The organism is Roseomonas gilardii (genome assembly GCF_001941945.1).
Lineage (GTDB): Bacteria > Pseudomonadota > Alphaproteobacteria > Acetobacterales > Acetobacteraceae > Roseomonas.
Map to the genome: position 1 here is coordinate 57,672 of NZ_CP015583.1, position 54,402 is coordinate 112,073.

Sequence of the window (54,402 nt, forward strand, 5' to 3'; positions counted from 1 at the left end):
CGAAATGCCCTCCGAGGTCCCGTCTTCAACGGGGCCGGGATCAGTCGTCCATACGGATCGGGCCGGGCGTGACTTCGGTGCCGGACGTGTTCAGGGAGGAAGTTGTGGTCCGCAGAACGATCGCATCAGCAGCTCTTGCCCTCGTCTTCTCCGCGGGCCTCGCGGGAGCACGGGCGCAGGAGGCTCAGACCATCGTGGTCGGCGCCCATATGCCCCTGACCGGTACCCTCGCCCGGTCCGGGCAGGCCTTCAACGAAGGCATGCAGGTGGCCGCCATGATGTGCAACGCGGAGTCGCCGCGCCACAAGATCAGGATCGACCTCATCGACGACGAGAGCACGCCCGCGAAGGCCGTTTCCGCCGTCGAGAAGCTGTCCTCGGACGGTGCGGTGGCGATCATCGGCGGCTATGGCTCGAACATCATCGGCCCGTCCTCCGATGCCGCGAACAAGCTCGGCAAGGTGTACATCACCGCCGGCGCGGTCAGCGACGAGCTCACCCAGCGCGGGCTGAAGACCTTCTTCCGCATCAACAACAACGCCGGCTACCAGCGCGGCGTCGTCACGCTTCTTTCCGACCTGAAGCCGGAGAAGATCTCCATCGTGGCCTCCACGCGGGAGGCGCCGGCGCTCCTCGCGGAAGGGCTGGAGAAGGACCTCACCGCCCGGGGGGTCAAGGTGACGGTGCACAAGTTCGACCCGGCCATCACCGACTTCAAGCCGATCATCAACAAGATCAAGATCCAGGACAAGCCGGACATCATCATGATGTCGGGCTACGAGAACGACTATGTCGGGATCATCCGCGCCGCCAAGGTGCTGAAGCCTGGCGTGAAGCTGCTCGTCGGCACCTGGTCCCTGGCGACGCCGAAGATGTATGCCGACTTTCCGGATCTGATGAACAACGTCGTCGGCACCTCCTTCCTGCCCTTTCCTGTCCAGATGAAGAGCGAGGAGGGAAAGACGTTCGGCGAGCTCTACAAGAAGACCTATGGCAAGGAGATCGAATATCTCTCGACCCTGAGCTTCGTCGAGACACGGATCCTCTGCGAGGCGATCTTCCGGAGCGCCGAGGCCGGCACCCTGTCCAAGGGCGGGCTTGCCGATGAGATGCGCAAGACCGATCGCGACACCATGCTCGGCCGCATCCAGTTCGACCAGTCCGGCGACAATCCGAATTTCACGCTCTCCATGGGGCAGCATCGCAACGGGCAGATCGTCCTGGTGTCCCCCCGCGCCACGGCCACCGGGGAAATCGTCTATCCCGGCCTGCCCTGGTGATGGCCCCGATGCTCTTCCGCAACGGCCCAGCTTCCTCACCGAGGTGACATGACCGAGCTCATCCTACAGGCGCTGTTCTCCGGGGTGCTGATCGGCAGCGTCTATGCGCTGGTCGCACTGGGCCTGGCCCTTGCCTTCGGGGCCATGCGCATCATCAACCTGGCGCATGGCGAGCTGGTGCTTCTTGCGGCCTATATGGCGTATTTCACGGAGGCACGCGCCGGGCTGAACCCCTATGCCGCCATCCCGCTGGCACTCCTCGCCGTCCTGCTGGTGAGTTGGGGGCTGGTTTTCCTCGTGAGCCGGATCAAGGAGCATCGCGAGCTGAACTCGCTGATCCTGACCTTCGCCATCGGGATCATCCTCACCAACGCCATCCTGCTCGTCTTCACGAGCGATGTCCGTACCACCGGCTCCGCCACGCTCCAGGACGCCGTCTCCCTCGGCGATCTCTTCGCGATGCGCGGCGAGATCGTCGCCTTCTTCGTCTCGCTGCTGCTGATGGGCTTCCTGTGGTGGTGGCTGAAATCCAGCTGGTACGGCCGCGCCGTGCGGGCCGTATCCTCCAACCGTGACGCGGCGCGGCTGATGGGCATCAATCCTGCGCGCATCGAAACGGCATCCTTCCTGGTGGCGGGAACCCTGGCCGCCTTCGCCGGCGTGGCGCTCTACACCATGAGCGTCATCCAGCCCGCCACCGGACACGCGCTGACCGTGAAGGCCTTCATCATCACGGTGCTGGCGGGCGTCGGATCGATACCCGGCGTCTTCCTCGGAGCCATTCTCCTCGGCGTCACGGAGGCGCTGACCGTGACGCTCGCCTCGTCCGCCCTCCAGGAACTGGCCGGAATGGTCCTCTTCCTGCTGGTGCTCTTCCTTATGCCGAACGGCCTGTTCGGTGCGCGTGCCCGGCGCGGATGAAGGTCGATAGAATGTCCGCAACCTCCACCCTCGGCCGCCATGCGCAGCCGCGTCACAACCGCCTTTTCATGTTCGTGGGCGGCTTCGTCCTCGTCCTGGCGATCCTGCCCCTGATCGCCGGTGCCAGCCCCTATCTCCTGGGTCTGCTCATCTCGGCGCTGATCCTGTCCGGCCTTGCCCTGTCCTGGGCCCTGCTGGGTAATCTCGGCGGCATGGTCTCTTTCGGCCATGCCGCCTTCTTCGGCGTGGGCTCCTATGCCTCGGCCCTGCTGGCGGGAAAGCTCGGGCTGCCGGTGCTTCTGGCCATCCCGCTCGGCGGCCTCTCCGCGACGATTGCATCGCTCGCCATGCTTCCCGCGTTGCGCCTGTCCGGGCCGTATTTCGCGCTCGCCATCCTCGCCTATGCGCAGATCTTCCGCATCCTCGCGACGGAGCTGGACTGGCTGACCGGCGGATCGGCCGGGTTGCAGAGATATCCCGGCCTGCCGGACATCCTGGGCCTGGACCTCGCCAGCCGCGCGGGGAGCTATGTTCTCGTCCTGGTCGCTGTTGTCCTGTCCGCCCTGGTCTACATGGCTATCCGGCGCAGCCACACGGGCACCGCGCTTCGCGCCATCGCCGACAGCGAGGACGCCACCCGCGTCGTGGGGGTCAACTCGACGCTTCTGAAGACCTGGATGCTGCTCCTCTCGGCCTTCATCGCCGGCGTGTTCGGGGCCCTGAACGCCCATATCATCGGCTTCCTGGAGCCCGACTACGCCTTCTCCGGCACCTGGAGCGTCATGCCCATCATCGCCGCGGTCTTCGGCGGCTACCGCACCGTGCTGGGCCCCGTGCTGGGCGCGGTGGTGATCTACCTCTTCGATCAGGTCATCGCGAAGAGCCTGATCCCCGTCGGGCACCAGATCCTGCTCGGCGTGGTGCTGGCTGTCATGGTGCTGATCGCGCCCAACGGGCTCGCCGGCCTGATGTCCCGGTTCCGCGCCAAGTTCGGGGAAAAGAGCCATGCTGGAGCTTGATGCCGTCACCGTCCGCTTCGGCGGGCTCACCGCTCTCTCCAACATCTCCTTCGGGATCGGGAAGGGGGAGATCCTGGGGCTTGTCGGCCCCAACGGCGCCGGCAAGACGACGCTGTTCAACTGCATATCCGGCCTGGTGAAGGCCCGTGGACGCATCGCCTTCGAGGGGAGGGATATTATCCGCCTGCCTCTCCACAGGCGGGCACGCGTGGGGATCGGCAGGACCTTCCAGATCACCCAGCCCATGCACCATCTCTCGGTCCGGGAGAATCTCGCGGTGGCGCAGGTCTTCGGGGCGGGACGGTTCGACCCGGCCAGGATCGACGAGATCCTCTCCGTGATGGAACTGTCCCACAAGGCGGATCTCGATGCCGCCACCTCCCTGGCCCTGCAGGAGCTCAAGCGCCTGGAGATCGCCAAGGCGCTGGCGACCGAGCCGAAGCTCCTTCTTCTCGACGAGGTGCTGGCGGGGCTCGAAAGCAACGCGAAACGCCAGTTCATGCTGAAGCTGAAGGAACTCCACCGTCTCTTCGGCCTGACCATCGTGATCGTGGAGCATGACATCGAGACGATCTCCGGGCTTTGCAGCCGCGCCGTCGTGCTGAGCTTTGGTCAGCTCATCGCCGACGGAACCCCCGACGAGGTCTTCCGCGATCCGGCGGTGATGGAAAGCTATACGGGGACCGCCCATGCTTGAGACCCGCCACCTGACATCCGGATACGGCGCCATCACCGTCCTCTGGGATCTCAGCCTCACCTTCCGGGAGGGAGCGCTCACCGCCATCGTGGGGCCGAACGGGGCGGGGAAGACCACCCTGCTGCGCACGCTGGTCGGCCTGCTCCCCTATCAGGGCGAGGTCCTGCTCGGTGGCGAGCCGATCCGACGCAAGACCTGGGATCTGGTTGGGGAGGGGATCGTCATGGTTCCGGAGGGCCGGTTGCTCTTCCGCGACATGACCGTGGAGGAAAATCTCTGCCTGGGCGCCTATCCCAAGCGGTGCCGGAACGAAATGGCGGCCAACCTCGATCGCGTCTATGCCTTCTTCCCCCGTCTGAAGGAGCGGCGCCAGCAGATCGCCGGTTCGCTTTCCGGCGGCGAGGCCCAGATGGTGGCGATGGGGCGCGGGCTGATGGCCAAGCCGCGGATCCTTCTCATCGACGAACCGTCTTTGGGGCTGGCTCCGGTCATCGTCAACGAGGTGTTCGACATCATCCGCCGGCTGAAGTCCGACGGCATCACCATCGTGCTGATCGAGCAGAACACCCGGATGGCCCTCGCGGTGGCCGACGATGTCCATCTGATGCGCTCGGGCAAGGTCGTTCTGTCGGAACCGGCGGCCGGCATGGACCTCGACCGCCTGCATGATTTCTACTTTGCGCGGGAGGTGGTGAACTGATGGAAAATTCCAGCCGAGCGCTGCCGCCGCTGTTCCGCGACAAGCTCGCCCTGCCCGTGATCGCGTCGCCGATGTTCATCGTCTCCCGGCCGGAGCTCGTCGTCGCCGAATGCCTCTCGGGCATCGTCGGTTCCTTCCCGGCGCTGAACGCCCGCGCACCGGACACGCTCGACGGATGGCTGACGCGGATCGAGGCGGAGCTCGCGGCCGCCCGCGCCGCGGATCCCGGTCGCAGGATCGCCCCCTTCGCCGTGAACCAGATCGTGCATGCCTCGAACGACCGTCTGGGGCAGGACATGGAAACCTGCGTCGCGCATCAGGTGCCGCTCATCATCACCTCGCTGCGCGCTCCCGGCGAGGTCGTTCGTCAGGTCCACTCCTATGGCGGCCTCGTCTTCCACGATGTCACGACGATCCGCCATGCCGAGAAGGCCCTGGAAGCCGGCGTCGATGGCCTGATCCTGGTCTGCGCCGGAGCGGGCGGCCATGCCGGCACGCTCAGCCCCTTCGCCCTCCTCGCGGAAGTGCGCCGGATCTATGACGGTCCGGTCGCGCTCGCCGGCGCCATCGCAACGGGGGACGCCATTCTTGCGGCACAGGCGCTCGGTGCCGACTTCGCCTATATGGGGACCCGCTTCATCGCGACGGAGGAGGCGAATGCGTCCTCGTCCTACAAGGAGATGATCAACGCCGCGAGCGCGTCCGACATTCTCTACTCGTCCTTCTTCACCGGCGTTCCCGGAAACTACCTGAAGCCAAGCATCGTGGCGTCCGGGCTCGATCCCGAGGCACTGCCTTCCCTGGATAAGAGCTCCATGAATTTCGGAACGGCGAAGGTGAAGCCTTGGCGTAACATCTGGGGTGCCGGCCAGGGGGTCGGTGCGATCACGGATGCGCCTCCCGTGGCGGAAGTGGTGGAGCGGCTGTCGCGCGAGTACCGGGATGCCCTCGCCCGTCTTTCCCGGGTGGCCGCGACATTTCCAGTCTAGTCGCCACCCGGCAGATCCGCGGCTCACACGATCAGACCCACAGCATGAAAGGCCCGGTGATGAAGACAGGTGTTGTCGTGGCACATCCTCGGCCAGGCATAGTCCAGATCACCATGGACCGTCCGGAAAGGCGCAACGCCCTCGATCGCGCGGCCTATCGAGCGCTGGCCGCGGCGCTTGCCGAAGCCGATGGCGACGATGCTGTTCGCGCCGTCGTGCTGACCGGTGCCGAAGGATGTTTTACCGCCGGGAATGATCTTGCCGACTTCCAGGACATGGCCACCAAACCTGAATCCAGTGAGGGGCTTGCCTATCTCAAGGTGCTTGCACAGTTCTCGAAACCCGTGCTGGCTGCCGTGGAGGGATATGCGGTCGGCATCGGCACGACCATGCTGCTGCATTGCGACCTGGCCTATGCGGGTGACACCGCGGTGTTCCGCCTCCCCTTCGTCCATCTGGGGCTGTGCCCCGAGGGAGCGTCCAGCTACCTGCTTCCCCTGGTGTCCGGTACGAAGAAAGCCTCGGAACTGCTGCTCCTGGGCGAGGCATTCACGGCGAAGGCGGCAGCGGAGGCGGGTATCATCAACGAAGTGACCGGGGCGGGAGAGGCCCTTTCCCACGCACTTGGGAAAGCGGAGCTCCTGGCGACACTGCCACCCTCCTCCCTGGCGACCACCAAGCGGTTGCTGCGCCAGGCCCATAAGCACGCCATTGCCGAAACCCTTGAGCGGGAGGCTGCGGAGTTCCATGCGATGCGGCTTCAACCGGCTGCTCAGGCCGCGTTCAGCCGCTTCCTGGGAAAAAGAGGATGAGGCTGCTCCTGTCGGTGGAGTGCCTCAACGCCGACGCCTCCTTGATCGGTTGCAGGTATCGGCTACATCCACCTGCACCTTCAGAAGTCTTCAAGGCACGTCAATGACCCAACCCGAGGCGTCACCGCCCGATCCCGAGATCGAAGGCGACGGGAAGGATGACCGTCATTTCGTGACGGCGTTGGCCCGCGGGCTCGAACTGCTGGCCTGCTTCAAGCGTGGCGAGACCTTTCTGGCCAATCATGACTTCGCGGAACGATGCAAGCTCCCGCGCTCGACCGTTTCCCGCCTGACCTATACGTTGACGAAGCTTGGCTACCTGCATTTCGTCGAGGATGTCGGCAAGTACCGCCTCGGGACCCAGCTCATCGCGCTCGGCACGGTTGCTCTCGGCGGGCTGGACATAAGGCAGATGGCGCGTCCTGCGATGAGGGAACTCGCCAACTTCTCGAATGCCACGGTCGGGCTGGCGGTGCGCGACCGCCTTTCCATGCGCTATGTGGAATGCCTTCGTGGCCCGGCAGCGATCTCCCTCAACATCGACGTCGGCGTCCGCATGTCGATGGTCCGGTCCTCGATAGGCCGGGCCTTCATCTCCGTCCTGACGCCGAGCGAACGTGCGCCGTTGTTCGAGGAGCTCCGCATGCTGGACCCCCTCGCATGGCCCAAGATCCATGAGAGCCTCGAAAGGTCGATGGCCGATCATGCCAGGCTGGGCTGCTGTTGTTCGTTCGGCGAGTGGCAGAAGAGCGTCAGCGCGATCGCGGTCGGGTTCCGTCCGGGCGGCGGCCTGCCTCCGATGGCGGTCAACTGTGGGGCGCCGACCGTCATCTCCGAGCCCAGCTTCCTTCTCGAGGAGGTCCGCCCCCGGCTCGTGGAGATGGTGCGACAACTCGACGGGGTCATGGGCGCCTAAGGGGGCCGGTTTTTTCGGAGTTGCTGTCTATGGATCGATCTCTTGCCCCGGCCAATGAACCGGACGCCGATCTGCCCTTGGCCGGTGTGCGCGTCCTGGACCTGTCCCGCATTCTCGCCGGTCCGTGGTGCGCCATGGTGCTGGGCGATCTCGGCGCGGAAGTCGTGAAGGTCGAGCATCCGATCCGTGGCGACGACACGCGTGACTGGGGGTTGAGGACCGGTCCGACCAACACATCGTATTTCGATGCCGTGAATCGGAACAAGACTTCCATCGGTGTCGACCTTTCGACCCCCGAAGGCGCAGCCCTCATCCGCCAGATGGTCCGCGAGTTCGACGTCGTGGTCGAGAACTTCAAGACGGGAGGCGCCGATAGGCTCGGCCTGGGCTATGCCGCACTGAGGGAGGAGAATCCCGGCCTCATCTACTGCTCGATCACCGGCTATGCATCCGATGGGCCCGAGGCGGCACGGCCGGGCTATGATCTGCTCGTTCAGGGTGAGGCCGGCCTCATGGCCCTCAATGGAGAAGCCGGTCAGGCGCCTCTGAAGTTCGGCGTGGCTGCGGTTGACCTGTTCACAGGGCAGTATGCGGCACAGGCGGTACTCGCTGCGCTGTATCAGCGTAGCCGCACCGGGAAGGGGAGGCGGATAGAGCTTTCCCTCTTCGATTGCGGTGTGGCTATCACTTCCTACTACGGCCTGGAGGCCCTTGTTCAGGGAAAGGACCCGCCGCGCTACGGCAATGCCCATCCATCGATTGTCCCTTATGGCGTCTTCGAAGCAGCGGATGGACCGCTGCTGATCACGGTTGGCAATAACGCGCAGTTCCACCGCTTCTGCACACGGGTCATCGAACGGCAGGAACTCCTGGGCGATGCCAGGTTCGCCACGAACCTGGAACGCTCCAGAAATCGCGCCATCCTGATCCCTGTCATAGAAGAGGAGTTGCGGAAGCGGAGCCGTAGCCAGCTTCTGCAAGTTCTGCGGCAGGAAGGGATTCCGGCGGGGGAAGTCCTCGGGCTGCATGAAGCCCTGGTTTCACGTCGCACCGAAGACAGCGGGATGGTTGCGCGGTTTGAGGATGGCGGCGCGACAAGGTGGATTCTGGCACCACCGTATCGTTTCGATGGCTGCCGTCTTCCTGTCCGCTCTCTCCCGCCTCCTTTGCAGAGGGAATAGAACGAAGCATGGGCTTGCCCTTGTCGTGCCATGAGGCGCTGCGAGACGACGGCGGATGCCGGACCGGGGCCCCCTGAGCGGCACAAACCGCCACGGCAGCCGCATGTTGGCCGCCGCCCTGGATGCTGTGCCGCGCGTTCGCACCGGAGGACGAGGTCGGCCCCAACGCGGGCCTGGCGAGTTGCACGCCGATAAGGCCTGGGTTCGTTGCCACTGCCGCAGGAGTGCCGCGCCCAGGGCATCATTCCACGGATTGCCCGGCGCGGCATCGAGACCCACGCTTTCGTCTGCCTCAACCAGATCCGCAGGTTCCGTCAGGCGCCTTCAGCACTCGATGACATTCACCGCGAGGCCGCCCAGCGAGGTCTCCTTGTACTTGTGCGACATGTCGAGCCCGGTCTGGCGCATGGTCCGTACCACCTGATCCAGGCTGACCAGATGCGCCCCATCCCCATGCAGGGCGAGGCGCGCGGCATTGATCGCCTTCACCGCCGCCAGGGCATTCCGCTCGATGCAGGGCACTTGCACCAGCCCGGCGATCGGGTCGCAGGTCAGGCCGAGATTGTGCTCCAGCCCGATCTCCGCGGCATTCTCCACCTGGGCGTTGCTGCCGCCCAGCGCCGCCGCCAGCCCGGCCGCCGCCATGGCGCAGGCGGAGCCGACCTCCCCCTGGCAGCCCACCTCGGCGCCGGAGATGGAGGCGTTGCGCTTGATGATGGCGCCGACGGCAGCGGCGGCCAGGAAGAAGGTCTCGATCCCCGCCGCATCCGCCCCGGGCACGAAGCGGTCGTAGTAATGCAGCACCGCCGGCACGATCCCGGCCGCGCCATTGGTGGGCGCGGTCACCACCCGCCCGCCGGCGGCATTCTCCTCGTTCACCGCCAGGGCATAGAGGTTCACCCAGTCCATGCCGATCAGCGGGTCGGCCTCGTTGCGCCCCTCCCGCGCCTGCAAGGCGCGCCACAGGGCCGGGGCGCGGCGGCGCACCCGCAACCCGCCGGGCAACTCGCCCTCCCCACGTAGCCCGCGCTCGACGCAGGCGCGCATCGCCGCCCAGAGGCGCGCGATCCCGGCCGAGACCTCGGCGGCCGGGCGCAGGCTTTCCTCGTTGGCCCGCATCAGCATGGCGATGGACAGGCGCGCGCCCGCCGCCCGGGTCAGCAGCTCCGCCGTGTCGGCGAAGGGATGTGGAACCTCGGGGGCGCCGCCGGAGGCATCGGTGGGCGCCTCCTCCGCCGCGCCGACGACGAAGCCGCCCCCGACCGAGAAGTATTCCCGAGTGAAACCCTCCTGTGTCCCTTCCGCCCAGGCGGTGAAGCGCAACCCGTTGGGGTGGCGCGGCAGGCTCTCCCGCATGTGAAAGACGAGATCCTGCGCCGGGTCGAAGGCGATCTCCCTTCCGTCCGGCAAGGGCAGGTGGCGCGTCGCGCGGATGCGCCGGACCCGTTCCGCCGCCTCGTCCGGGTCGATCGCCTCCGGCTGGGCGCCGGTCAGGCCGATCAGCACCGCCGTGTCCGTGGCATGGCCGCGCCCGGTCAGGGCCAGGGAGCCGAACAGTTCCGCCCGTAGGCGCACGATCCGCAACCCGGTGGCCTCCGCTTCCTCCAGGAAGCGCCGCGCGGCCACCATCGGCCCCACCGTGTGGGAGCTGGAAGGGCCGATCCCGATCCGGAACAGGTCGAACAGGCCGATGAAATTCTGCCGCGAAGGGGTCACGCCGGCCGATGCTCCCTGAAGGCTGGTCATGGACGGGACGGGTCGCTGAGGATACGCATCCGCCCTCCCAGCCTACATCGCCGGGCCGCCCGCCGTCGCCCCCCGGCACTGCGTGCCTGCGGGACCGCGCGCCGCATTATCGCCGGCCGGCCCGGGCGGATTGCGCGGCGGCCTCGACACGCAGCATCTCCAGGAACCGTGCCGCCAGCACGGCGACGGGCCGGCCGGGCGGCGCCAGCACGTTCACCGGGAATTCCACCGTCGGCTCCAGCGGGCGCAGCACCACCCGCCCGGCGAACTGCGCGGCCGTGATGGCCTCCACCACGGTGAAGCCCAGCCCTTCCGCCGCCATGGCGCAGGCCGCCGCGGCGTTCTGCGTCTCGGCCACCGGGACAGGCGCCACGCCGTGCCGCTCGAAGAGCTCGTCCACCAGGTCGCGCAGCCGGTACTGGCGCCCGAGGGAGATGCAGGGCTCCCCCTGGAGCTCCCCCAGCATCACGCGCCGCCGCCGCGCCAGACGGTGCCCCGGTGGCAGGACGAGGATGCCGGGCAGGCGGATGGGCTCCGCCACGGCGCTGGCCGGGGCGGCCGAGAGCGGCAGGGCGAAGCCGAGATCGGCCAGGCCGGCCGCCACCATCTCATGCACCTCCAGCGAACTGGCCACCGTCACCGAGACACGGAGCTGCCGCACCTGCCGCGCGAAGCGGGCCAGCAGGCCGGGAACGAAGCTGAAGCCGAAGGAGGGCAGGGTGGCGACGCGCAGCTCGCCCATCCCGGCGCTGCGCATGTCATTGGCGATCCGGTCCATGCGGGTGGCGGCGGCGAAGAAGCGCTCCGCCTCCGCCTCGAAGCGCCGCGCCTCCTGCGTCGGCGTCAGGCGACGGCGGCTGCGGTCGAAGAGGGCGAGCCGCGTCTCCTCCTCCAACGCCCGCAATAGCTTGGTCACGGCGGGCTGGGACAGGTTCAGCATCTCCGCCGCACGCGTGACCGAACCGCCCTGCATGACGGCACGGAATGCTTCCAGCTGATGCAGCCGGCGGGGTGTCATGGCGGGTTCGCTACCTCAGGGAATGAAATCGGGAAGATTATGAATTTGCGCTTCCGTTCCCGCCAATGCCAGCCTGGAAGGCATGCGGGGCCGATCCGGTGCCGGGATGCATGGGTTTTGGGCGTTGCGCCTTTCGCACATGCAGCAACGGATCGGGCGTCCGGGGATGGCAGGAGGAAAGACGACAATGATGCGCAGACTGCTTCTGGCGGCGACGGCCCTGATGGGCGTGGCATTCGGCGCGGCGGGCACAGCCTCGGCGCAGGACCGGCTGGTGGTGGCGGCCTATGGCGGCTCCTACGAGAAGATCATGCGGGAAAGCGTGATCCCGGAATTCGAGAAGGCGAACAACGTCAAGGTCGACTACCTCGCCGGCAATTCCTCGGACAGCCTGGCGCGGCTGCAGGCCCAGCGCGGGCGGCAGGAGATCGGCGTCGTCCTGCTGGATGACGGGCCGATGGCCCAGGCCGTCTCGCTCGGCTTCTGCCAGAAGATCACCGACCAGAAGGCGCTCGGCAGCGTCTATCCCATCGCGGTGATGGGCGATGGCAAGGCCGTGGGCACCGGCTTCGGCTATACCGGCATCGCCTACAACGCCGACCTGTTCAGGCAGCGCAACCTGCCGGTCCCCGCCTCCTGGATGGATCTGGCGAAGCCGGAATACAAGCAGCGCCTCTCCATCCCCGGCATCGACAACACCTATGGCCTCCACACGCTGGTGATGATGGCCCGCGCCAATGGTGGCGGCGAGAACGACATCGCCCCCGGCTTCAAGGTGATGCGCGAGAAGATCAACCCGAACGTGCTCGCCTATGAGAGCAGCCCGGGCAAGATGAGCGAGATGTTCCAGTCCGGCGAGATCTGGCTCTCCGTCTGGGGCTCCTCCCGCGTCGCGGCGATGAAGGAATCCGGCTTCCCGCTGGAGATCGTGCGGCCCAAGGAAGGTGCGGTGGTGCTGATGACCGCGACCTGCGCCGTGGAGGGCGCGCCGAAGCCGGAACTGGCGCAGAAATTCGTCGCCCACCTGCTCTCGCCCGCCGTGCAGGTGGCCTTCTCCACCTATTACGGCTCCGGTCCCACCAGCAAGGAGGTCAAGCTGCCCGAGGATGTCGCGAAGCGCGTCATCTATGGCGAGGACCAGGTGAAGCAACTCGTCACCATGGACTGGGACGTGATCAACAAGAACCGCACCGAGTGGACGCGCCGCTGGCAGCGCGAGGTCGAGCGCTGAGCATGGGGCCCGCCTTCCTGGAACTGGACGGGGTCGCCAAGCAGTACGGCCCCGTCACGGCGGTGCATGACGTGACCATCCGCGTGGCCCGGGGGGAGTTCCTGGGCCTGCTCGGCCCCTCCGGCTGCGGCAAGACCACCACGTTGCAGATGATCGCGGGCTTCGAGGCGCCGACCTCCGGGCGCATCATGCTGGAAGGCCGCGACCTCGCCGCCGTGCCCGCCGCGAAGCGCGGCATGGGCATCGTCTTCCAGTCCTACGCGCTCTTCCCGCACATGACGGCGGCGGAGAACGTCGCCTTCGGCCTGGAGATGCGGAAGGTGCCGAAGGCGGAGCGCGCGAAGCGGGTGCGCGAGACGCTGGACCTCGTCCACCTCGCGCATCTGGCCGACCGCTTCCCCCGCAACATGTCGGGCGGGCAGCAGCAGCGCGTGGCCCTGGCCCGCGCCCTGGTGATCGAGCCGCGCCTGCTGCTGCTGGACGAGCCGCTCTCCAACCTCGACGCCAAGCTGCGCGAGGAGATGCAGGTGGAACTGCGCGAGCTGCAACGCCGCGTCGGCGTCACCACCGTCATGGTGACGCACGACCAGCACGAGGCCATGGCGCTCTGCGACCGCGTGGCGGTGATGCAGGGCGGGCGGCTGATGCAGATCGACGAACCCTGGCGCGCCTATGAGGAGCCGGCGGGCGAGTTCGTCGCCGACTTCCTCGGTCGCAGCAACCGCCTGCCGGCCCGTGCCACCGGACAGGGCGAGGCCGAGGCCGGCGGGCACCGCTTCGCCCTGCCGCCGGAACTCGCCGCCGCCCCCGGCGACATCCTGCTGACCATCCGGCCGGAGCGGCTGCGGCTGCGTCACGCCACCGAGCCCGGGCTGCGCGGGGAGGTGCATTCGCGCGTCTTCCTCGGCGGCTCCTGGCTCTACCGTGTCGATACGGCGGTGGGCGCGGTCATGGTGACGGCGCAGAACACCGGCGCCGCGCCGGTCGAGGAAGGCTCCCCCGTTTCCCTGGACTGGGACGCGCACAGTCTGCGCCGCCTCTCCGCATCAAGGGGGGCGGCATGAGGCGGCGCCTGTCCGCGCCGCTGCTGCTGACGCTGCCCTCGGGCCTCGTCTATGCGCTGGTGCTGCTGCTGCCGCTGATCGGGGTGGCGGTGCTCAGCCTCCAGGGCTTCGACTTCGACAAGGGCATCCTGCCGCGCTGGAACCTGGCCAACTACGCCGACCTCGCCACGGATTCGCTGTTCCGCGAGGTGCTGGAGCGCACCTTCCGCCTCTCCGTCATCACCACCGCCATCTGCCTGCTGATCGGCGTGCCGGAGGCCTGGATCGTCCACCGCATGGCGCCGCGCTGGCGTGGGCTGATGCTGCTCGTCGTGGTCGGGCCGCTGCTGGTCTCCGTCGTGGTGCGCACCTTCGGCTGGATGGTGCTGCTCGGCACCAACGGGCTGATCAACGACGCGCTGGTGGCCATCGGTATCCCCGGCGCGCCCTTCCGCCTGATGTTCACCGAGCTCGCCATCGTCATCGGCCTCGTCCATGTCATGGTGCCGCTGGTGGTGCTGTCCGTCTGGGCCAGCCTGGGGCGGCTCGATCCCGCGCTCGCACGGGCGGCGGAAAGCCTGGGCGCCGGGCGCCTCACCACCTTCCGCCGCGTCATCCTGCCCAACATCATGCCGGGCGTGCTGGGCGGCGCGCTGATGGTCTTCTGCCTCTCGGCCTCCGCCTTCGCCACGCCCGCCATGCTGGGCGGCAAGCGGCTGCGCGTCGTGGCCAGCATGGCCTACAACGAGTTCCTCAACACGCTGAACTGGCCGCTGGGCGCCGCGATCGCCGTGCTGCTGCTCCTCGCCATCCTGCTCTGCACGCTGCTCTGGACGCGGCTGGTGGAACGGCGCGCGCTGCGCCGGCTGGGGGTCGGGGCATGAACCGCAACGGTCCGCTGTCCCTGGCCTTCCACGGGCTCTTCATCGCCTTCATCCTGGCGCCGCTGGTCGTCGTGGTCCTGGTCTCCTTCACCGGCAAGGGCTTCATGGCGATGCCCTTCGACGGCGCCTCGCTGCGCTGGTACCGGGCCATCGCCGACAACCCGCAGTTCCTGGAGAGCTTCTGGGTCAGCCTGCGGCTCGGTCTCGTCTCGGCCACGCTGTCCGCGCTGATCGCCGTGCCGGCGGCACTGGCCATCGCGCGCGGGCGCTTCCCCGGCCGCGACGCCATCGCGGCCTTCCTGGTCTCGCCGCTGATGATCCCGCATGTCGTGCTGGGCGTGGCGTTGCTGCGCTTCTTCTCCGGCCTCGGCCTCGCGGGCTCCTTCGCGGGGCTGGTGGCGGCGCATCTGATCGTGGTGACGCCCTACATGGTGCGGCTGGTGAGTGCCGGCCTCGCCGGGCTCGACCCGCGCGTCGAACGCGCTGCGGAGAGCCTGGGTGCCGGGCGCCTCACCGTCTTCCGCCGCATCACCCTGCCGCTCATCCTGCCCGGCGTGGCGGGGGGCTGGATCCTGGCCTTCATCACCAGCTTCGACGAGCTGACGGTGAGCCTCTTCCTCGCCTCGCCCTCCTCCACCCCGCTGCCGGTGCGTCTCTTCACCTATATCGACCAGATGACGGACCCGCTCGTGGCCGCCGTTTCCGCCGCGCTGATCGGGCTGACCGCGCTGGTGCTGGTGGTACTGGACCGGTTCTACCCGATCGACCGCTTGCTCACCGGGGAGCGTCGGTGATGTGGGCCGCGACTGCCGGCGCCGTGCTGTCCCGGGGGCAAGGCTCTGCCTTTCCCCCGGACCCCCTATCCGCCAGGACGCTGTGCGCCCTGGACCCGGTGAGTTGGCCCTCGCCGACACCGATCGCGCCGGTGCCCCGCTTGCCGAGCCCGCTTTGTTTCTTCCATGAGTCCCGCTTGTCCGCCGAAGCGCCGGAAATGCATCCGGCCCCGGCGCTCCAGGCGGCGCCAACTCCTGGCGGGGTCCGGGGAGACACCGTCTCCCCGGCGGAGGGGGACCGGGGGAGGCAGCGCCTCCCTCGGGGCCTGACCACGAAGCATCCCCGCCGCAGCAAGGACGACAACCGATGAGCACCCACGACGCGATCGTGGTGGGCGGCGGGCTGGTGGGCACCGCCATCGCCTATGGGCTGGTGAAGCAGGGACTCTCCACGCTGCTGCTGGACGAGGGCGATGTCGCCCACCGCGCCAGCCGCGGCAATTTCGGCCTGGTCTGGGTCCAGTCCAAGGGTCTCGGCGCGCCGCACTACCAGCGATGGACGCGCGGCTCGGCCGAGGAATGGCCGGCGCTGGCCCAGGAACTGGCGGAGCGCACCGGGCTCGACACGGCGCTGCACCAGCCGGGCGGGCTGCATATCTGCCTCTCCGAGGAAGAGTTCGAAGCCCGTGCCAACTACATGGCGCGGCTGCAGCGGGAGGCCGGGAATCTCGGCCTGGAATACCGCATGCTGCGCCATGCCGAGGTGAAGGAGATGATGCCGGGCATCGGCAAGGCGGTCGTGGGCGCGAGCTGGACGCCCTATGACGGCCATGCCAGCCCGCTCTATCTCCTGCGCGGGTTGCACGCCGCCTTCCGCGAGGCCGGTGGCGTGTACCAGCCGAATGCGAAGGTGGAGGACAGCACCGCCGCGCCGGGCGATTTCTCGGTGACGGCCGGGGGCGGAACGCATCGCGCGCCGCGCCTCGTGCTCGCCGCCGGGCTGGGCAACCTGGAGCTGGCGCCGCGCTTCGGCCTGTCCGCCCCGGTGCGGCCGCAGCGGGGCGAGGTGCTGGTGACGGAGCGCACCCGCATGCTGCTGCCCATGCCCACCACCACGGTGCGCCAGACCGACGAGGGCTCGGTGATGATGGGCGACAGCAAGGAGGAGGCGGGCTACGACAGCCTCACCCAGACGCCCGGCATCATGCGCGGCATGGCACGGCGCGCGGTGCTGTCCTTCCCCTGGATCGCCGAGCTGAACATCGTGCGCGCCTGGTCGGCGCTGCGCATCATGTCGCCGGATGGTCTGCCGATCTACGAGCAGTCCGCCCGCTTCCCCGGTGCCTTCACCGCCAACTGCCATTCCGGCGTCACCCTGGCCGGGGCGCATGCCAACCGGCTGGCCCCCATGATCGCCGCCGGCGAACTCCCGCCGGAGATGGCCCCCTTCAGCGCAAGGCGTTTCGACGATGTTCGTACAGCGGCCTGAGGCCCGCGCGCCCGGCACGGCGCAGGTGGAAGTCTTCGTGGATGGGCGGAGCCTGCGCGTGCCGGAAGGTGCGTCCGCCGCCGCCGCCGTGCTGCTGGCCGGCATCCCCGCCATCCGCAGCACGCCGGTGAAGGGCTCGCCGCGCCTGCCCTATTGCATGATGGGCGTCTGCTTCGACTGCCTCGCCGAGATCGACGGCGTGGCCAACCGGCAGTCCTGCATGGTGACGGTGACGCCGGGCATGCGGATCGTGCCGCAGCAGGGTGCGCGCCGGGCGCGGCCGGAGATGGCGGGGGAGGATGCGTGATGGCCTCCGGTTCCATGGTCGATCTGGCCATCGTGGGCGCCGGCCCGGCCGGCATGGGGGCCGCCATCGAGGCGGCGTCGCTGGGCCTGTCCGTCACCGTGCTGGACGAGCAGCCGGCGCCGGGCGGGCAGGTCTTCCGCGCCGTGGAGGCCGCCGCCGGCGACCCGGCGCTCCAGGGCGAGTTCGCCACCCAGGGCGCTGCGCTGGCGCGCGAGTTCCGTGCGGCCCAGGAGGGCGGAGGTCGCATCGACTACCGCCCCTCCACCACGCTCTGGCATCTCGACAAGCAGGCCGGGCTGCTTTCGGTGCTGCATGGCGGCGCCTCCTCGGAGATCGAGGCGCGGCGTGTGCTGCTGGCGACCGGGGCGCAGGAAAGGCCGGTGCCGGTCCCCGGCTGGACGCTGCCGGGCGTGATGGGCATGGGCGCGGCGCAGATCCTGCTCAAGACCGCGGGCGCGGTGCCGCAGGGGCCGGTTGTGCTGGCCGGGCAGGGGCCGCTCACCTGGCTGCTGGCGGTGCAGATCCTGCGCGCCGGGGCCGGGCCGGTGACCCTGCTGGAGACCGCGCGCGGCGGCGCGGCCGGGGCGGGGCTGCGGCATCCCGGCGGGCTGTGGAACGGCCGCGGGCTGCTGCTCAAGGGCCTCGCTTTGGTGCGGGAGGCGAAGCGCCTCGGGCTCAAGCTGGTGCGCCATGTCCGCGGCCTCCGCGCGGAGGGCGAAGGGCGGGTCGAGCGCGTGCGCTGGGATGGCGGCAGCCTGCCCTGCGACACGCTGCTGCTGCATGAGGGGGTGATCCCCTCCACGCATATCTCCCGTGCCATCGGGCTGGCGCATCGCTGGGACGCGGCGCAGCTCTGCTGGCGCCCGGTGCTCGATGCCTGGGGTGCCACCAGTCACGAGCGCATCGCCATCGCGGGCGATGGCGGCGGCATCGGCGGCTGGGAGGCGGCGCTGGCGACCGGACGGCTCGCGGCGCTGGATGCGGCACAGCGGCTGGGCCGGATCTCCGGACCGGAGCGCGACCGGCGCGCCGTGCCGTATCGCGCCGCCCTCAGCGCCGCGCTGTCCCTGCGCCCCTTCCTCGATGCGCTCTATGCCCCGGCGCCGGAGGTGCTGGCGCCGCGCGACGACGACACGATCGTCTGCCGCTGCGAGGAGATCACCGCCGGCCAGGTCCGCCTCGCCGCCCGCCTGGGCGCCACCGGGCCGAATCAGGCCAAGGCCTATCTCCGCGCCGGCATGGGGCCCTGCCAGGGGCGGATGTGCGGCACCACCGTGGCCGCGCTGATCGCGGAGGAGCGCGGCATCTCCATCGAGGATGCCGGGACGCTGCGCCCCCGCGCGCCCTTCAAGCCGATGACGGTGGGCGAGCTTGCCGCCCTGCCGCCGGAGGAGGTGGCCTGAGCGCCTGCCGCGCCGGACCCCGGCGGCGGCAGACACCAGGACATTTCCCGCTGACCGGGCGGCCGGATGCGCCGCCCGGGATTCCTGTCACCAACCGAAAGTCATTCCATGATCCGACGCCATGCCCGCACCCCCATCATGCACCGCGTGGTGGAGCATAACGGCGTACTGTATTTCGGCGGCATCGTCGCCGATGACCGTTCCCTGCCCATGAAGGGCCAGACCGAGCAGATCCTGGCCAAGATCGGCACGCTGCTGGAGGAGAACGGTAGCGACAAGGGCAAGGTCCTGGCCGCCACGCTCTACATCACCGACATGGCGCTGAAGGACGAGATGAACGCCGCCTGGACCGAATGGTTCGGCGCGGAGGACCTGCCGACCCGTGCCACCATCGGCGTCGCCGATCTCGGGCCGAACACGCTGATCGAGGTGGTGGTCACCGCCGCGCGCGGCTGACCTTTCACGTCGCGCTCCCGGTTGCCCCCGGGAGAGAGGCCCTGCCTCTCGCCCCGGCGCCCGGGCTTTCGTTGGCGACTGCAGTGACCGTCTGTCTGCAGTCCGTTCCCGGGGAGCGGGTGGAAAGGTGGGCCTCCTGAAAAGAAGAACGACACCTTGTCCGCGCTGGCGGCACCGGCAGTCCGCCGGAGAGCATGGCTCTTCGGCGTGATCCGGCCGGCAAGGGGCGCCAACGAACCGGGTTCAGGGCCCGCAGGGTCCTGACGGATAGGGGGTCCGGGGCGAAAGGCGGAGCCTTTCCCCCGGGGGGGGGGGCAGCGCAGCGCCGGAAGCGCCGTGCGGGCGCTGCGTCACATCATCCCGGGCTTGCGGATGGGCGAACCGTCCACCAGCCGGCTGAGGCGGAAGGGCGCCGGATCCACGGCCGGCGTGCCGCCGAGGATGAGATCCGCCGCGAGCTGCCCTGCGCCGGGCCCGATGCCGAAGCCATGACCGCTGTAGCCGGTGGACAGGAACAGGCCGGGCATCCGCTCCACCGCCGAGATCACCGGCACCGCATCGGGCGTGGAATCGATCCAGCCGCTCCAGACCCGTGCCATGCGCGACCCGGCCAGGGCCGGGAAGGTTCGGCCGAGCTGTTCGAGGGCTGCGGGAACGATGGCGGTGTTGGGCGCCGGGTCGAGCACGCGCATGTCCTCCTCCTCGAACACCGTGGGCCGGTCGAAGGACCAGCGCTTCGCCAGCGCCTCGGGGCCGCGGAAGAAGGAGGCGCCGACACCGATCTTCACCATGTGGCGGCGGGCCACCAGCGTCGGCCAGAACTTGCGGGCATAGCGGAGGCCCTGTGGCGTGATCTCGATCTGGCCGCGATTGCCGGCGGCGATGAGGTAGCTGCCATCCGCCCGGCGACCGATGGTGATGTCGGAGGTGTAGAGCCCGCCCGGCGTCACCTCCGGCCCCGGTTCCGTGGTGAAGACGGTGGAGCGGATGCTCGACTGCGGCAGGTCGATGCCATGGCGGCGCAGGAACATCGAGGACCAGGCACCGGCGGCGCAAAGCACAGCAGGGGCCCGGATGCGGCCCCGTTCGGTGACGACGCCGCTCACCCGCCCGGCGGTGATGTCCAGGCCGCGCACGGCACAGCGCTGGTGGAGCGTGGCGCCCAGGCGCCGCGCTGCTTCCGCCAGGGCAGGCGCGGCCATGGCCGGGTCGGCCATGCCGTCGCGGGGCGAGGAGACGCCGCCGATCCAGCCGCCCGCGCTGGCGGGCGTCGCGGCCCGGGCCTCCTCGGCCGAGAGCATGTGGCTGTGTGCCTGATAGCGCCGCGCCATGGCGACCCAGCTTTCCCAGGCGGCGAGGTCCGCCTGGTTGCGCGTCACGAAGATCAGGCCGGTGCGGCGGAATCCCATGGACAGGCCAGTCTCGCGCGGCAGGCTGTCCCAGAGCTCCATGCTCCGCTGCATGATCGGGATCTCGCGCTCGTCCCGGTTCTGCACGCGACACCAGCCCCAGTTTCGGCTGGACTGCTCGCCGGCCACCACGCCCTTCTCCAGCAGGGCGACGCGCTTGCCCGCCCTGGCCAGGAAATAGCTGGCCGCGACGCCGGCGATGCCGGCCCCGATCACCACGACATCCGCCTCGGCGGGAAGGCTGGGGTCACTCTCGACGCGATCGACGGGCGGCGACATGGTCTGGCGGCTGTCCTGGAAAAGGGGAGGGGTGGGAGTGCCGCAGGGAAGGGCGTCGCCCGCTGGCTCAGAGACCGAGCAGGCCCGGCAGGCCACCGATATCGGGGATCTCGTGGTAGCCGTAGAAGGCGTTGCCGCGCGGCTCGTGCCCCCGGTTGACCCAGGCCTTCATGGTGATGCCGAGGTCGTGCGCCGTCATCAGGTCGTAGCGGAAGCTCGACGAGACATGCAGCACCTCCTCCGGCCGGGCGCCGAGCCGGTCGAGCATGTACTCGAAGCCCTTCATGCGCGGCTTGTAGGATTGCGCCTGCTCGGCGGTGAAGACGGCGTGGAAGGGCGCCTCCAGCTTCGCCACGTTGCTGTGGATCTGCTCGTCCGAGGCGTTGGAAAGGATGACGAGCGGGAATTCCTTCGCCACGCGCTTCAGCGGCTCCGGCACGTCCGGATGCGGCCCCCAGCCCGGTACGGCGCGGTAGAAGACATCGCCGTCGCCCTCCTGGCTGGCGATGCCGTGCTTGCGGCAGGCGCGGCGGATGGCGTTCTCCAGGACCTCGGCATAGGGCTTCCAGTCACCCAGCACCTCGTCGAGGCGGTAGGCGCTGAAGCTGCCCACGAAAGCGTCCATCTCCGCCTCCGGCACGCGGCCGGCGAAGTGCGCGCGCGCCACCTCTCCCATCCGGAAGTTCGTCAGCGTGCCGTAGCAGTCGAAGGTGATGAAGCTGGGGCGCAGGCGGGGCATGGGGCGCTGCCTTTCCATCCGAATCCGGCACCGGCCGGGACGGGGCGATCCTATCCGCGAAGCCGGGGCCGCGTGCATCCCCCCAGGCCGGAAGACAAGGGGCGATGCAGTCCGGCCTGGCGCTTTTTCCGGCAGATCGCCCGCGCCGCCGTGGGCAGGCTGCCACCGGCCGTGCCCCTGGCCGCCCTGGGAGGCGGCGGAAACATCCCATGGCGGCACGAAAGCGGATGCCCTTGCCGCCGCCCGGCCTCTATGGCTGTCCTCCTGTGCCCTTGCCCGGGAGGCCTCCCTCCAGGGCGCGGGCGGTGAGATCCGAGGAGCGACGCCATGGCCACCCGGCAGGAAACCCGTCCGTCCGGCGGCACGACCGCGCGCCCCGTCCCACGCCCTCTGACCCTGGCCGACCTGCCGGCAGCGCGGGCCCTTTCCGCTGCCCAGGGCTGGCCGCACCGGGAGGAGGACTGGCGCTTCGTCCTCGGCCTCGGCGAGGGAGTGGCGGTGGAACAGGACGGTCGGCTCGCCGGCACGGCGCTCGGCTGGCGCTACGGGCCCGGCTTCGCCACGCTGGGACTGGTGATCGTGTCCGAGGCGGCACGGGGCCGCGGCATCGGCCGGGCGCTGACCATGGCCGTGCTGGACGGACTGGGCAGCCGCACGGTGCTGCTGAACGCGACGAGCGACGGGATGCCGCTCTACCGCTCCCTGGGCTTCGTGCCGGGGCGGGAGGTCCGGCAACTCCAGGGCGCGTCCTTTTCCCCGGCGCCGGGGATGCCACCGCCCGGGCACCGGCTGCGTCCCCTGACCCCTGGCGACGGGGCCATCCTGGCGGCGCTGGACGAACGCGCCACCGGCATGCCGCGCCACGCGCTGATGGAGGCGCTGCTGCCCATTTCGGAAGGCCTGGTGCTGGACCGGGACGGCGAGGCGGTAGGCTTCGCGCTGCTGCGGCGCTTCGGCCATGGGCAGGTGATCGGCCCGGTGGTGGCGCCGGACGAAGGCGGCGCGCGGGCGCTGATCGCGCACGGGCTGTCCTCGCGTCCGGGGCAGTTCATGCGGCTGGACATACCGGCGGAAACCGGCCTGCCCGGCTGGCTGCGTAGCCTGGGGCTGGAGGATGCCGGGCCCGCCACGGGCATGGCGCGCGGCGCGCCGCCGCGCCCGGAGGGGTCGGTGCGCAGCTTCGCCCTGGTCAGTCAGGCGCTGGGCTGAGGAGGGCCGCATGAGCCTCGTCTACAAGTCGGAGCCGGTGCGCGGCGCCGCCTGGGCCGCGCGCTTCGCCACGATGCTGCCGGACCTGCCCTTCCACATCTGGCCGGACACGGGCGACCCGGCCACCGCGCGCTACCTCGCCGCCTGGCAGCCGCCGGAGGACCTCGCCACGCGGTTCCCCGCGCTGGAGGTGCTGTTCTCGGTAGGGGCAGGGGTGGACCAGTTCGACCTGCGCACCCTGCCGCCGGGCCTGCGCGTGGTTCGCATGATCGAGCCGGGGCTGGAGGCGGGGATGGTGGAATACGTCACCCTCTCTGTACTCGCCCTGCATCGCGGCCTGCCGCTCTACCTCGAACGCCAGCGGCAGGCCCTGTGGCAACCGGAGAAGCCGGTGCCGGCGACGCAGCGGCGCGTCGGCGTGCTCGGCCTGGGCGTGCTGGGGCGGGCGGTGCTGGAACGGCTGCGCGGCTTCGGCTTCCCGCTCTCGGGCTGGAGCCGCGGCCGGCACGACCTGCCCGGCATCGCCTGCCATGCGGGGCGGGAGGAACTGCCCGCCTTCCTGGCGGGTGCCGATATCCTCGTCTGCCTGCTGCCGCTGACGGCGGAAACGCGCGGCCTGCTGGGCCGGCACAACCTCGCCGCCCTGCCGCGCGGCGCCGGACTGGTGAATGTGGGGCGCGGCCCGCATCTGGTAGCCGGGGATCTGCTGGCGGCGCTGGATTCAGGGCAGGTCTCGGCGGCGATCCTGGATGTCTGCGACCCGGAACCGCCACCGCCCGATCACCCCTTCTGGACGCATCCGCGCATCTGGATGACCCCGCATGTCGCCAGCACGACCAGCCACGAGGCGGGGGCCGATGCCCTGATCGCCAATATCCGGCGCCACCGGAACGGGGAGCCGATGCTGGGCGAGGTGGAACGCGGCCGGGGCTACTGACCGCTCCATGGCGCTGTGCCGCGCTTCGTGGCTGACCCCGGGAGTGCGACCGGAGTGCGGCCAGGCAGACCGCCCAGCCCAGCCAGCTTGCCCGGTCAGCCTGCCCGGTCGGCCTCGCGCGCCGCCCGCACGAAGGCGGCGATCAGCGCCGGGTCCTTGACCCCGCGCGCGCTCTCCATGCCCGAGGAAGCATCCACCCCCGGGGCGCCGGACTGCCGCACCGCCGCCGCGACATTGGCCGGGGTGAGGCCGCCGGCCAGAAGCCAGGGGCGCGGGATGCTTCGCCCGGCCAGGAGCCCCCAGTCGAAGGACACGGCGTTGCCGCCGGGCAGGGCGGCACCGGCCGGCGGCTTGGCGTCGAGCAGGAAGCGGTCCACCACCGGGGCATAAGCGGCCAGGGCGTCGAAATCCTCCGGCACGGCGATCCCCAGCACCTTCATCACCGGCAGGCCGAAGCGGGCGCGCAGCGCGGCGCAGCGTTCCGGAGTTTCCGCCCCATGCAGCTGCAGCATGTCCAGCGGCACGGCGGCGAGCACCGCCGCCACCGCCTCCTCGGAGGGATCGACGAAAAGCCCCACCCGCAGCGGCCCGCCTTCCGCGGCGGCAGGCGCCAGGGCGGAGAGCCCGGCGGCCCGTTCCGGCGAGACCGCGCGGGGCGAGGGGGGAAAGAAGACGAAGCCCAGCATCTCCGTCCGCGCCTCGCGCACCGCCACCATGGCGGCCGGATCGTTGATGCCGCAGACCTTGACCAGCGTCACCGGCCGGACCTCAGGGCGCGTCGCCCAGCGGGGCGAGCTCGGCCACCACCGCCCGCGCCGCCGCCACGGGGTCCGCGGCATTGGTGATCGGGCGGCCCAGCACGATCCAGTCCGCGCCGGCCCGGATCGTGTCGGCAGGCGTGGCGACGCGCGACTGGTCGCCCGGCTCCGCACCGGCGGGGCGCACGCCCGGCACCACCAGCATCGGCCGGTCGCCGAAGGCCTTGCGGATCAGCGCGGCCTCGTGCGGCGAGCAGACCAGCCCGTCCGCCCCGGCCTCCAGCGCCAGCCGCGACAGGCGCAGCACCTGCTGCGACGTGCCGCCGGACACGCCGGTTTCGGCCAGCATGGCGGCGCTCAGGCTGGTCAGCACCGTCACCGCCAGGATGGCCGGACGTGCCGCGCCGCCGGCTTCCTCGGCCGCCCGCCGCGCCGCCGCGATCATGGTCGCCCCGCCCGCCGCGTGGATGGTCAGCATGGCCGGCCGCACCGCGCAGGCGGAACGGACCGCGCCGGCCACGGTGTTGGGGATGTCGTGCAGCTTGAGGTCCAGGAAGACCGGCATCTCCCCCGCCACGTCGCGCACCGCGCCAGGTCCGGCGGCCACGAAGAATTCCAGCCCGAGCTTCAGCAGGCCGACCTCGGGCGCGAGGTGCCGCGCCAGACCGGCGGCCTTTGCCGGGTCGGGCGTGTCGATGGCCACGATCAGTTGCTTCCGGCCGGGGTGGGGGCGGGCGATCAGGGACATGGGCACCTCGGGGAGGGGGAGCGGGTCGGGCCGGGGACCGCCTTCCGCCCCCGCATGGGGCAGGAAGCGGGCGGCGGAAAAGGAACCGGCCGGATCGCGCGGCGCGGATGGCGGCCCGTCCCCGGCCTGGCAGGCTGCCGCGGGGGGTTATAGGGGCTCGTTCAGGGTGCCGGTAGCGCAACCTTGGCGGGGCGGCGTCCCGGCACGTCGCTGCCTTCCGGCACCTGCCGCGCCACCTGGGCGCGCAGCTGCGCCAGTTCCGATTCGAGCTGCCGCACCGTCTGGGCCAGGTGGCGGGCCCGGCGGCGGGCGCCCAGCGAGGCCATCCAGGTCACCAGCGCACCCAGCAGGAAGGCAAGGGCGGAAACCGACAGCACCGCCACGGCGAGCGGCGTCTCCCAGGCGAGGTCGAAGGGCCAGAAACGGACGGGGACCGGCGCCGTGTTCGACAGGGCGAACAGCACCAGCACAATCAAGAGGGGCCCGATCAACAGCCAGCGCCACATCGTCTTCGTCACTCCGCTTTCTGTTCCAGCCCCGTCCGATCCCCAGGCTTCCGGAGAAGTGCCTCCCCCGGGCTTCGGGGGCAAGGCCCCGGCGCCGGCTACATGGGCAGAACGGGGCAGGCCCGGCTCCGCTTCCGGGAAAAACGCCGGAGCCTGGAGGGTCCGGACCGTCCGGCCACCGGCGATTCAGTCTCCGGCGGACGGGCGCTCCTTGCCGCCTCGGCTCTGCAACGGGCCGCCATTGACCCGTTCGCGCAATTCCTTGCCCGGCTTGAAATAGGGGACCGCCTTGCCGGTGACTTCCACGGCCTCCCCCGTGCGGGGGTTGCGGCCGGTCCGGGGATCGCGGCGCTTGGCGGTGAAGGCGCCGAAGCCGCGCAATTCCACCCGGTCGCCCCGCGCCAGGGCGGCGGAGATCTCCTCCAGGATGGTGGCCACGATCAGTTCCACATCGGGCTGGCGCAGATGAGGGTTCGCCGCGGCCAGCGCGGCGATCAACTCCGATCTGGTCATCCCGTCCAAAACCCCCCGCAGCCGGTCAGCGTGCGGCAGGCTGCCAAAGCGCCAGGGCGCCGTCAACGATCCCGATCGATGCAAGCCCTTCGGAAACAAGGCTTTTCGCGAAGGAGGTGACGTATCGCGACAGTCCGCGCCGTCCCGTGGTATCCAGGTCACGCGCCTCGGGCGTTTCCGGGATGCCGTGCTTCTCCTTCAGCCAGGCCCGTGCCTCCCGTTCGCCGCCGATGGCATCCACCAGGCCGAGCGCCAGGGCCTGCCGCCCGGTGTAGATTCGCCCGTCCGCCAGCTCCCGCACCCGCGCTTCCGGCAGGTTGCGGCCCTTGGCCACCATCTCCACGAAGCGCGACTGGATATCCGCCACCACGCCCAGCAGCACCTCCCGCCCCTGCTCGGTCAGTGGCGAGAAGGGGCTGGGCTGCGCCTTCAGCGGGCCGGAGGTCAGCGTCTCCGCCTTCACCCCCAGCGTGTCCATCAGCTGGTTCACGTTGAAGCTCTGCAGCAGCACGCCGATCGAGCCGGTGAGCGTGGCGTCGCGGGCAAAGATGCGCTCGGACGGCATGGCGACCATATAGGCTGCCGAGGCCGCCGTGCCGCCCATCACCGCCACCACCGGCTTGCCGGATTCGCGGAAGCGCATGAGCGCCGAATACAGCGCCTCGCCCCCCGCCACCGTGCCGCCGGGGCTGTCGATGGACAGCAGCAACGCGCGCGTGCCGGCCCGTTCCGCCGCGCGGTCCACCGCCCGGACGACGTCGCGGTCGTCGGTGATCGTGCCGCTGACCACCAGCCGCGCCACGGGCGAGCCGGCACTGAACCCCTCCATGTTCCGGGGCGCGAAGAGCACGGCCAGGAGCGCCAGGGCCGCCAGCACGGCGCCGCCGCGCCAAAGCGCCCGGCTCCGCTTCAGGCGGCGCCGGTCGATCAGGGCATCAGGGTCGAGGGACATGGCGAAGGCTCATGCCGTTCCGGCGACGCCCGGTCAAATCCCGTTCGGCGGAGGCCAGCCGGGGAGCGAGCGGGAAGGCACCGTGTCCTTATGCCATCCCCAGCACATGCTTCATGTCGTAGAGGCCCGCCGGCTGGCCCAGCAGCCACAGCGCTGCCCGCACCGCGCCGGTGGCATAGACCCGGCGGTCGAAGGATCGGTGGGTCAGGGCGATCTGCTCGGTGCCGGCGGCGAAGAGGAGCGTGTGCTCCCCCACCACCTGCCCGCCGCGCAGGGCGGCGAAGCCGATGGCGCCCGTGCGGCGCGGGCCGGTATGGCCATCGCGGCCGCTCTCGGTGCCCGCTTCCTCCAGCGTGGTGCCGCGTCCGCGCGCTACGGCGCGGCCGAGCGCCACCGCCGTGCCGGACGGGGCATCCACCTTCTGGCGATGATGCATCTCGACGATCTCGGCGTCGTACTGCTCCGCCGGCAGGGCCGCCGCCATGCGCTCGGCCAGGGCGAAGAGCAGGTTCACGCCGGGGGCGAAATTGGCGGCATAGACGATGGGAATTTGCTTCGCCGCCTCGGCCACGGCGGCCTCCTGCGCCACGGAAAGGCCGGAGGTGCCCAGCACCAGGGGCCGCTTCGCCGCCACCGCCGCGGCGAGATGCGCCTCCACAGCCTCCGCGCGGGTGAAGTCGATCACCACGTCGCTTTCCGCGCAAAGGGAGGCGGCATCGGGGAAGACGCGATAAGGCCCGGCCTCGCCGGAACGGCGCGTGCCGCCGGAAACGGTGGCGCCCGCCTTCGTGCTTTCCTCGGCCAGCAGGGTGCCCATGCGGCCCGCGATTCCCAGGATTCCGATCCGTGCCGCCATCCGGCCCGATTCCGCTGCCGCCATCACATCCCTGCCTCGTTCCGTCCGGGCACGGTTCGCCCGGCGCCGGCCATGCAACAGATCGCGGGCGGCGTCCATCACCGGCCCGGCCCGCGACGCGGGGATCATACCCCTCACGCGGAAGAAATGGCCTTCCTTCGCACGGCGACATCATTCCGTGACAATGGCGGCATGAAAAAGGGGCGGAGTTCCCTCCGCCCCTGGAACATTGGCCCTGGCCAATCTTGCCGTCAGAAGCCGGCGTTCCAGTAGGGTGCCTTGTAGTAGTCGTAGACCCGGCGCCCATAGGCATCGTCGTTGAAGTCGATGCCCTCATCCGCCCCATAGGACGGCGCGTCCTGCAACTGTTCCCGCGTCATGTCCACGACGTAGCCGCCCTGGACGGTGTCGTAAGCCAGGGTGGACCAGGGCAGCGGATGGTACTTCTCGCCGATGCCGAGGAAGCCGCCGAAGCTCATCACCGCGAAGGCTACCTTGCCGCTGACCTTGTCGAGCATGACGTCCTCGACCGTGCCGAGGCGCTCGCCCTCGCGGTTATAGACGGCCGTACCCTCGACCTTGCTGGCCGAGATCAGCCGGTTCGGCACGTCATGATCCTCCGGGCTGGCCGGGGTGCTGACGGCGGGGATGCCGGTGAAGCTGGGGTCGCCGATCGTGGTGCTCATCCTGTTTCCTTCCGCATGGTCGTTCGCCGATGAGGGGTCACGATGCTCGCGGCACACCGTGGTGGAAGGAAAACGACTCCGTGGCGCCATGGGTTGCCCCAACCGGCCCGCGGCAGGCCCCCGCGTCAGGCCTCTCCGTCCTCCTCGTGCCGGAGCAGGGCGAGGAGGCGCGGCAGGGCGGCCGCCTGGGCCTCCGCCTCAATGGAGCGGTATTCGCGGATCACTCTTTCGCCGAGCCGGGTCAGCCGCGCGCCGCCACCCCCGGCGCCGCCGGCCGCCGTTTCCACCACGGGCCGGCCCAGGCCCCGGTTGAGATCCTCCACCAGCTCCCAGGCGCGGCGGTAGGACATGCCCAACGCCCGCCCGGCGGCGGAGATCGAGCCGTTGCGGCCGATCTCCTCCAGCAGCCGCACCTTCCCCGGCCCGATGCGGAGCCCAGGGGCGGGGTCGAGGCGGATGCTCAGCCCCGGACCGGACTGCTCCCCGGCCGGGTCTCCGGATATCGCCGCTGTCCTGCGCCGTGCCATGCCGGGCATCCCATCACGCGGATGGGCGCCCGGCAATCCGGCCGCTCAGCGCAGTTCCATGCGCCGGATCGGTCCGACGATGACGAGGTAGCTGAGCATCGCCACCAACGCGTTGGCGCCGACGAAGACCAGAGCACCGTTGAAGGAGCCGGTGGTCTGGATGATGTAGCCGATCACGATCGGCGTGGTGATCGAGGAGATGTTGCCGAACATGTTGAACAGCCCGCCGCTGACGCCGGCGATCTGGCGCGGCGCGGTGTCGGAGATCACCGCCCAGCCGAGCGCGCCGATGCCCTTGCCGAAGAAGGCGAGCGCCATGATCAGCACCACCAGCCACTGCTCGTCGGTGTAGTTGCAGATCACCATGCTCATCGACAGGAGCATGCCCACGACGATCGGCACCTTGCGCGCCACGGTCAGCGAATGGCCGCGCCGCAGCAGGGAATCCGACCAGACGCCGCCGAGCACGCCGCCGAGGAAGCCGCAGATCGCCGGGATGGAGGCGACGAAGCCGGCATTCATGATCGACATGCCCCGCTGCTGCACGAGATAGACGGGAAACCAGGTGATGAAGAAATAGGTCAGCGCGTTGATGCAGAACTGGCCCAGATAGATGCCGAGCATCATCCGGTTGCTGACCAGGTCCACGAGGTAGGACCAGCGGAAGCTCGCATCCTTCTTGCCCGGCTGGTCCATGTTCACCAGCGCGCCGCCTTCCTCCAGGTAGTTCAGCTCGCTCTGCCGGATGCGTGGGTGATCCTTGGGGTCGTGGATCACCTTCAGCCAGACGAAGCTGACCAGGATGCCGAGGAAGCCCATGAAGTAGAAGACGGAGGGCCAGCCATAGGTGAAGGTCAGCCAGCCCATGATCGGGGCGAAGAGCACCGTCGCGAAATACTGCGCCGAGTTGAAGATGGCCGAGGCGGTGCCGCGCTCCTTGGCCGGGAACCAGGCGGCCACGATGCGCCCGTTGGCCGGGAAGGAAGGCGCCTCCGCGAAGCCGACCAGCAGCCGCAGCACGAACAGCGCATAGGCCGCGGCTGCGAGGCCGACCACGGCCACCTCCCCCTGCAGCAGGGTGAAGAGCGACCAGATGAAGATGCTGAAGAAATAGACCTTCTTCGAGCCGAAGCGGTCGAGCAGCCAGCCGCCCGGGATCTGCCCGATCACATAGGACCAGCCGAAGGCGGAGAAGACGAAGCCCATCTCCACGGCGCTGAGGCCGAGATCCTTGGACAGCACGGGGCCGGCGATGGCCAGGGTGGCGCGGTCGGCATAGTTCACGATGGTGACCGCGAAAAGCATGGCCACGATGCTGAAACGCACCCGGCCCACACGCGTCCCTTCGGCCGCGAGAGCAGACGACATCAGTTTCCTCCGGCGTTCCAGAAATCCCGGCGCTTCGGCCGGGGAATCCCGCTTGATCCATTCAGGCGCCGGGCGCGGGGTCGCGGATCCCTGCGGCGGCGCCAACTACTATATCAGATAGCAGAATGGACCCGCAGCAGAGGATATGTGACGGATCTGTCAGGCGGAGGACATTCGGGGGAAAGGCGCGATACGGCGTGCCGGTCACGCCGCGAAGGGGCCGGACCGGGGGAGGTTCCCCGGCCCGGCCTTCCGCTCAGTACCCGGCTTCGGGCAGCGTGGCCGGCTCCACCACGCGCGGCTCGCCGCCTGGCTGCAACGCATAGAGGGCCAGGGCACGTTGGGTCTGGCCATCCGGGCTCAGCCGCAGCCCGCCATCGGCGCCAAGGACGATCTCCCCGATCGGCAGGGTGGCGGGGGCGTTCGGCCCGCCCTGGGTGGCCCGGGCCGCCACGGTCGCGGCATCATAGGCCACGGCGGCCAGGCGCGGCGGCGTGTCGCCGAAGGCCTGCCGGTAGCGGCTGTTGAACTGCTCGTGCGCCGTGTTGTCCGGGCCGGGGAAGACGGCGCCGGCCAGGGCGGGTTCCTGGCCCAGCGTGGCACCGTCCTGTGCCCAGAGCGCCGTGCCGGCGAGGCGCAGCGGCGGCACCACCACCCCGGCCTCGGCCAGGGCGCTGGCGAACTGCCGCGCCCGGCTGCCGCCTTCGGCCAGGATCAGCAGGCCGATCGCGTCGGCCTCCGGCACGGCGACCGGCGGTGGTGGCGCGGCGGGATCGGTGGCGGTGGCCGGCTCGGCGGGCTTCAGCCGCGCCGCGAGGTCCTTGGCCGCCATGGCCGGCAGGGCCCCGGCGGGATAGGTCGAGATCAGCGGCGGCAGCAACCCCGCCTCCTGGCTGGCGGTTCGCAGCGCGGCGGTGAGCTGCTGCGCATAGGCTCCGCTGGGGGCGGCGAGGCCGATGCGCCGCACCCCGGCCGTGGTGGCGGCGCCGACCAGCCGGCGGACCTGCTGCGCCGGGGTCACGCCCAGGGTCCAGACGCCGTTGCCCGCGACATTCGCATCGTTGGTGAAGGCCAGCATCGGGATGCTGGCGGCGCGCGATACGGCGGCGGCCCCGCCGGTCTCGCCCGAGGTCAGGGGGCCGACCATCACCCGCGCGCCTTCGGAAACCGCCGCCCGCGCTGCCTCGGCCGCGCCGGCGGCGCTGCCGCGCGTGTCGTGCGGCACGAAGTCCACGCCGGGGCTCGCCTGTTCGAACAGGGCCAGGGTGGCGGCGTTCAGCATGGCCTGGCCAAGCGGCGCCTGGCTGCCGGACAGGGGCAGCAGCAGCGCGACCCTGGCGCGCGGCGGTTCCGGCGCGTTGGGGGCGGTGGCGCCGGGCGCATAGGGGCCGGCCGCGGGACTGCGGGGTTGCGCGGCACAGGCGGCGAGTGCGAGGAGCGCAGCCAGCAGCGGGAGATGCCGGAATGGGGACCAGAAGGGGGACCGGGATGGGGAATTCCCAAGGGGCCGGCGACGGGGACGAGGGGGTTGCGGCTTCACCGGCTGGGCTTCCTCCTGACGAGACACATGACGCTTCCCCCGGACTCTCGCCGGGCGAGGGCTCCGGTGCTACCCCCGGCGCCACCCCTCCGGGCCTTGTTCTGGTGGCCACCCCGATCGGCAACCTGGGCGACCTCTCGCCACGGGCCGTCGCCGCTCTGAAAGGGGCGGACGCCATCCTGTGCGAGGACACCAGGGTGACCGGACCCATGCTCGCGCGCCAGGGGGTAGGGACCAGTCTGATCCCCCTGCACGACCACAACGAGGCGAGCATGGTGCCCCGGCTGCTGGAAAGGCTGCGCGGCGGCACCCGGCTGGCCCTGGTCTCCGATGCCGGCACGCCGCTGGTGAGCGATCCAGGCTTCCGCCTGACCCGCGCCGCCATCGATTCGGGCCTGCCGGTCACCGCGATTCCCGGGCCGAACGCGGCGCTGGTGGCGCTGACGCTGTCCGGCCTGCCGCCGCATCCCTTCCTCTTTCACGGCTTCCTGCCGGCCAAGGCGGCGGCGCGCACCGTCGAGATCGGCCGCATCGCCGGGCTGGAGCGGTCCGGGCTGCGGGCGACGCTGATCCTCTACGAATCGCCGCATCGCCTGGCCGAATCGCTGGCCGCCCTGGCGGAGGGGCTGGGGCCGGACCGTCCGGCGGCAGTGGCGCGGGAGCTGACCAAGCGCTTCGAGGAGGTGCGCCGCGCCGGCCTCGGCGAACTCGCCGCGCATTACGCGGTGCATGCGCCACGCGGCGAGATCGTGCTGGTGATCGGCCCGGCGCCGGAGGAGGCCGCCCCGGCCGGGGCCGACCTGGACGCGCAGCTCCGCGCTGCCCTGGCCACCGGGGCATCCCTGCGCGACGCGGCGGCGATGGTGGCGGCGGCCACCGGCCTGCCGCGGCGGCAGGTCTACAACCGCGCCCTTCAACTCGGCAGCACGCGGTAGCGGCTGCCGGGCGGGAGGCGGTTGGCGAGGGTTCCGGCGGCGCGGCCGACCTCGTGGTCGGCATGCGGCGCCAGGGCGAGGCAGGGGATGCCGGCGCTGGCGGCGAAGGCGACAGACAGGTCGCGCCCGCCGATCACCTGGTCGCAGGCGGCGACCCAGCCCTTGAGGCGGGCCGGGGTCATCTCCCGCCGCCAGGAGGCCGTGTCCTCCGGCCCGGTCTCCACAAGGGACGAGCGGGGCAGGAAGCGGGCGGCGCAGTCGCGGATGGCGCGCAGGTCGTCGCTGCCGCCCTCGCCCTGCCGCACCACCGGAAGCGGGATCACCGTCCAGCCGTCATAGGGGGCGAGGCATTCCGCGACCAGCGCCTCGTGCTTCGCGAAGACCTCGCGCGTCTTCTGGCTGTCGCTGACCGAAAGGCCCAGCCTCGGGCCGGCGGGCAGGCCGGGTGGCAGTTCCGGCACCAGATCGCCTTCCGGGAAGGCCTCCAGCCCCGCCCACCAGGGGCAACGCCATTCCACCATCGAGCCCAGCGTGCGGTGGTCGCGGGCGCTGGCCTCGTCCAGCACCTCCAGCACCGCGCGCACCTCCGGGGAGGGGCGGTAGAGCGGCCCCCAAGGGAAGAGGGAGAGGCTGCGCAGCCCGATCCGCAGCCCCCGCTGGCGCAGCAGGCCGAGGCGCAGGATCAGGTCCACCGCCCGGTTGTGGTCCGACATCGGCCCGGTCAGCAGGGCGCGGCGCGCTTCCGCCGGAGTCGGCGTGTTGGGCGGCAGCAGGGTGGCGAAGGGCAGGATGCGCGCCGTCGCCTCCGGATCGTCGGTGGCGACGAGGGCGGCCGGGCCCAGCGGCGCGGCGGCATGCTGCAACGCCGCCTCCCCCGCGAGGTCGCCGCGCCCGAACTCGCCGAGGAAGAGGGTGGGTTCGTGCGTCATGCCCTGGCTCATGAGGGCCGCTCCTCCAGCCCGATGCAGGCCGAGCCGGCGGGAAGCTGGTTGGCGAGCGTCACGAAGACCCGGCGCACGCTGTCATCCTCCATCGGCGAGAGGCCGATGGTCGCGACCCCGGCGCCCAGCCCGTGGATGCAGTTGTGCTTGCGCTGGGAGATCAGCGTGTCCAGCCGGGCGACGATGCCCTTCAGCCGGCGCGGCGTGACCTCGCTGCCCCAGAAGGCGCGCTCGGTGAGCTGCGGCGCCACGATCTCCCGGCCCTGCAGGAACATCCGGGCGAAGCGGTGGAAGCCGCTGCCGTCGTCCTCCTCGTCGGAATCGACATGCAGGGTGGAGCAGATCGGCACCACCGCATGGTCCGGGAAGCGGGCGAGCAGGGCGCGCACCGTGCCGCCATCCGCCTCCAGGCAGCGGGCCATCTGGCTGGTGTTGATGATGGAGATGCCGAGCAGCCTGCGCCCGCGCGGCAGGATCGCCGCCGCCAGATCGTCCTCCGCCGCGATGGCGCGCTCCGGATAGCGGGTGACGCCCGGCACCACCGGCACGCCCCATTCCGCCACCATGTCCACCGAGCGATGGTCGCGCACGGTGAAGGAGGCGAGGTTTTCCAGCACCCGGGCGAGCAGCGGATGCGGCCAGCCCTCGCCGGTCCCATACTCCATCCCCGCCCCGGCAATGCGGGCGATGCCGATATTGTGGATGTGGACGGGGATGCCGCGTTCCATCGCCGCTGCCATCCAGGGCAGGTATTCCTCGAAATCCGCCCGCCCGCCGATGCCGCCACCGCCATAGACGACACGCCGCGGCTCCAGCGCCAGCATCTCCTCCAGCGTGGCGAAGGTGCCGGCCAGGCCCGGCACGCAGCGATGCGTCCAGGCCGGATTCTGCGTGAAGGCGAAGGCCTCTTCCGGCGGAAATTCCTGCATCGCCTCGATGAGGCAGAGTTCGTCGCCCAGGTTGCCGTAGCCATAGGCGCCGATGAAGGCGGTGCGCATGACAGGTGGGTCGCATGGCCCGGCCCCGCCGCGCAAGAGGCAACCTCGCGCCCCGCGCGAGCAGGGTGTGGATTTTCACAGCCGGGGCGGGATTTCCGGCCCCTGTGCGAGGGCATCCCCGCACGTCCTCCGGGTCGGGCGCCGTCCGGACGGGCCGGACCGGCTTTGTGCGGACTCCATGGCAACCCGGGGCGGCCTGCGCGCTTGTTGCCGATATGGCAGCCTCCAGGGAGAGGCCAGCCCGCAATCATCTGGAGCGGAACATGTCGATCATTGGCTGGCTCATCCTCGGGCTGATCGCCGGCTTCATCGCCAGCAAGATTGTCAACAAGACCGGCTCGGGGGTGATGCTCGACATCATCCTGGGCATCGTCGGCGCCGTGGTCGGTGGCTGGCTCTTCAGCGCCTTCGGCGGGGCCGGTGTGACCGGCTTCAACATCTACAGCATGATCGTGGCCGTGATCGGCGCGATCATCGTGTTGCTGATCTACCACGCGGTGGCCGGACGGCGGGCCGTCTGAGGACAGCCGGGGGTTCCGCACCCCCGGCGGAGCCGCAACCAGGGCCCGGCAGGCGAGTTTTCCAGCAGATTTCCGGAGAAGACACGGACATGGACGAGAACAAGATCGAAGGCACGGCCCGGAACCTCGGCGGCAAGGCCGAAGAGACCGCCGGCAAGCTGACCGGCGACGCCAAGACCCAGGCGGAGGGCAAGGCCGACCAGCTCTCCGGCAAGACCCAGAAAACTTATGGCGATGCCAAGGACGCCGTCTCCGACGCCGCGGACAGCGCGAAGGAAGGCGCCGCCAAGCTCTCCGAGAAGGCGGGCGAGGGCTATGAGCAGGCCAAGGCCGCGGTGAGCGACGCGGCGGAAGGGGCCAGCGGCGAGATCGCCCGCCTCCGCGCCCAGGTCGAGGATCTGATGCGCGAGCGCGTGAAGCCCGCCCTGAGCGACGCCGCCCACAAGGCCAGCGACTATGCCCATCAGGCGAAGGACACGATCGGCGAGAAGGCGGGTCAGGCTGGCGACACGATCAAGGAGCGCCCGCTGCTCTCCCTGGCCATCGTCGGGGTGCTGGGCTTCGTCATCGGCCGGCTGACCACCGACCGGCTCTGATCCGGGAGGAGGTGGCCCAGCGGGCCGCCCCCTCTCCCAACCGCTACGTGATCCGGCGCCCGGGGGCATCCCTCCGGGCGCCGGACTCGTTTCCGGGGGCCGCTCAGCCGGCCATGACCACCTGCGGCCCCTTCGCCGGGTCGCCGGGGCGGGTCCGCACGGCCTCCTCGCCCCGCAGGCGCGACAGGAGTTCCGCCCGGCGCTTGCGGGCATGGGCGAGGTGCCGCTCCCGCACCGGGCCATAGCCGCGGATCTGTTCCGGCAGGGCGGCGAGTTCCACCGCCACGGCGTGGTTGTGCGGGTTGAGGCGGCGCAGCACCTCCTCCATGTCCTGCTCGTAGGCGGCCAGGATCTCCCGGTGCAACCGCCCGTCCGCGCTGTGGCGGAAGGGGTCGAGCACGGTGCCGCGCAGGCGGCGCATCCGGGCCAGGACGCGCAGCGCGCGCAGCATCCAGGGGCCGTAGCTTTGCTTGCGCGGCTCGCCGGTCTCCGGGTCCTTCCGCGCCCAGAGCGGCGGCGCCAGGTGGAAGTTCAGGCGCCAGTCGCCCTCGAACTGCTCCTCGACACGGCGGAGGAAGCTGGTCTCGGTGAAGAGCCGCGCCACCTCGAACTCGTCCTTGAAGGCCAGGAGCTTGTGATGATAGCGCGCCACCGCCTCGGCCAGCTCGCCATGGCCCGGCACGCGCTCCGCCTCCACCGCCCCGATCCGCGCCACGAACTCCCGGTAGCGTCGGGCATAGGCGTCATCCTGGTAGCTGGCGAGCTCCTTCACCCGGCGCTCCACCAGCTCCTCCAGCGTGGCGGAAAGGCGCAGCGAGGGCACGCGGCGTTCCGGCGGATCGGCGGCGCGCTCCACCGCCTCCAGGTCCAGCACCGCCTGCCGGCCCCACTGGAAGGCGTTCTGGTTCATCGCCACCGCGGCACCGTTCATCTCGATCGCCTTGAGGATCGAGGCGGACTCTAGCGGGATCAGCCCCTTCTGATAGGCATAGCCCACCATGAAGAGGTTGGTGGCGATGGAATCGCCCAGCAGCGCGGTGGCGAGCCGCGTGGCGCCGACGAAGCTCGCCGCGCCCTCGCCGCCGCAGGCCTCGTCGATCTGCCGCTCCATCTCCACCAGCGGGAATTGCGGGTCGCGGTGCCGCGCCACGTCGCCGCTGCGCGACTGCGCCGCGAAGCCGCGCACGAAGTCGCTGGTGACGGAGAAGTCGCTGTTCACCACGGCACGGGTGAGGCCGGCGCGCATCCGCGTCAGGCTCTCCTCCGTCGCGGCCACGACGATGTCGCAGCCGAGCACGAGATGCGCTTCCCCGGCGGCGAGGCGGGCGGCGTGGATCTCCTCCTGCCGCGCGGCGATGCGCAGATGCGACCAGACCGGCCCGCCCTTCTGCGCCAGCCCGGCCATGTCGAGCGCGGAGATGCCCTTGCCCTCCAGCGTCGCCGCCGTGCCGAGCAGCGCGCCGATGGTGACGACGCCGGTGCCGCCCACGCCGGTCACGAGGATGCCATAGGGTTCGCGCAGCGCCGGCTTCGGTGGCTCGGGCAGGTCCGGCAGGATGGCGGAAACCTCCGCCGGGGCGGCGGGCGCATCGCCCTTGCCCTCCACGGAGGTCTGGCCGCCCGCCGCGCCCAGCCCGCCGATCGGGGCCTGCGCCTTGCCCTTGCGCAACTGCCCGCCCTCCACCGTGACGAAGGAGGGGCAGAAGCCGTCGAGGCAGGAGAAGTCCTTGTTGCAGGAGGACTGGTCGATCTGCCGCTTGCGGCCGAACTCGGTCTCCACCGGCACCACGGACATGCAGTTGGACTTGGCCGAGCAGTCGCCGCAGCCCTCGCAGACGCGCTCGTTGATCACCACGCGTCGCGCCGGATCGGCCATCAGCCGGCGCTTGCGGCGGCGGCGCTTCTCGGCGGCGCAGGTCTGGTCATAGACCAGCACGGAAACGCCGGGATACTCGCGCAGGTCGCGCTGCACCCGGTCCAGCGCATGGCGCTCGAACAGCGGCACGTCCTTCGGCAGCGTCACGCCGTCATAGCGGGCGAGGTCGTCCACCACGACCACGACGCGCTCCACGCCCTCGGCCTGCACCTGCGCCACGATCTGCGGCACGGTAAGCGTGCCTTCCACCGGCTGGCCGCCGGTCATCGCCACCGCGTCGTTGAACAGGATCTTGTAGGTGATCGGCACGCCCGCCGTGACCGCCTGCCGGATCGCGAGCAGGCCGGAATGCGAATAGGTGCCGTCGCCCAGATTGGCGAAGACGTGCTTCGTCTCGGTGAAAGGCGCCTGCCCGATCCAGGCCACGCCCTCGCCGCCCATATGGGAGAAGGTCTGCGTGCTCTCGGCGCGCAGCCAGGTGGCCATGTAGTGGCAGCCGATCCCCGCCAGCGCCCGGCTGCCCTCCGGCACCACGGTGGAGCTGTTGTGCGGGCAGCCGGAGCAATAGTGCGGCACGCGCTGCGCCGCGGTGCGCGGGCGGGCGAGGGATTCCTCCTTCGCGGCCAGGAAGGCGAGCCGCTCGCGGATGCGCTCGCCGAGCGCGAAGGGCAGGTCGTGGAAGCGGCCGATGCGGTGGGCGATGACGCGGGCGATCAGCGCCGGCGTCAGCTCGCCGGCGGCGGGGAGCTGCCAGTCATGCACCGGCAGCTCCCACTCGCCCTTCTCGTCATACTTGCCGGTGACGCGCGGGCGGACGTCCTCGCGCCAGTTGTAGAGCTGTTCCTTGAGCTGGTACTCGATGACCTGCCGCTTCTCCTCGACGACGAGGATCTCCTCCAGCCCCTCGGCGAAGTGCCGCACGCCCTCCGCATCCAGCGGCCAGGGCATGCCGACCTTGAACACGCGCAGCCCGATCGCCGCGGCCTGGGCGTCGTCGATGCCGAGCTGGTCCAGCGCCTGCCGCACATCCAGATAGGACTTGCCCGTGGTGACGATGCCCAGCCGCGCGCGGGGGCTGTCGATCGCCACATGGTTCAGCCCGTTCAGCCGCGCATAGGCCATGGCGGCATAGGCCTTATGCCGCTGCAGCCGCATCTCCTGCGCCAGCGGCGAATCCGGCCAGCGGATGCCGAGCCCGTCGGGCGGCAGCGGGAAATCCTCCGGCACGCGCGTGATGGTGCGGAACGGATCGAGCGAGATGCCGGAGGAGGTCTCCACCGTGTCCGCCACGACCTTCAGCGCCACCCAGCAGCCGGAGAAGCGCGACATGGCCCAGCCATGCAGGCCGAAATCCAGGATCTCCTGCACCCCGGCCGGGTTCAGCACCGGCATCATGGCGGCTGCGAAGATGTGGTCGCTCTGATGCGGCAGGGAGGAGGACTTGGCGCCGTGGTCGTCGCCCACCACGGCGATGACGCCGCCGAAGGGCGAGGTGCCGGCGGCATTGGCGTGCTTGAACACGTCCATGGTGCGGTCGGCGCCCGGCCCCTTGCCGTACCACATGCCGAAGACGCCGGCATGCTTCGCGCCGGGAAAGAGGTTGACCTGCTGCGTGCCCCAGACGGCGGTGGCGGCGAGGTCCTCGTTCAACCCGGGCTGGAAGCGGATGCGGTGCTCCTCCAGCGCCTTGCGCGCCTTCCAGAGCGACTGGTCCAGCCCGCCGAGCGGCGAGCCGCGATAGCCGGAGATGAAGCCCGCCGTGTCGAGACCGGCGGCGGCATCGCGCTCGCGCTGCAGCATCGGAAGCTGCACCAGCGCCTGGATGCCGGAAAGATAGCGGAGCCCCGTGGCCGGGGCTGCGGCGGGAAGCGGCGCGTCAAGCATGGCGCCGCCCTCCGCCGAGCGACGCGCGGACCGTGCCGGAACGGCCCTGGCGGGCCGGGAATCCATCCCCGGCGGCAAGAGGTGAAACGCGGGCGACAGATCGCTGCATGGACGCTTCTCCTGCTTCTTTTGACTTTTATCTTACATCGGTCTTCTTCCTCTTTCGTTGCGCCGATCCGCTCCCCGGAGGAAGATCGGGCATGGTTCTTTCTCTGGAAGCCGCCATGGCGATTGGAATATGCGCCTAGCCCTGGATGCCATCGACCTGCGGCTTCTTGCCGCCTTGCAGCGCGACGCCTCGCTTTCCAGCACCGAACTGGCCGAGCAGGTCGGGCTTTCCCAGGCGCCCTGCTGGCGCCGGGTGAAACGGCTGGAGGAGGCCGGGCTGGTGCGGCGCCGCGTGGCGCTGCTGGATCGCAAGCTGCTTGGCCTGGAGCTGATGGTCTTCGCCCAGGTGAAGCTCGCCACCCATGGCCGCGACACGCTGCCGGGCTTCGAGGAAGCGGTAAGGCGGCGGCCGGAGGTGCTGGACTGCTTCTCGCTGCTGGGCGGAACGGACTACCTGCTGAGGATCGTGGTGCCCGACGTCGATGCCTACGAACGCCTCTACCGCCACCACCTGTCGCAGCTTCCCGGCGTGCGCGAGATCATCTCCAGCATCGTGATGTCGGAGATCAAGACGACGACCGAACTGCCGTTGCCAGGGCCTCAGGCACCGGCTCCGTGACGGCGTGGCCCTGGGCCGGTGCCCGGGAACAAGGCACCGCCTCGTTCTCCGGGGAGCGGAACGCCTAGCGCCGGCGCCAGATCCAGTAGCGCGGGTGACGGCCCTCGCGATGGGCCTTGGCCTCGTAGCGGGTGCCGGGCCAGTCGGCGGGGCGTTCCCAGACATCGAGCACGGGCTCGAACAGGTCCTGCGCCGCGAAGACCTCCTCGACCCAGGCCTGATAGACCGGGTGGTCGCTGGCCATGCGCCATTCGCCGCCGGGGCGCAGAACACGCGCCACCAGGGGCAACACGGCGGGGTGGACGAAGCGCCGCTTGGCGTGGCGGGATTTCGGCCAGGGATCGGGGAACATCAGGTAGAGGCGGGAGAGCGCCCCTTCCGGCAGGCCGGCCAGGAGGTGGCGCGCATCGCGCGTCCAGAGGCGGAGATTGGGCAGGCCGGGCGCCGTCTCCTCCCCGCCATCCGGCACCAGCCGGGACAGGAGGGCGCAGATGCCGTTCTCGAAGACCTCGGAGGCGATCAGCCCGGCCCGCGGGTTGGCGCGGGCCAGGGCTTCGGCATGCTCGCCGCCGCCGAAGCCGACCTCGACCCAGACCTCGTCCGGCCGCGCCGCGAAAAGCACGCCCGGATCGGCAAGGCCGGCGGGATCGGCGGAAAGGCGCGGCGCCGCGAGTTGCAGCAGCCGCTCCTGCCGTGCCCGCAGCGGATGCCCCCGGCGCCGGCCATAAAGCCGGTTGGGAACACCCTCGACGGGCGGGTCATGCGGGTCCGCGGCCCCGGAGTCGGGGTCCGCGACCCCGTCCTCCAGGACCGGGGTCGTCATCTCAGCGGCCGAAGGCGCGCTTGAGGTCGGCGGCGATGTCCGTGCGCTCCCAGGTGAAGGTGCCCTTGTCCTCGTCCGGGGTGCGGCCGAAATGGCCATAGGCCGAGGTCGGCACGTAGATCGCCCGGTTGAGCTGCAGGTGCTCCCGGATCCCGCGCGGGGTGAGGTTCACCATCTCGTTCACGACCTTGGCCAGCTTCGCCTCGTCGATGTCACGGCCGGTGCCGTGCAGGTCGAAATAGACCGAGAGCGGCTTGCTCACGCCGATGGCGTAGGAGACCTGGATCGTGCACTTGTCGGCCAGGCCGGCGGCGACGACGTTCTTGGCCAGGTAGCGGCAGGCATAGGCCGCCGAGCGATCCACCTTGGTCGGGTCCTTGCCCGAGAAGGCGCCGCCGCCATGCGGGGCCGCGCCGCCATAGGTGTCCACGATGATCTTGCGGCCGGTCAGGCCGCAGTCGCCGTCCGGGCCGCCGATCACGAAGGTGCCCGTCGGGTTCACGTAGAGCTCGTCCTCCGGCACGGTCCAGCCGGCGGGGAGCGAGGAGGCCACGATCGGCGCGACCAGTTCGCGGACCTGCTCCTGCGTCAGCCCTTCCTCGTGCTGGGTGGAGACCACCACCGAGGTGACGCCGACCGGCTTGCCGTCGACATAGCGCAGCGTGACCTGGGACTTGGCGTCCGGCAGCAGGCCGGCGACCGACTTGTCGTTGTTGCGGCGAAGCTCGCTGATCCGGCGCAGGATGAGGTGCGCGTAGTACAGCGGCGCCGGCATCAGGTCGGGCGTCTCGGTGCAGGCATAGCCGAACATGATGCCCTGGTCGCCGGCGCCCTCGTCCTTGTTGCCGGAGGCGTCCACGCCCTGCGCGATATGCGCGGACTGGGCGTGCAGGTGGCACTCGACATGCGCGTTGCGCCAGGAGAAGCCTTCCTGGTCATAGCCGATGTCCTGCACCGCGAGGCGGGCAAGGTGCATCAGGTATTCCGGCGTCACCGAGCCGGGGCCGCGGGTCTCGCCGGCCAGGATGATGCGGTTGGTGGTGACCAGCGTCTCGCACGCGACGCGCGCGTAGGGGTCCGCCGTAAGATAGGCGTCGAGGACGGTGTCGCTGATGCGGTCAGCGACCTTGTCAGGATGGCCTTCCGAAACGGATTCAGAGGTAAAAAGGTATTCGCCCTTGTCGCGCATGGCGTGGATTCGTCCTCTTGTCGCGATTGGTTGCACGGCGCCACCCCGGGTCACCGGCGGGCGGGTGTGTTTCGCAGCCGTCCCAGGAGGGGTCAACCGAAAGCTTGGCGGGCAGTCCTGCGTCGGATGCGCGTCAAATTCCCGGCAGCCGCTCGGCTGGGGCCGGGCCACGGGCGCAAATTGTCGTTAAAGCCGTGTGTTGTCCAGAAAAAAGGACGGTTTCCTGCTGCGCCGCATCAATGGGCGTAGACGAGGTTCACCCCATCGCCGAAGCGGTCGAAGGACACGCCATAGACATGGATGGACAGGGCCTCGCGGCAGCCGAGATTGGCCAGGCGGTGCACCAGCTTCGGGTCGGCTGGGCCATGGCTGGTCTCGCCGGGGCGGCGCAGATGGGTCGCCGCCGGGACCGGGTCCCCATTCTCCTCCAGCGCGTAGAAGCTCTCGGTCAGCACGCCGCCATGGATGCCGAGCGCGCACCAGGTGCGGTGGGCATGCACCGGGCTCATCTGTCCGGGGCGCCAGACCAGCGCCACCACGGCGTATTCCCCGGCGGGATCGGCCTGCAGCAGATGGCGCGTATAGCCCTCGGCCCGGCCCGGGAGGTGCCGGCCCAGCAGGAGCTGCGGGTCGGCCATCGCCTCGCCCAGCACCTCCGCCACCGCGGCGGGCCGCGATCCCAGCGGTGCCCGCGCGGCCAGGGCGATCTCGGCCAGGAGACGGTCCAGGGCGGTGCGGGTCTGGGCGATGAACATGCGGCGACGGTCCTGCTCGGCACGGGGCCGGTTCCGGTGCCGCCGGGCGGGGCCGGTGGCGCGGAATGGCGTGGAGACGAGTCTAGGCGCGCCGGACGGGAGGATTTTTGCCAAGTTTCCCGGAAAATCGGTTCTTCCGGAAAAATCATCCTTACTGAACCTTGTTCGCAGGATGAAAATATCGATCGAAATTAGTCCGTGGCGAAATTGATCCCGAAAATCGGATCGGAACGAAGATTTCTTCCCCCGCGGGTATGCCTTGGCCTTCGCGGATGCGAGGTGTCGTCAGTCGGATGCCCTCCGCCGTTCGTCAGGGCTCAGCAGCGTAGTCCAGCGGCACCTCGGTGGTGGATTTCAGCTCCTCCATGGCGAACATGGAGGTGACGTCGGTCAGATCCACGGCAGAGATCAGCCGCTTGTAGACACCGTCATAGGCCTCGATATCCGGCACCACGGCGCGGATCAGGTAGTCGATCTCGCCGCTCATCCGGTAGAAATCCACGATCTCCGGTATATCCGCGAGGGCACGGCGGAAGCGTTCCAGCCAGGCGGCGTTGTGCTGGCTGGTGCGGATGGCAATGAAGACCGTGACGCCGACATTCAGCTTCCGCCGGTCGAGCAGCGCCACCCGCTTGCGGATCACCCCCGCCTGTTCGAGCTTCTGGATGCGCCGCCAGCAGGGGGTGGGGGAAAGCCCCGCCATCTCCGCCACCTTGGCCACGGGCAGAGTGGCATCGGCCTGCAGCGCGGCCAGGATGCGCTTGTCGAAGGCGTCCAGCACCACCCTGTCACGAGAGGTCATCGGCGCGGTTCCATGGGCTGGGGGCTGAAGCGTCACGTCGTGGCTCGCGGCGGGCAAGCGGGGCGGGTCAGGGATTCAGGAAGCGCATCAGCCGGCCCAGCATCTCCCGCAGGTCGAAGCCGGGGGCGGCCTCGGACGTGCCCGGTCCCTCCGGCGCGCGGGCGCGGAAGCGAGCCAGGGCCTCCCCCGTGCGGGATAGACGGAGCTCCGTGGGTTCGGCCGATTCCGATTCCTCCGGCACCAGCCCGACGATCCGTACCAGGGCGCGCTCCGCCGATGGCAGTTCGGCCGCCGCGCGCTCCACATCCTCCGCCTTTGGCGCGCAGACCACGGAGCGGCCCTCCAGCCCGCAGGGCATCTCGAAGAAGCGGTTCGGCGGGAAACGCAACTGCGCCGTGCCGGTGAAGGCGAGCAGGCCGCGCCCGATTCCCTCGATCGTCAGGTCCCGCGCGGTGACGGCCGGCACCAGCCTGCCGCCACGCCGCACCGCCTCCAGCGTCAGGGCAGCCTGCCCGGCCGAGGCTGGCACCGCCGGACGCCGGTTCAGCAGGCGGCAGCTCGTCTGGTCCGTCATCCGGTCGGCGGCGCAGGTGAGGATCCAGGAGCCGATCTCCTCCGCGCCCGGCGCCGCGCCGGCCTGGGCGGGGGGTGGGCGGGAGGCTGGGCCGGCGGCCCACCGGGCTGCGCCCGGGCCTCACCCTGCGGAAGCGTGGCCGCCAGGAGAAGGAAAAGCAGGAGCGCGGGGAGCGGTCGTTGGCGGGCGGCGGTGGGCAAGACGGCCCCTCCCCGCGGGCGGTGGGCGATCCGCTCGGCGAATCCGGCACTGGGTGCGAGCTGGGCGAAGGACGGGGCGGGCGGGCGCATCACGATGTTATCTAGAAGTTCCACCCCGCCGATGGGAGTGGCACGCCTCCGGTGGATGCGAGTCGCCCGGAGGAAATGCCGCAGGGAATGCCAGGGGAAGCTGACGGGGAAGCGCCGGAGCCCTGCCATGCCGCCTCACGGGCTTGCGAGTTTTCACCGGGGACCGATCCGCTCTAGTGCCTTGGCAGCCCGCCTTCCTGTCTGCATCGGCCGGTGCATCCGGCCCGACGGGAGGCAAAAGGCATATCCGAAAGCACGACCGGCCGGGACTGGCCGTACCCTGCTTCCCGCCGCGCGCCCTGGCGGGACGGGGTGCGGCACGGGACCGAAGGCGGAAAGGAGAAGCACATGCGGCGGCTGCGGCTCGCGGACGGGACGGAGGTCCCGGTTCTCGGCCAGGGGACCTGGCATCTGGGGGAGCGCGGGGCGGATCGCGGGGCAGAGGCCCGGGCGCTGCGTCTCGGCCTCGATCTCGGCATGACGCTGATCGACACGGCGGAGATGTATGCGGAAGGCGGCGCCGAGCAGGTGGTGGGGGAAGCCATCGCGGGGCGCCGCGACGAGGTCTTCCTGGTCAGCAAGGTCTATCCCCACAACGCTTCCCGCGCCCGCATGGCCACGACCTGCGAGGCGAGCCTCCGGCGCCTGGGGGTGGAGAGCATCGACCTCTATTTGCTGCACTGGCGCGGCAGCGTGCCCCTGGCCGAGACGGTGGAGGCCTTCGAGCGGCTGCGCGAGGCCGGCAGGATCCGCCGCTGGGGCGTCAGCAACCTCGACGTGGCCGACCTGCGGGAACTGGGCGGCGCGCTGGCGGACTGCGCCACGGACCAGGTCCTCTACAACCTCGACGCCCGGGGCGTGGAGTTCGACCTGCTCCCCTTCTGCGGCGAACGCCAGATGCCGGTGATGGCCTATTCCCCGCTGGGCCAGGGTGGGCGGCTGCTGCGCCACCCGGTCCTGCGGGAAGTGGCGGAGCGCCACGGGCGGCTGCCGGCGCAGATCGCGCTCGCCTGGGTGCTGCGCCAGCCCGGCGTGGTGGCCATCCCGAAATCCGCCGACCCGGCGCATCTGCGGCACAATGCGGGCGCGGCCGAGATCGCGCTGGACGAGGCGGATCTGCGGGCGCTGGACCGCGTCTTCCCGCCGCCGCAGCGCAAGCAGGCGCTGGAAATGCTGTGATCCGGGACACGGTACAGGTCTGGCCCCTGTGGGCGGGCCCGGAAAAAATCGCGCACACGGCCGTGATTTCGTCTAGAAAGGCGGCATTATCTCGCAAACGATATGGTTGATCCGGTTGAGGAGTTGGTCGATGAGCGAGACCTGGAACGGTATTCCTGACGACCCTGAGGAAAGCGGCTGGCATTGGGTGGAGGACGGCGACGGCCTCCGCCCCCTGATGTGGCGGGGTGAGGACTGGCCGGACGCGGTGGACCGGCTCGGCTGGCGGGACGGCTTCTCGGTGCTCTCGCCCGAGGATCTCCACCATGCCCGCTACCACGGCCGCGTCGCCATGCCGCCCAGGGTGGCGGAGCGCTTTCGCCTGAACGTGATGTTCGCCACGGCCTGACGCCCGGCCGCGGCCTCCGCCGCCAGGGAATTCTCCCGGCGCCGCCCCCTGGTCGTGGGAAGATCGGCTGCTATCGTCCGGCGGCGTGACCATCCTGCTGCTCGCCTTCCTGGCCCTGTCCGGCCTCGCCGCCCTGGCCGGGGCGCTGCCGCGTGGCTTAGCGGCCGGCCCCGCGCCGGGCCCGCTGCCGCCGGGCCGGGCATCCCGCATGGTGGCCCCTCCCGCCTCCCCCGCCGTCCTGTTGGCCCGGGCGGCGCCCTTCCTGTGCCTGCCGGCCGGGCTCGTGCTCACGGCAGCCGGGGCGATGGCGCTCTGGGGAGCCGCCTCACCGGCGCTGGCACTGCCGGTGCTGCCGGGTGGCGTTGCGCTGCTGCGGCCCGATGGGCTGTCGGGCTGGTTCCTGATGCTGCTGGGGTTGCTGGCCGCCGCCTCCGGCCCGGACCCGGAGGAGCCGGATGCGCTGCGGCGTGCCCTGTCCCCGGTCGGCCCGGCGATCCTGGCCCTCGCGCTTTCGGCGGCGGACGCGGCGGGGCTGCTGCTGGCGCTGGGTCTGGCCCTGCCGGTCCTGGTCTTCTCCGCCGCGGATCTGGCGCATCCCGGGGGGCGGGGCGCGGCCCGTCGGGTCCTGGCCTCCGCCCTGGCAGGCAGTGTGGCGCTGCTTCTCGCCTTCGCGCTGCTGCTGCCCATGGCCCCGGCCGCCCCGATGGGGGCGGGCGGCTGGTCCTTCGCTTCCCTGCGCCAGGCGCCGCCGGAGGGCTGGCGGGCCGGGATGCTGCTCGTCCTGGCCCTGGCCGGGGCCGCGCCGCTGCTGGGCGCGTCCTTCGCACCGGGCTGGATGCCGCTGCTGGCCACGGCCCGGCCCGGGCGGCCCTGCGCGACCCTGCCCGCGGTGATGGCGGCCGCCGGGCTCTACCTCCTGGCCCGCCTGCTGCTGGATCTGGCCGGCCCGGCCCAGCCGGGCTGGTGGGGCCTGCCGACGCTGTTGGCCGGGGCGGCGATGGCCTTCTGGTGCGGGCTGCGGGCCAGCCTGGAGGACGATCTCCGCCTCCTGCCGGGCTGGCTGACCGGCGGGCAGGCAGGGCTGGCCGTGCTCGGCCTCGGCCTGGCGGCGGTCTTCCGGGCCGCCGACCTGAGCGCGCTGGCGGCGCTGGCCTCGGGCGGGGCGCTGCTGCAGGCCGGGCTTGGCCTGCCGGCCGCGCTGCTGCTGATCCTGGTGGCGGAGGAGGCGCGGCGGATGACCGGCTTCCGCTCGCTGGAACGGCTCGGCGGGTTGGTGCGGGTGATGCCCTGGGCCACCGGCTGCGCGGCGCTGGCTGTGCTGGCGCTCGCCGCCCTGCCGCCCTTCGCCGGTTTCGCCCCGGGCTGGATGCTGCTCCAGGCCCTGCTGGCCGCCTGGAGGGTCGGGGAGATCGGGACGCAGTTCGCGGCGCTGGCGGTGCTGGCGGCTGCGGGGGCGGTGCTCGCCCTGCTGGCCCTGGCGGCGCTGCGCTTCCTGGGTCTCGCCTTCCTGGGCCGGCCACGCCATCCGCGGACCCTGGGCGGCGGCGACGCGACGGGGGCGATGCGGGGCACCCTCGTCCTGCTGGCGGGGCTGCTGCTGCTGGGCGGCCTGTTGCCGGGACCGCTGCTGGAGGCAATGGGCCCGGCCCTGCGCCTGCTGGTGCGGGCGGATCTGGACGGGCGGGCCGGATGGCTGGCGGTACAGGCAGGGGATGGCGCGGCCTCCTACCAGCCCCTGGCGGTGGCGGCGCTGCTGCTGCTGCCGGGCGGGATCGCGGCGCTGGCGCTGCGCGCCCTTGCCCCGGCCCCGGTGACCGGCCCGGTCTGGGATGACGGCTTCATGGCGCCGCCGCCGCATCTGCCCTTCGGCGACCCGGCCACCCAGCCCGGCGGGCGCGGCTTCGCGCAGCCGCTGCGGCGCTTGCTCGGCGTCTCGCCTGCGCCGGGCGAGACGGGGATCGCGGGCAGCCTCGCACGTTGGCGCCGGATTCCCGCCGTCTTGGCGGCCATCGGGCCCTGGCTGGCGGCGGCGCCCTTTCTGCGCCGGCCCCGGCGCCTTTCGGCGCAAGGGGAGCTGGCGCTGGGCCTTCTGGTGACTCTCGTGCTGCTGCTCGCCTCCTGGCTCGGGGGGCATGGATGAGCCTGCTGCTCGCCCTGCTGGCGCAGCTCCTGCACTGGGCCCTTATCCTGCTGGCCGCGCCGCTGCTGGCCGGCGGGGCGCGCTGGCTGCGCCTGCGCCTCGCCGGGCGGCGGGGGGCGCCGCCCTGGCAGGAATGGCACGACCTGCGGCGCCTGGTGGCGAAGCAGCCGAACCTGCCCGAAGACGCTTCCGCCCTGTCGCGCATCCTCCCCTATGCCAGCTTCGCCACGGCACTGGCGGCGGCCGGGCTGGTGCCCGCCTTCACCACCGGGATGCTCCTGGCGCCGCTGGCCGACCTGGTCCTGCTCGCCGGGCTGGTCGGGTTGGGGCGGGCCCTCCTGGCCCTGGCGGGGCTGGAGGCGGGGCGGGCCCAGGGCGGGCTGGCGGCCTCCCGGCTGCTGGCCGATGCGGTGCTGGCCGGGCCGGCGCTGCTCGCGGTGGTGCTGGTGCTGTCCATGCTGGCGGGCGGCACCGGCCTCGCCACCGTGGCCGCCGGGGTACGGGATGGCGGGGTGGGGCTGCAGCTCCCGCTGCTGCTCTGCCTGGGGGCGCTGCTGGCGGTGGCGCAGGTGGAATGCGGGGCCGAGACAGGCGCCATGCTGCCAGCCGAGGCTTCCGGGCGGCATCTGGCGCTGTGGTCCCTGGCACGCGACCTCTGGCTGCTCTTCTGGCTGGACCTGCTGGCCGCCGTCTTCCTGCCCTTCGGCCTGGCGCCGGAGGCGGTGGAGACGTCCTGGCTGACCTGGCCGCTCGGGCTGCTGGCCTGGGCCGCCAAGCTGCTCGTGGTCGGCGCCGTCTTCGCCCTGGCGGGGGTGCTGGTGGCTGGGATGCGGCGGCAGCGCCTGCCGGAGATGCTGGGCGCGGCGCTGCTGCTGGCCGTGCTCGGCGCGGTGCTGCTCTTCCTGGGCGCGCGCGTCGCATGAGAGGATGTCCATGAGGTTCGAGCCGGTCTCCGCCGATCTGCCGCAGCTCCTGGCGGGCGGCATGCTGCTCTGCGGCTTCGCCCTGCTCTGCCTGCGCCGTGGCGCGGGGGCGATCCTGGCCTATGCGCTGCAATCCCTGCTGCTCGCCCTGCTCGCCGGCTGGCTGGCCGGCCATGGGGCATATGCTGGTGCATGGAGCGCGGAACTCCTGGTCGTGGCGGCCGCGGCGCTGCTCGGCCGGGCGCTGGCGGTGCCGCTCGGGCTGCGCCGCCTGTCGCACCGCCTCGGCCTGCCGGGGGAGGCGGAGCTGCATCTCGGCATCGGGGCCTCGCTGATCCTGGGCACCGTGCTGCTGGGCTTCGCCACGTTGGTGATCTGGCCCGCCGCCATGGGGCCGGGCGGCATGGCGGCGCGCGCCAACCTGGCGGTTGCCCTGGCGCTGCTGCTGCTGGGACTGGCGACGGTGCTGCTGCGGCGCGATCCGCTGAGCCAGGGGCTCGGCATCCTCAGCCTGGAGAACGGGCTGGTCCTGGCAGCCCTGGCGGTGCCGGGGCTGCCGGAGGTGCTGGAGCTGACCCTGGCGAGCCTGGGTCTCGCCCTGGCCATGGTGGCGGGGGCCTTCCTGTTCCGCCTCCGCTTCGACCTCGCGGAATGGAGGCCCCAGGGCCCCGGGGACGATGTTCCCGAGGATGCCGGAAGCGGGAATGCCGTGGGGGAGGGGGCCTGATGGACACCGCAGCGCCCTCCTGGCTGCCCGTTGTGCCTCCGCTCTGGGCGCCCGTGGCCTGGCCCTTCCTGGCGGCACTGCTGCTGGCCCTGTCGCTGTCCCGCCCCGACATGGCGAAGGCGGCGGCGAGGGCCGGGCTGCTGGCCTCGGCGCTGGGCTTCCTGCTCGGCCTCGCCCTGCTGGCGCGGCCGGAAGGCAGCGACGGGGTGATGCGGCTGGATGCGGTGAACCGCCTCCTCCCCGCCCTGGGCGGGGCCGTCGGCCTGCTGGTTTCCGGCAGGCTGGCGACCCGTGGCGAGCCGCCCGGGCCGGGCCTGCCGCTGGCCGTGCAGGTCTTCCTGGGCGGATACCAGTTGGCGGTCCTGGCGGATGGCCCGGTGCTGGGCTGGATCGGGCTCGTGCCCGCCCTGCTGGCCGCGGCGGCGATCCTGTCGGGCGCGGGGGAGGGGCGCTGGCGCGCGGAGGCGGTGTCCCTGTGCTGGCGGATGCTGCTGCCCTGCGGCGCCGGGCTCGCCACCGCGCTGCTGGGGGTGGTGCTGCTTCTCCTGGGCAGCACCCCGGGCGCGGTGGGGACGGGGTCCTGGCCGGGCCTGATCCTGTCTGCCCCCGGGGGTGAGGCCGGGCTGCTGCGGCTGGGAGCGGTGCTGCTGCTCGCCGGCTATGGGCCGCTTTCGGGGCTGGTGCCCTGGCAGGGCTGGGGGATCGCTGCCTCGGCGCGTGGGCAGGCCGTGTTCTCCGCGCTTTGCCTGGGCCTGCTGCCGGGCATGGTGCTGCCGATGCTGTGGCGCGCCGGGCGGGTGACGGATGCCGCAGCCGAGGGCCTGCCGCTGGGCGGAATTCTGGCGGCGGCGGGGCTGCTGTCGCTGCTCGTGGCGGCCCTGGCGCTCTGGCGGCGACAGGGCCCGGGGCGACTGATCGGCTGGGCCGGGCTCGGCCAGACCGGCCTGGCCGCGCTGTGCTTCGGGCTGGACCTGCCGCTGGCGGGCACCCTGGCCCTGGCCGGGCAGGCGCTGTCGCGTGGCGCGGCGGGCCTGACGCTGCGGGCCGGGGCGATGCAAAGCGGGGCGACGCAAGGCGGGGAGCCAGGGCGTGACATGGCGCCAGAGCTTCCAGTTGGCGCGGTGGCTCTCCGCGCCGGGCGCTGGGGCCTGCTCCTCGCCCTGGCGGGGTTGGCGGGGCTGCCGCCCTTTCCGGGCTTCGCCGCCATCCTCGCCGTGGCCATGGCCCTGGCGCAGCGGCATCCCGTGCTGCTGCTTCCCTTCGGCCTCGCCCTCGCCCTGTCGCTGCCGGCCCTGGCGCGGCAGGCGGAAAGGCTGGCCGGGGACCTGCCCATCGCCTCCGGCCGCCTCGCCCTGCTGCCGCTCTGGGGCGGCCTGGCTCTGGCGGTCCTGCTGGGGCTCGGCCTGGCATCCTGAGACGAAGCGCGGCTTGTCCCGCCTTCCTTGCCCTGAGGGTGGCTGGTCCCGTCGCCGTCGTTCCGTGCCGCCTGTCATGTTCCCGGCTTCACCAGCCGCGCGTGAGAGATCCGGCCCGCCCTGGACCAGACAGAGGGATCATGGAGGGCCGCGCATCCGCGGCATCCATCCGGCTCCCCTTCAGGGAGATCCGGACCGCGCGGCCGGTCCGGCCCTTCAGGCGCGGCGCTGCCCCGCGTGGTCGCTTTCACTCCCCCGGCCGGGCCAGCCACTCCCGCGCGGCCTGGTCCGCGCCGGAGGGCAGCGGGGCCCGCGGATCGGCGATCCAGGCCAGGATGTCGCCGGCGACCACGGCCCTTTCCCGGTCGCGCAGCAGCATGTGGTAGCCCTGGGCATAGTAGGCGAGCCGCTGGTCCGCCCCGTCCGGCATGCGGCGCAGGGCGGCCCGCACCGGCTCGGCCCGCACGATCTGGTCATGGGCGCCATAGAGGATCAGCGCCGGGGCGCGGAATTCCGGCGCCGCCCTCACCGCCGCGTCCATCAGGTTGACCAGGCCATAGAGCGTGTCCACCCGGACCTCCTTGTAGGTGCGCGGGTCGTCGCGCCACCCGGCCGCGGCCTCGGGGTTGTCGGTCGGGGTGATGCCCGGGGCCGAGTTGCGGAAGCCGACCTTGGGAATGGTATGGGCAGCGAATTCCAGCAGGCCGCGCATCCAGCCGGGCATCTCCGAACGGCCCCAGAGGGCGGGGGCCACCAGGATATAGCCATCCGCCACGGGTGGGTTGCCGGAAGCGGCGGCGGCCACCGCGACCGCGCCGCCCATGCTTTCCCCCAGGATATAGAGCGGCAGGTCCGGGTAGCGTTGCCGCAGCAGCCGGGAGGCGGCGGCGAGGTCGGCCTTCAGCGTCTCGGCGCCGGGCCAGAGCGGCCAGTTCGGCGCCTCGCCGAATCCCCGCTGGTCATAGGCATAGAGGGCCACGCCGTCGGCGGTCAGCATCGGTGCCGCCATGCGGAAGGCGTTCCGGGCGGTGTCGCCGAAGCCATGGACCGCCAGGATCACCGCCCGGGGTGGGGCCTCCGGCAGCCAGGCATGCAGCGGCAGCCTTGCCCCGTCGGCCATGACCAGGCTGTCGGCCGACAGTTCCGGCGGGGCCAGGGGCGGCCCGGCGGGGATCACCACCGGCGTGCAGGCCGCCAGGAACAGGCCACAGAAAAGGAAGGCGAGGTTCCGGCCCCGGAATCGGGGGCCCGGCAGGCGACGGCCGGGGCCGTTCAGCCGTGGTGCCAGACCACATCCTCCGGCTCGGGCCCGTTCGGGTCGCAGCGCAGCCACTCGCCGTTCACCAGCGACCGGCCGGTCATCGCCAGGATGAAGCCCCAGTGGCTCACCACCACCGTATGCGCCCAGTCGTCCCGCAGCATCATGTCCAGGCGGAACTGCATCGCCCGGGCCGCCACGGCCTCCGGCGGCTCTTCCTCCTGCGGCCACCAGACCTCGTCGATCCGGGTGAAGTCGTGATGCGGCCAGTCGTTCGAGAGCAGGCTGCAGGGCGATCCGACATCGCAGGAGAGGGCATAGCGCTCCCGCACCAGCGGCGTGATCAGCACCGGCAGGCCCAGCTTCTCCGCCAGGGGCGCCGCCGTCTGCAGGGCCCGCGTATAGGGACTGGCCAGGATGCGGCGGATGTCCTCCTTCGCCAGCACCTCCGCCGCCGCGTGGGCCTGCTGGTGGCCCAGGGGTGTCAGGCGCGGATCCCGAATGCCGGGGTCGATCTTGGTGGCCGTGTAGTGGAGGTTGAACTCGCTCTGGCCATGACGCAGAAGGATCATGCCGGCAAGTTGGCGACAGGGCGGGTTTCCGGCAATGGGCTTCAGCGGCCCCCCGGAAGCTGGCTTGCGAAAAAACCTTCCGGGGCGCGCCATGTCGGGGCCCCGCCGGGGCAACCGGCGTTGCGTTACCGGATGTTCATCCCCATTTTCCCTCTTCAAAGAGAGGAGACCACAGATGCAGGGCGGCTTCCCCATCGACCTGATCCTGTTCGCGATGGTCGCGGCCTTCCTTGTGCTGCGTCTTCGCTCCGTGCTCGGCCGGCGGACCGGCTTCGAGCGCCCGCCTGAAGCGCGCCCGGCCCCCGGCTACCCGCCCCGGGCGATCGAGGGCGATGCCAGCGAGGCGGTGCCCGTCCCACCCGCGCCGCAGCGCCATGCCGTGCCCGATGCACAGGGCCCGGTCGGTCAGACGCTCGCCAACATTCAGAAGGTCGATCCTTCCTTCTCCGTCCAGAACTTCCTGGGGGGGGCGGAAACGGCCTTCCGCATGATCGTCGAGGCCTTCGCGCGCGGCGACCGCGACACGCTGCGCAGCCTGCTCGGCCCGGAAACCTTCACAGGCTTCGAGGGCGCCATCAAGGCGCGCGAGGATGCGGGCGAGACCCAGCGCACCGAGATCCGGCATGTCCACGAGGTCACGGTGGAGGGCGCTGAGCTGCGCGGCTCCGTGGCCGATGTCACCGTCCGCTTCGTGTCGGATCAGGTGAACATGACCCTGGCCGCCGATGGCAAGCCCGTCACGGGCACCGACAGCGTGACCGAGCTGAAGGACCTCTGGACCTTCCAGCGCGACCTCAAGAGCGGCGATCCGACCTGGCGGCTGGTGGATACCCGCTCCGTCTGAACGGCGTTTCCGGTCCCGGACAGGCGGCGAGAGCCGCGTCCGGGACCGCTTCCCTGTCCCGGGAAAAGTGATTCGGCCTTTCCGCCTGCCCCCTGGCAGGGACGACAAGGCGATCCCAGGTTGTCGTTTCCTGATCCTGGGCGTGTCGGGCTC

The 54,402-nt window shown here is 71.0% G+C and carries 54 protein-coding genes and 1 pseudogene; 31 read left to right on the top strand and 24 right to left on the bottom strand.

Annotation, left to right across the window (positions count from 1 at the left end; genetic code table 11):
* Positions 1 to 194 precede the first annotated feature (194 nt).
* The 10 genes and pseudogenes from RGI145_RS00240 to RGI145_RS25630 all read left to right on the top strand — a co-directional run.
* A complete protein-coding gene (locus tag RGI145_RS00240) occupies positions 195 to 1,280 on the top strand; it encodes an ABC transporter substrate-binding protein (protein ID WP_237183143.1) in 1,086 nt (361 codons plus the stop codon).
* Between the two features lie 48 nt (positions 1,281 to 1,328).
* Positions 1,329 to 2,201 (top strand): branched-chain amino acid ABC transporter permease, encoded by an 873-nt coding sequence (locus RGI145_RS00245; RefSeq protein ID WP_075796758.1) that lies wholly within the window; start codon positions 1,329 to 1,331, stop codon positions 2,199 to 2,201.
* Between the two features lie 11 nt (positions 2,202 to 2,212).
* Positions 2,213 to 3,220 carry a branched-chain amino acid ABC transporter permease gene (locus tag RGI145_RS00250; protein ID WP_083670220.1) on the top strand — a complete coding sequence of 336 codons (1,008 nt, stop codon included), beginning with the start codon at positions 2,213 to 2,215 and terminating at the stop codon, positions 3,218 to 3,220.
* On the top strand, positions 3,207 to 3,917 hold the full coding sequence (locus RGI145_RS00255; protein WP_075796759.1) for an ABC transporter ATP-binding protein: 711 nt from the start codon (positions 3,207 to 3,209) through the stop codon (positions 3,915 to 3,917). The genes RGI145_RS00250 and RGI145_RS00255 overlap by 14 nt, the downstream gene beginning before the upstream one ends.
* Entirely contained in the window at positions 3,910 to 4,617 is a 708-nt protein-coding gene (locus tag RGI145_RS00260; RefSeq protein ID WP_075796760.1) for an ABC transporter ATP-binding protein, read from the top strand. Before RGI145_RS00255 ends, RGI145_RS00260 begins: the two co-directional genes overlap by 8 nt.
* Complete coding sequence (locus RGI145_RS00265; protein ID WP_075796761.1) at positions 4,617 to 5,606, top strand: NAD(P)H-dependent flavin oxidoreductase; 990 nt, start codon at positions 4,617 to 4,619, stop codon at positions 5,604 to 5,606. Before RGI145_RS00260 ends, RGI145_RS00265 begins: the two co-directional genes overlap by 1 nt.
* Positions 5,607 to 5,665: 59 nt before the next feature.
* Entirely contained in the window at positions 5,666 to 6,418 is a 753-nt protein-coding gene (locus tag RGI145_RS00270) for an enoyl-CoA hydratase-related protein (RefSeq protein WP_075796762.1), read from the top strand.
* Positions 6,419 to 6,521: 103 nt separating this feature from the next.
* Positions 6,522 to 7,334: an IclR family transcriptional regulator gene (locus tag RGI145_RS00275; RefSeq protein WP_075796763.1), complete on the top strand. Its 813-nt coding sequence runs from the start codon at positions 6,522 to 6,524 to the stop codon at positions 7,332 to 7,334.
* Between the two features lie 29 nt (positions 7,335 to 7,363).
* Positions 7,364 to 8,515 carry a CaiB/BaiF CoA transferase family protein gene (locus RGI145_RS00280; protein WP_083670222.1) on the top strand — a complete coding sequence of 384 codons (1,152 nt, stop codon included), beginning with the start codon at positions 7,364 to 7,366 and terminating at the stop codon, positions 8,513 to 8,515.
* Between the two features lie 73 nt (positions 8,516 to 8,588).
* Positions 8,589 to 8,791 (top strand): annotated as a pseudogene (locus RGI145_RS25630) (IS5/IS1182 family transposase); the annotation flags it as partial.
* A gap of 48 nt (positions 8,792 to 8,839) precedes the next feature.
* Here the strand turns inward: RGI145_RS25630 and RGI145_RS00285 are convergent.
* Entirely contained in the window at positions 8,840 to 10,231 is a 1,392-nt protein-coding gene (locus tag RGI145_RS00285) for an L-serine ammonia-lyase (RefSeq protein WP_237183144.1), read from the bottom strand.
* A gap of 136 nt (positions 10,232 to 10,367) precedes the next feature.
* Complete coding sequence (locus tag RGI145_RS00290) at positions 10,368 to 11,279, bottom strand: LysR substrate-binding domain-containing protein (RefSeq protein ID WP_075796765.1); 912 nt, start codon at positions 11,277 to 11,279, stop codon at positions 10,368 to 10,370.
* A 190-nt stretch (positions 11,280 to 11,469) separates the two neighbouring features.
* Here RGI145_RS00290 and RGI145_RS00295 point away from each other — a divergent pair, with 190 nt between their 5' ends.
* The 8 genes from RGI145_RS00295 (at position 11,470) to RGI145_RS00330 (ending at position 18,865) form a co-directional block, all read left to right on the top strand.
* Entirely contained in the window at positions 11,470 to 12,510 is a 1,041-nt protein-coding gene (locus RGI145_RS00295; protein WP_075799699.1) for an ABC transporter substrate-binding protein, read from the top strand.
* A 2-nt stretch (positions 12,511 to 12,512) separates the two neighbouring features.
* Positions 12,513 to 13,574 (top strand): ABC transporter ATP-binding protein, encoded by a 1,062-nt coding sequence (locus RGI145_RS00300; RefSeq protein WP_075796766.1) that lies wholly within the window; start codon positions 12,513 to 12,515, stop codon positions 13,572 to 13,574.
* Positions 13,571 to 14,437, top strand: coding sequence for an ABC transporter permease (locus RGI145_RS00305; RefSeq protein ID WP_075796767.1), 867 nt, complete (start codon positions 13,571 to 13,573; stop codon positions 14,435 to 14,437). The genes RGI145_RS00300 and RGI145_RS00305 overlap by 4 nt, the downstream gene beginning before the upstream one ends.
* Entirely contained in the window at positions 14,434 to 15,231 is a 798-nt protein-coding gene (locus RGI145_RS00310) for an ABC transporter permease (RefSeq protein WP_075796768.1), read from the top strand. The genes RGI145_RS00305 and RGI145_RS00310 overlap by 4 nt, the downstream gene beginning before the upstream one ends.
* A 346-nt stretch (positions 15,232 to 15,577) precedes the next feature.
* Positions 15,578 to 16,699 carry an NAD(P)/FAD-dependent oxidoreductase gene (locus RGI145_RS00315; RefSeq protein ID WP_075796769.1) on the top strand — a complete coding sequence of 374 codons (1,122 nt, stop codon included), beginning with the start codon at positions 15,578 to 15,580 and terminating at the stop codon, positions 16,697 to 16,699.
* Positions 16,680 to 17,006, top strand: coding sequence for a (2Fe-2S)-binding protein (locus tag RGI145_RS00320; protein ID WP_075796770.1), 327 nt, complete (start codon positions 16,680 to 16,682; stop codon positions 17,004 to 17,006). Before RGI145_RS00315 ends, RGI145_RS00320 begins: the two co-directional genes overlap by 20 nt.
* Positions 17,006 to 18,409 (top strand): FAD/NAD(P)-dependent oxidoreductase, encoded by a 1,404-nt coding sequence (locus RGI145_RS00325; protein WP_075796771.1) that lies wholly within the window; start codon positions 17,006 to 17,008, stop codon positions 18,407 to 18,409. The genes RGI145_RS00320 and RGI145_RS00325 overlap by 1 nt, the downstream gene beginning before the upstream one ends.
* Before the next feature lie 108 nt (positions 18,410 to 18,517).
* Positions 18,518 to 18,865, top strand: a complete 348-nt coding sequence (locus RGI145_RS00330; RefSeq protein ID WP_075796772.1) for a RidA family protein — start codon at positions 18,518 to 18,520, stop codon at positions 18,863 to 18,865.
* A gap of 350 nt (positions 18,866 to 19,215) precedes the next feature.
* On the opposite strand, the gene RGI145_RS00335 is transcribed toward RGI145_RS00330, so the two are convergent.
* Positions 19,216 to 20,553: an NAD(P)/FAD-dependent oxidoreductase gene (locus RGI145_RS00335; protein WP_075796773.1), complete on the bottom strand. Its 1,338-nt coding sequence runs from the start codon at positions 20,551 to 20,553 to the stop codon at positions 19,216 to 19,218.
* Between the two features lie 67 nt (positions 20,554 to 20,620).
* Positions 20,621 to 21,292 (bottom strand): haloacid dehalogenase type II, encoded by a 672-nt coding sequence (locus RGI145_RS00340; RefSeq protein ID WP_075796774.1) that lies wholly within the window; start codon positions 21,290 to 21,292, stop codon positions 20,621 to 20,623.
* A 327-nt stretch (positions 21,293 to 21,619) separates the two neighbouring features.
* On the opposite strand from RGI145_RS00340, the gene RGI145_RS00345 reads away from it, so the two are divergent.
* A complete protein-coding gene (locus tag RGI145_RS00345) occupies positions 21,620 to 22,501 on the top strand; it encodes a GNAT family N-acetyltransferase (protein ID WP_075796775.1) in 882 nt (293 codons plus the stop codon).
* Positions 22,502 to 22,511: 10 nt separating this feature from the next.
* A complete protein-coding gene (locus RGI145_RS00350; RefSeq protein ID WP_075796776.1) occupies positions 22,512 to 23,438 on the top strand; it encodes a 2-hydroxyacid dehydrogenase in 927 nt (308 codons plus the stop codon).
* A 95-nt stretch (positions 23,439 to 23,533) separates the two neighbouring features.
* On the opposite strand, the gene RGI145_RS00355 is transcribed toward RGI145_RS00350, so the two are convergent.
* The 10 genes from RGI145_RS00355 to RGI145_RS00400 form a co-directional block, all read right to left on the bottom strand.
* Entirely contained in the window at positions 23,534 to 24,196 is a 663-nt protein-coding gene (locus RGI145_RS00355; protein ID WP_075799700.1) for a phosphoribosylanthranilate isomerase, read from the bottom strand.
* Positions 24,197 to 24,206: 10 nt separating this feature from the next.
* Positions 24,207 to 24,944, bottom strand: coding sequence for an orotidine-5'-phosphate decarboxylase (gene pyrF, locus RGI145_RS00360; RefSeq protein WP_075796777.1), 738 nt, complete (start codon positions 24,942 to 24,944; stop codon positions 24,207 to 24,209).
* Between the two features lie 161 nt (positions 24,945 to 25,105).
* Entirely contained in the window at positions 25,106 to 25,462 is a 357-nt protein-coding gene (locus RGI145_RS00365) for a LapA family protein (RefSeq protein WP_237183145.1), read from the bottom strand.
* Between the two features lie 174 nt (positions 25,463 to 25,636).
* Positions 25,637 to 25,963, bottom strand: coding sequence for an integration host factor subunit beta (gene ihfB / locus RGI145_RS00370; RefSeq protein WP_075796779.1), 327 nt, complete (start codon positions 25,961 to 25,963; stop codon positions 25,637 to 25,639).
* A gap of 25 nt (positions 25,964 to 25,988) precedes the next feature.
* Positions 25,989 to 26,915 (bottom strand): signal peptide peptidase SppA, encoded by a 927-nt coding sequence (gene sppA / locus RGI145_RS00375; protein WP_075796780.1) that lies wholly within the window; start codon positions 26,913 to 26,915, stop codon positions 25,989 to 25,991.
* 88 nt (positions 26,916 to 27,003) lie between these two features.
* A complete protein-coding gene (gene dapB, locus RGI145_RS00380) occupies positions 27,004 to 27,771 on the bottom strand; it encodes a 4-hydroxy-tetrahydrodipicolinate reductase (RefSeq protein WP_075799701.1) in 768 nt (255 codons plus the stop codon).
* Between the two features lie 251 nt (positions 27,772 to 28,022).
* Positions 28,023 to 28,457 carry a PRC-barrel domain-containing protein gene (locus tag RGI145_RS00385; protein WP_083670228.1) on the bottom strand — a complete coding sequence of 145 codons (435 nt, stop codon included), beginning with the start codon at positions 28,455 to 28,457 and terminating at the stop codon, positions 28,023 to 28,025.
* 125 nt (positions 28,458 to 28,582) lie between these two features.
* Positions 28,583 to 28,984: a winged helix-turn-helix domain-containing protein gene (locus RGI145_RS00390; RefSeq protein ID WP_418314487.1), complete on the bottom strand. Its 402-nt coding sequence runs from the start codon at positions 28,982 to 28,984 to the stop codon at positions 28,583 to 28,585.
* 45 nt (positions 28,985 to 29,029) lie between these two features.
* Positions 29,030 to 30,352: an MFS transporter gene (locus RGI145_RS00395; RefSeq protein ID WP_075796781.1), complete on the bottom strand. Its 1,323-nt coding sequence runs from the start codon at positions 30,350 to 30,352 to the stop codon at positions 29,030 to 29,032.
* 256 nt (positions 30,353 to 30,608) lie between these two features.
* Positions 30,609 to 31,919, bottom strand: coding sequence for a penicillin-binding protein activator (locus RGI145_RS00400; protein ID WP_083670230.1), 1,311 nt, complete (start codon positions 31,917 to 31,919; stop codon positions 30,609 to 30,611).
* Between RGI145_RS00400 and rsmI the strand changes: the two genes are divergently transcribed.
* Entirely contained in the window at positions 31,841 to 32,827 is a 987-nt protein-coding gene (rsmI, locus tag RGI145_RS00405) for a 16S rRNA (cytidine(1402)-2'-O)-methyltransferase (protein WP_075799705.1), read from the top strand. The genes RGI145_RS00400 and rsmI overlap by 79 nt on opposite strands.
* Here rsmI and RGI145_RS00410 read toward each other — a convergent pair.
* Both RGI145_RS00410 and RGI145_RS00415 read right to left on the bottom strand, forming a co-directional pair.
* Positions 32,806 to 33,768, bottom strand: coding sequence for a hypothetical protein (locus tag RGI145_RS00410; RefSeq protein ID WP_075796782.1), 963 nt, complete (start codon positions 33,766 to 33,768; stop codon positions 32,806 to 32,808). The two genes, rsmI and RGI145_RS00410, sit on opposite strands and share 22 nt — an antisense overlap.
* Positions 33,765 to 34,766 (bottom strand): polysaccharide pyruvyl transferase family protein, encoded by a 1,002-nt coding sequence (locus tag RGI145_RS00415; RefSeq protein ID WP_075796783.1) that lies wholly within the window; start codon positions 34,764 to 34,766, stop codon positions 33,765 to 33,767. The genes RGI145_RS00410 and RGI145_RS00415 overlap by 4 nt, the downstream gene beginning before the upstream one ends.
* A 263-nt stretch (positions 34,767 to 35,029) precedes the next feature.
* Here RGI145_RS00415 and RGI145_RS00420 point away from each other — a divergent pair, with 263 nt between their 5' ends.
* The gene (locus RGI145_RS00420; RefSeq protein WP_075796784.1) at positions 35,030 to 35,287 is read left to right on the top strand and encodes a GlsB/YeaQ/YmgE family stress response membrane protein; all 258 of its coding nucleotides are present in this window, start codon (positions 35,030 to 35,032) and stop codon (positions 35,285 to 35,287) included.
* 89 nt (positions 35,288 to 35,376) lie between these two features.
* Positions 35,377 to 35,883: a CsbD family protein gene (locus tag RGI145_RS00425; protein WP_075796785.1), complete on the top strand. Its 507-nt coding sequence runs from the start codon at positions 35,377 to 35,379 to the stop codon at positions 35,881 to 35,883.
* Between the two features lie 103 nt (positions 35,884 to 35,986).
* Here RGI145_RS00425 and RGI145_RS00430 read toward each other — a convergent pair whose 3' ends face one another.
* Positions 35,987 to 39,643, bottom strand: a complete 3,657-nt coding sequence (locus RGI145_RS00430; protein WP_075796786.1) for an indolepyruvate ferredoxin oxidoreductase family protein — start codon at positions 39,641 to 39,643, stop codon at positions 35,987 to 35,989.
* A gap of 238 nt (positions 39,644 to 39,881) precedes the next feature.
* Here RGI145_RS00430 and RGI145_RS00435 point away from each other — a divergent pair, with 238 nt between their 5' ends.
* On the top strand, positions 39,882 to 40,370 hold the full coding sequence (locus tag RGI145_RS00435) for an Lrp/AsnC family transcriptional regulator (RefSeq protein WP_075796787.1): 489 nt from the start codon (positions 39,882 to 39,884) through the stop codon (positions 40,368 to 40,370).
* Positions 40,371 to 40,434: 64 nt separating this feature from the next.
* Here the strand turns inward: RGI145_RS00435 and trmB are convergent, their stop codons facing one another.
* From trmB to RGI145_RS00460, 5 genes are all read right to left on the bottom strand, one after another.
* On the bottom strand, positions 40,435 to 41,193 hold the full coding sequence (gene trmB / locus RGI145_RS00440; protein ID WP_237183146.1) for a tRNA (guanine(46)-N(7))-methyltransferase TrmB: 759 nt from the start codon (positions 41,191 to 41,193) through the stop codon (positions 40,435 to 40,437).
* A 1-nt stretch (position 41,194) separates the two neighbouring features.
* Positions 41,195 to 42,382 carry a methionine adenosyltransferase gene (metK, locus tag RGI145_RS00445; protein WP_075796788.1) on the bottom strand — a complete coding sequence of 396 codons (1,188 nt, stop codon included), beginning with the start codon at positions 42,380 to 42,382 and terminating at the stop codon, positions 41,195 to 41,197.
* Positions 42,383 to 42,618: 236 nt separating this feature from the next.
* On the bottom strand, positions 42,619 to 43,137 hold the full coding sequence (locus tag RGI145_RS00450) for a cysteine dioxygenase family protein (protein ID WP_075796789.1): 519 nt from the start codon (positions 43,135 to 43,137) through the stop codon (positions 42,619 to 42,621).
* A 310-nt stretch (positions 43,138 to 43,447) separates the two neighbouring features.
* Positions 43,448 to 43,939 (bottom strand): Lrp/AsnC family transcriptional regulator, encoded by a 492-nt coding sequence (locus RGI145_RS00455; protein ID WP_208863903.1) that lies wholly within the window; start codon positions 43,937 to 43,939, stop codon positions 43,448 to 43,450.
* Between the two features lie 67 nt (positions 43,940 to 44,006).
* A complete protein-coding gene (locus RGI145_RS00460) occupies positions 44,007 to 44,513 on the bottom strand; it encodes a hypothetical protein (RefSeq protein WP_075796790.1) in 507 nt (168 codons plus the stop codon).
* Positions 44,514 to 45,151: 638 nt separating this feature from the next.
* On the opposite strand from RGI145_RS00460, the gene RGI145_RS00465 reads away from it, so the two are divergent.
* The 6 genes from RGI145_RS00465 (at position 45,152) to RGI145_RS00490 (ending at position 51,575) form a co-directional block, all read left to right on the top strand.
* Positions 45,152 to 45,982 (top strand): aldo/keto reductase, encoded by an 831-nt coding sequence (locus RGI145_RS00465; protein WP_075796791.1) that lies wholly within the window; start codon positions 45,152 to 45,154, stop codon positions 45,980 to 45,982.
* A 130-nt stretch (positions 45,983 to 46,112) separates the two neighbouring features.
* Entirely contained in the window at positions 46,113 to 46,370 is a 258-nt protein-coding gene (locus RGI145_RS00470; RefSeq protein ID WP_075796792.1) for a hypothetical protein, read from the top strand.
* A gap of 85 nt (positions 46,371 to 46,455) precedes the next feature.
* Positions 46,456 to 48,510, top strand: a complete 2,055-nt coding sequence (locus RGI145_RS00475) for a proton-conducting transporter transmembrane domain-containing protein (protein WP_075796793.1) — start codon at positions 46,456 to 46,458, stop codon at positions 48,508 to 48,510.
* On the top strand, positions 48,507 to 49,433 hold the full coding sequence (locus RGI145_RS00480) for an NADH-quinone oxidoreductase subunit H (RefSeq protein WP_075796794.1): 927 nt from the start codon (positions 48,507 to 48,509) through the stop codon (positions 49,431 to 49,433). The genes RGI145_RS00475 and RGI145_RS00480 overlap by 4 nt, the downstream gene beginning before the upstream one ends.
* A 10-nt stretch (positions 49,434 to 49,443) precedes the next feature.
* Complete coding sequence (locus RGI145_RS00485) at positions 49,444 to 50,160, top strand: hypothetical protein (RefSeq protein ID WP_075796795.1); 717 nt, start codon at positions 49,444 to 49,446, stop codon at positions 50,158 to 50,160.
* On the top strand, positions 50,160 to 51,575 hold the full coding sequence (locus tag RGI145_RS00490) for a hypothetical protein (RefSeq protein WP_075796796.1): 1,416 nt from the start codon (positions 50,160 to 50,162) through the stop codon (positions 51,573 to 51,575). Before RGI145_RS00485 ends, RGI145_RS00490 begins: the two co-directional genes overlap by 1 nt.
* Positions 51,576 to 51,822: 247 nt before the next feature.
* Here RGI145_RS00490 and RGI145_RS00495 read toward each other — a convergent pair whose 3' ends face one another.
* Positions 51,823 to 52,755: an alpha/beta fold hydrolase gene (locus RGI145_RS00495; protein WP_237183147.1), complete on the bottom strand. Its 933-nt coding sequence runs from the start codon at positions 52,753 to 52,755 to the stop codon at positions 51,823 to 51,825.
* Between the two features lie 92 nt (positions 52,756 to 52,847).
* Positions 52,848 to 53,405, bottom strand: coding sequence for a histidine phosphatase family protein (locus RGI145_RS00500; RefSeq protein WP_075796797.1), 558 nt, complete (start codon positions 53,403 to 53,405; stop codon positions 52,848 to 52,850).
* Positions 53,406 to 53,580: 175 nt separating this feature from the next.
* Here RGI145_RS00500 and RGI145_RS00505 point away from each other — a divergent pair, with 175 nt between their 5' ends.
* Entirely contained in the window at positions 53,581 to 54,249 is a 669-nt protein-coding gene (locus RGI145_RS00505; protein WP_075796798.1) for a Tim44/TimA family putative adaptor protein, read from the top strand.
* The last annotated feature ends 153 nt before the right edge of the window (positions 54,250 to 54,402 follow it).

Excerpts from the sequence above, each read along its gene's own strand:
- RGI145_RS00245 (WP_075796758.1), top strand. The coding sequence starts at position 1,329 with ATGACCGAGCTCATCCTACAGGCGCTGTTCTCCGGGGTGCTGATCGGC.
- RGI145_RS00250 (WP_083670220.1), top strand. The coding sequence starts at position 2,213 with ATGTCCGCAACCTCCACCCTCGGCCGCCATGCGCAGCCGCGTCACAAC.
- RGI145_RS00255 (WP_075796759.1), top strand. The coding sequence starts at position 3,207 with ATGCTGGAGCTTGATGCCGTCACCGTCCGCTTCGGCGGGCTCACCGCT.
- RGI145_RS00260 (WP_075796760.1), top strand. The coding sequence starts at position 3,910 with ATGCTTGAGACCCGCCACCTGACATCCGGATACGGCGCCATCACCGTC.
- RGI145_RS00265 (WP_075796761.1), top strand. The coding sequence starts at position 4,617 with ATGGAAAATTCCAGCCGAGCGCTGCCGCCGCTGTTCCGCGACAAGCTC.
- RGI145_RS00270 (WP_075796762.1), top strand. The coding sequence starts at position 5,666 with ATGAAGACAGGTGTTGTCGTGGCACATCCTCGGCCAGGCATAGTCCAG.
- RGI145_RS00275 (WP_075796763.1), top strand. The coding sequence starts at position 6,522 with ATGACCCAACCCGAGGCGTCACCGCCCGATCCCGAGATCGAAGGCGAC.
- RGI145_RS00280 (WP_083670222.1), top strand. The coding sequence starts at position 7,364 with ATGGATCGATCTCTTGCCCCGGCCAATGAACCGGACGCCGATCTGCCC.
- RGI145_RS00290 (WP_075796765.1), bottom strand. The coding sequence starts at position 11,279 with ATGACACCCCGCCGGCTGCATCAGCTGGAAGCATTCCGTGCCGTCATG.
- RGI145_RS00295 (WP_075799699.1), top strand. The coding sequence starts at position 11,470 with ATGCGCAGACTGCTTCTGGCGGCGACGGCCCTGATGGGCGTGGCATTC.
- RGI145_RS00300 (WP_075796766.1), top strand. The coding sequence starts at position 12,513 with ATGGGGCCCGCCTTCCTGGAACTGGACGGGGTCGCCAAGCAGTACGGC.
- RGI145_RS00305 (WP_075796767.1), top strand. The coding sequence starts at position 13,571 with ATGAGGCGGCGCCTGTCCGCGCCGCTGCTGCTGACGCTGCCCTCGGGC.
- RGI145_RS00310 (WP_075796768.1), top strand. The coding sequence starts at position 14,434 with ATGAACCGCAACGGTCCGCTGTCCCTGGCCTTCCACGGGCTCTTCATC.
- RGI145_RS00315 (WP_075796769.1), top strand. The coding sequence starts at position 15,578 with ATGAGCACCCACGACGCGATCGTGGTGGGCGGCGGGCTGGTGGGCACC.
- RGI145_RS00320 (WP_075796770.1), top strand. The coding sequence starts at position 16,680 with ATGTTCGTACAGCGGCCTGAGGCCCGCGCGCCCGGCACGGCGCAGGTG.
- RGI145_RS00325 (WP_075796771.1), top strand. The coding sequence starts at position 17,006 with ATGGCCTCCGGTTCCATGGTCGATCTGGCCATCGTGGGCGCCGGCCCG.
- RGI145_RS00330 (WP_075796772.1), top strand. The coding sequence starts at position 18,518 with ATGATCCGACGCCATGCCCGCACCCCCATCATGCACCGCGTGGTGGAG.
- RGI145_RS00335 (WP_075796773.1), bottom strand. The coding sequence starts at position 20,553 with ATGTCGCCGCCCGTCGATCGCGTCGAGAGTGACCCCAGCCTTCCCGCC.
- RGI145_RS00340 (WP_075796774.1), bottom strand. The coding sequence starts at position 21,292 with ATGCCCCGCCTGCGCCCCAGCTTCATCACCTTCGACTGCTACGGCACG.
- RGI145_RS00345 (WP_075796775.1), top strand. The coding sequence starts at position 21,620 with ATGGCCACCCGGCAGGAAACCCGTCCGTCCGGCGGCACGACCGCGCGC.
- RGI145_RS00350 (WP_075796776.1), top strand. The coding sequence starts at position 22,512 with ATGAGCCTCGTCTACAAGTCGGAGCCGGTGCGCGGCGCCGCCTGGGCC.
- pyrF (WP_075796777.1), bottom strand. The coding sequence starts at position 24,944 with ATGTCCCTGATCGCCCGCCCCCACCCCGGCCGGAAGCAACTGATCGTG.
- ihfB (WP_075796779.1), bottom strand. The coding sequence starts at position 25,963 with ATGACCAGATCGGAGTTGATCGCCGCGCTGGCCGCGGCGAACCCTCAT.
- sppA (WP_075796780.1), bottom strand. The coding sequence starts at position 26,915 with ATGTCCCTCGACCCTGATGCCCTGATCGACCGGCGCCGCCTGAAGCGG.
- dapB (WP_075799701.1), bottom strand. The coding sequence starts at position 27,771 with ATGGCGGCACGGATCGGAATCCTGGGAATCGCGGGCCGCATGGGCACC.
- RGI145_RS00385 (WP_083670228.1), bottom strand. The coding sequence starts at position 28,457 with ATGAGCACCACGATCGGCGACCCCAGCTTCACCGGCATCCCCGCCGTC.
- RGI145_RS00390 (WP_418314487.1), bottom strand. The coding sequence starts at position 28,984 with ATGGCACGGCGCAGGACAGCGGCGATATCCGGAGACCCGGCCGGGGAG.
- RGI145_RS00395 (WP_075796781.1), bottom strand. The coding sequence starts at position 30,352 with ATGTCGTCTGCTCTCGCGGCCGAAGGGACGCGTGTGGGCCGGGTGCGT.
- rsmI (WP_075799705.1), top strand. The coding sequence starts at position 31,841 with ATGGGGAATTCCCAAGGGGCCGGCGACGGGGACGAGGGGGTTGCGGCT.
- RGI145_RS00410 (WP_075796782.1), bottom strand. The coding sequence starts at position 33,768 with ATGAGCCAGGGCATGACGCACGAACCCACCCTCTTCCTCGGCGAGTTC.
- RGI145_RS00415 (WP_075796783.1), bottom strand. The coding sequence starts at position 34,766 with ATGCGCACCGCCTTCATCGGCGCCTATGGCTACGGCAACCTGGGCGAC.
- RGI145_RS00420 (WP_075796784.1), top strand. The coding sequence starts at position 35,030 with ATGTCGATCATTGGCTGGCTCATCCTCGGGCTGATCGCCGGCTTCATC.
- RGI145_RS00425 (WP_075796785.1), top strand. The coding sequence starts at position 35,377 with ATGGACGAGAACAAGATCGAAGGCACGGCCCGGAACCTCGGCGGCAAG.
- RGI145_RS00430 (WP_075796786.1), bottom strand. The coding sequence starts at position 39,643 with ATGCTTGACGCGCCGCTTCCCGCCGCAGCCCCGGCCACGGGGCTCCGC.
- RGI145_RS00435 (WP_075796787.1), top strand. The coding sequence starts at position 39,882 with ATGCGCCTAGCCCTGGATGCCATCGACCTGCGGCTTCTTGCCGCCTTG.
- trmB (WP_237183146.1), bottom strand. The coding sequence starts at position 41,193 with ATGACGACCCCGGTCCTGGAGGACGGGGTCGCGGACCCCGACTCCGGG.
- metK (WP_075796788.1), bottom strand. The coding sequence starts at position 42,382 with ATGCGCGACAAGGGCGAATACCTTTTTACCTCTGAATCCGTTTCGGAA.
- RGI145_RS00450 (WP_075796789.1), bottom strand. The coding sequence starts at position 43,137 with ATGTTCATCGCCCAGACCCGCACCGCCCTGGACCGTCTCCTGGCCGAG.
- RGI145_RS00455 (WP_208863903.1), bottom strand. The coding sequence starts at position 43,939 with ATGACCTCTCGTGACAGGGTGGTGCTGGACGCCTTCGACAAGCGCATC.
- RGI145_RS00460 (WP_075796790.1), bottom strand. The coding sequence starts at position 44,513 with ATGACGGACCAGACGAGCTGCCGCCTGCTGAACCGGCGTCCGGCGGTG.
- RGI145_RS00465 (WP_075796791.1), top strand. The coding sequence starts at position 45,152 with ATGCGGCGGCTGCGGCTCGCGGACGGGACGGAGGTCCCGGTTCTCGGC.
- RGI145_RS00470 (WP_075796792.1), top strand. The coding sequence starts at position 46,113 with ATGAGCGAGACCTGGAACGGTATTCCTGACGACCCTGAGGAAAGCGGC.
- RGI145_RS00480 (WP_075796794.1), top strand. The coding sequence starts at position 48,507 with ATGAGCCTGCTGCTCGCCCTGCTGGCGCAGCTCCTGCACTGGGCCCTT.
- RGI145_RS00485 (WP_075796795.1), top strand. The coding sequence starts at position 49,444 with ATGAGGTTCGAGCCGGTCTCCGCCGATCTGCCGCAGCTCCTGGCGGGC.
- RGI145_RS00490 (WP_075796796.1), top strand. The coding sequence starts at position 50,160 with ATGGACACCGCAGCGCCCTCCTGGCTGCCCGTTGTGCCTCCGCTCTGG.
- RGI145_RS00500 (WP_075796797.1), bottom strand. The coding sequence starts at position 53,405 with ATGATCCTTCTGCGTCATGGCCAGAGCGAGTTCAACCTCCACTACACG.
- RGI145_RS00505 (WP_075796798.1), top strand. The coding sequence starts at position 53,581 with ATGCAGGGCGGCTTCCCCATCGACCTGATCCTGTTCGCGATGGTCGCG.